A 57,671-nucleotide genomic window follows, 5' to 3' on the forward strand; every position below is an offset into this window, starting at 1 on the left:
TATATGGGAAGAGGTTATTTGCCTTTCTTACATGATCAACTTTTGGAGTTAGTTGATAATAATAAAACACCACAACGCTTACAATCACGAGAGACATTTAAAATCGCGTTGGATGGCAACATTAATTTTGTTAATCCTGATCCTTATAGGAAGAAAACCTTAGAAGCATACAGACAACGTAATTTATATTTTTTAGATTTACAACAGAGTATGAATAATACTCTTATTCCAATGCAATCAAATCCTAAAGAAATGGATATGCTAATGCAATTTAAGGAACAAACATATGAAATATTTAATCAATAAATACCCTATTTTTATTTTTGGCATTGCGGCACTATTTTTAACTGGATGCAATATATTAAAACCCAAAATAGATAGAACACTTTCACCCCCTGAAAATGGTAGAACAGTAAAAATTACAGTTGATGTACCCAATATCGCTGAACTTTCTCCAATGAAGGTTATGTATCGTTCAAACCTTTGCAGAAAAACGTATAATAATAATGAAGTGCCTACATATACAGTTTCTGGTTTTAATAGTGAAATGGTTTTGTTAGAAAAAGAAGGTCATAGTTCATTATATAGTGCAGAAATCCCTTATAGAGGAGGTGGGAAATGTGATTGGCAATTAAGTAACATTACTTTAAATCTAAATTTAAAGAATCATGAATATTTTTCAAAAAATATTACTGGTATAGTGGGAGCTGGAGTAATTGTTATATTTGATAATAACCAGCCTCAACAAACTGGCCATAAACCTATTGATAAAAAAGGAGATTTCGATATTGTCAAAAATTATTTTCCTTGGGTAAGTAATTCATTTAAGAATAGTAATAATGTTAACTTATGGTTATATGGCGAAGAGCTTGATCTTTATTATAAATCTCGTGATGCTCAAAAAATCACTTGGAAACCCATCATTCATACCGATATAGTCGTTTACTCGGAATATCCAGCAGAGCGTAAAACTGAAGGTGTTAGTAAAATATATTCTTACCCAGATGGTACAAAGAGTTCAAATAGAGATGGAAAACCAGACTATAAAAAATTACTTTCCTTAATTAAGTAATAATTTTCATTTTAAATTATATGGTAAAAAATGCGTAGCACAATTCAAGGACGAAAGTTCATCTTAAAAAATGATACGACCAATACAAAAGGAACCGTATTAAGCGGTTCTTTATTAGCAAAACAAACTCATGAAATTGCCTGTTTAGGCGATGAAGTCTATTGCCCTGATTGTCAGCAAAAAGGCAGGATTATTGAAGGGGATGCGATGATGAAAATAAACAATATCCCCGTCGCGTTAGAAGGACATAAAGTGCAATGCGGTTGTTTAAATGGCTGTGTATTAGTTGCGGTGGAGTGATCCATTTTTAATTAGGCGGAAGCTTCCGCCTAATATTAGTGTCTATATTTTTATCGATATCTAAAACACAAACATTATTGAGAGCAAAACTATTTTTTGTCATTCGCAAAAAGTTTTGGGATCTCACGTAAGCACCACGATTTGGCTTCACCCATGCTGTCTCTTCGCCATGCCATAATAATATTATTTTCATGATGATATTCTGGGCCAACAACACGTAAGCGCCCTTCTTTAATATCATCTTCAATTAAATCAATTGGCATTGTCGCCACACCTAAACCTGCAATTAACGCTCGGCGTTTATCTTCAATAGAACTGACCGTTAAACGACGTTGTTTATCTAATAATAATACGGTTAAAACAGGGCGTTCTCTTGCCGTATCTGCAATTGCAATGCCCCGATATTTTAAGCGAGTTTCTTCTGCTAATGGTTCAGGCTCGTTATGGATCGGGTGATCTGGGCTGGCAACGTAAACACTAGTGGTATTGTATAAAGGGCGAAAGTTGATTTCAGATGAAGTGCGAAAATGCATATCGGGTGAAATCACAATATCGCATTTACCACTTTCTAAACTTTCCCATGCCCCTGCTAATACCTCTGTCACTAATGACAGTTGTGTATTGGATTTTTCAGCTAATTTTTCAACCAAAGGAAAGAGACGAGATGCGGGTGTCAGTGCTTCACAAACAATAGTGATATGTGGCTCCCAACCTCTTGCTAAGGCTTCTGCATCTGACGTTAATTTGTCAGCAGCCTCAAGTAATATACGTCCTCTATCAAGCAGCATTCTGCCAACATTGGTAAATTTAGTTCTATGACCAGAACGGTCAAAAAGGACAACATCTAAATCTTCTTCTAATTTTTGCATGGTATAACTAAGTGCCGATGGAACTCGATTTAGTTCATCAGCCGCAGCTGCAAAACTCCCTCTACGATCAATGGCATCCATGACTCGTAAAGATTCCAACGTAATTGCTTTGTCTTTACTCATTATACTTATCTCTATCAAATAATTTGATTATAGGCACCAGATTAACTTGCTAACAATAGACAGTCCATACCTCTATGATAAATATATTGATAATCTACTCGAAAAATACCGCTATGATAAAATACAGAACAGCACAACAGTGTGGCAAAGCGGATTATGGTTGGCTACAAGCTCGCTACACATTTTCCTTTGGCCACTACTTTGACCCTCATTTTTTAGACTATGGCACGCTAAGAGTTCTTAACCAAGAAGTGCTTGCACCAAATTCTGAATTTAAAGCAAAGACCTATCCTCATGTTGATGTGGTTAATCTTATTCTTCAAGGGGAAGCGACATACCTAGATAATATGGGACGGACAGTCACAGCAAAAGAAAATGAGTGCTTACTTATTTCGCCTCATAATACAGAAACCTATATTGAGAAAAATAGCAGCCCAGATACGCCATTAACCCGTATCCAGTTGTGGCTAAATGCTTGTCCACAACAAGAAAGTGTAGCCTCACAAAAATTGGTATTAGATGAAAACTTAAAATATCAATTGTTAGCTTCACCTACGGGTGATGATGGCTCGTTAATGTTAAGGCAGACAATTTGGCTTTATCATATTCATTTGCAAGCAGGCGATGAAATTACACTGCCAATAAAAGGACAGAAAGGCTTTTTACAATCCATAAAAGGCGGCACCTATTTGCAAACATCAACACAAGAAAATGGGCAAATACAGTGTGGTGATGGCGCGTTTATTCAAGATAGCCATAGCATCACATTAAAAAGCTCGGCTGAGTTTCGTGGCTTGTTTATTGATATTATTTCGTGACAGTTGATTTAGATTGGTTTAAAAACAGAAAACCCTCGACACACAATGTGAATCGAGGGTTTTTTATGAGGTGAGTTGACCGTTAAGCCGGGTTCTGTCGTGGACAACCATTCATCTAGGCCAGAACTTGCGCGCTGGCTCCAGCAACCTACCCGGGTTCAATGCGGGCCGCACCATAAGAACCCCTATTTGGTCTTGCTCCGGGTGGAGTTTACCATGCCACAAACTGTTACCAGTTGCGCGGTGCGCTCTTACCGCACCCTTTCACCCTTACCTGATCCTGTAAACAGGCCATCGGCGGTTTACTCTCTGCTGCACTTGTCGTAGGCTCGCGCCTCCCAGACGTTATCTGGCACCCTGCCCTGTGGAGCCCGGACTTTCCTCCCCTCTATCCGTCTCCCCCGAAGGGACAACGATAAAGCAGCGGTTGTCTAGTCAACTCAGGGTGCGGATTATAGGGATTCTGATAGAAAATGTATAGCAAAAGAAGCTAAAAAATCACTTTACTCGTCTTGAGCTTCACCATTTTGCTCAATAACGTGTTTATAAAGTGCATTTTTCTTCACGCCATAAATCTCAGCCGTCACAGCAGCTGCTTTTTTCAGAGGTAACTCTTTTTGTAAAATCGCAAGTGTTCGCAACACTTCAGGGGAAAAATCATTATCAACGGGTTTTTCATACCCCTCAACAATGAGAACCATCTCACCTTTACGGCGATTTTCATCTTCAAGTACCCATTTGAGTAATTCACCCACTGGCATACCTTGAATAGTTTCCCATGTTTTTGTGAGCTCTCTCGCTAATACTACGTAGCGATCTTCACCCCAAACTGTCACCATATCAGCTAAACTATCTAACAGCCGATGTGTTGACTCATAAAAAATCAATGTACGAGGTTCTTCTGACAATTCACGTAGGCAATCTTGGCGACTTTTTGTTTTTGCTGGTAAAAAACCTTCATAACAAAAACGATCAGAAGGAAGCCCTGCAGCAGAAAGTGCCGTAATAGCAGCACAAGCGCCAGGCAGTGGCACGACATTTATGCCATGTTTACGACATTGATTGACTAAATGATAGCCAGGATCGTTAATTAATGGTGTACCTGCATCAGAGACTAATGCGATACTTAGCCCCTGTTGTAATTTGCTAATTAATTGATCTGCTTTTTGCTGTTCATTATGATCATGTAACGCATACAAACGTGCGTTAATGGCAAAATGCTGTAATAGAAGCCCTGTATGACGGGTATCTTCTGCAGCAATTAAATCGACATGAGACAGCACATCTAGTGCCCGCTGGGTGATATCACCCAGATTACCAATAGGTGTGGGTACTATGTACAGTGTGGATGTCGTTACCGCTGCTCGATTAGGTTGATTCATTGTTTATTCCGAATGACCGATTTAAAATTGAGCATAATTATAAAACATCACTGGGTACAGTATGCTTTCCTCAATTTTTGTGCGTTTTAAAACAGGTTTATCCTATACTGCGATACTCTCTGCGCTGATTATGTCAGGTTGTACCCTGACGGGGCAACAAGAACAACCTCTCACTCCCGCTGCAAAAGCAGAAATGGAGATGAAACAATTTCAAAAAGTGATTGATGATGCTCAAGGGCTGGCATCTTTAGATGTTATTAGAGCCTATATTGGGTTAGAAACATTAATTACCGATCCTGAGCTACATCAGAAAAATATTGATGATACATGGCTCACACTGACCAAACTCACACCAGAACAACGCCGTGGTGTGGTTATCAAAGCAGATGAAAATACCCTGCAAGGTTGGTTAGATTTACTCAACACATATGAATACAACAAAGATGATGCTAATAAGCTATCAACTGCCGTGAGAGAATGGCAAACTCGCTATCCTCGTAACCCAGCAGCGTTAACACTCCCTGTATCATTATTACGTCTTTCACAGCCTTCTGTTAGTGCAAGTAGCCAAATCGCATTATTGTTGCCTTTAACAGGGCAAGCTAAAGTATTTGGAGAGGCTATTCGCCAAGGCTTCCTTGATGCGCAAAGTGGCTTACCACAACCTCAAGCAATGCCTGAGCCAGAATCCCCTAAAAATGATGACAGCCTTGCTTCAATCTTAGAAGAATTAGGCATCAAAAATACTGAAACACCGACAACGGATACCGCACAAGAAACAACTGAAAAAACTGAAACGACTCAAGATAAAGAAAAAGAGAGTTCTGCATTTTCAAGTAACACCACACTGCGTTTAGATCCCGTTGCACAAAATGCACGCCAAGTAATTGTTTATGATACCAATAGCCAACCTATTGATGTCTTACTGAAAAAAGTACAACAAGATGGCGCTAACTTAATTGTCGGTCCTCTGCTAAAACCAGAAGTAATGAAAACTATTGAACTTCAAAGTGGCTTACCGGTATTAGCATTAAACGAGTTAGATACAATTCCTTCTGCAACGACCGTCTGTTTCTTCTCTCTTTCACCTGAAGATGAAACCCGTAATGCAGCACAACACTTACGTCAGCAACAAAAAGCAAACCCATTAATTATTGTTCCAGATAATAAATTTGGCCAAAGAATGGCACAAACTTTTGCTGATGAATGGCAACGTACAGGTGGCGGTACAGTTTTACAACAAACCTTTAGTTCTGTTGAAAGCTTAAAAGCATCGATTAATCGCGGTGTCGGTATTCGTATGACAGGAACACCTGTTTTACCAACAGAAAATGCACCTCTGCCATTAGACTCTCAATCTATTCCATCTGCTGGTGGTGCGATTGATTCGGTTTACATCATTGCAACTAGCGATGAATTAACCTTAATTAAGCCAATGATTGATATGGCAATCAGTACCCAAAAACGTCCACCAATTTATGTTAGCTCTCGTAGCAACCAAGGTGGAACAGGCCCTGATTTCCGCATGGAAATGGATGGCATTCAATTTAGTGATATTCCATTGATGACTGGCGCTAATTTGCCGTTAATGCAAAAAGCATCAAGTAAATTTGCGAACGATTACTCATTAATGCGTCTTTATGCTATGGGAATTGATGCATGGTCATTAGCAAACAATTACAATGATCTGACAAAAGGTACATTGCGTTTTAATGGTATTTCAGGCTCATTACGTGTTGAAGATAACTGTACTGTTTATAGACAACTTCCTTGGATGCAATTTAAACAAGGTAAAATTGAACCTGTTACACAGTAATAGATATACTCCGTTATCATAAAAATAAGCCGCCTTTATGGCGGTTTGTTTTATGAGTAATGAAGGAAGAAAATCATGGATGATTTTTCTAAAAGCCCTTACTTTTTAGGGCTGTACTATGAACAAAAAGCGCTAAAATACTTACGCAAACAAGGATTAATATTTATTGCGCGTAATGTCCGATATCCCTGCGGAGAAATTGATCTTATTATGCAGGAAAACAAGACATGGGTATTTGTTGAGGTTCGTTTTAGATATAACACCTTATTTGGTGATGCGATAAGCTCCATTACCTACTCTAAACGGCGTCGCTTATGGCGTACAGCAAAGTGTTGGTTAGCACAGCGCCAAGAAAGTATCGAGACATCAGACTGTCGCTTTGATGTTTGTGCATTTAATCAACGCCAGTTAATATGGTTAAAAAACATTCTCGATTATACGGAATTTATTCGTTAAATTAGATTATATAGGTCTTAACGTGCTTGATAGAATCAAAGTCTGCTTTACAGAGAGTATCCAAACTCAAATTGCAGCAGCAGAAGCATTACCTGATGCTATTTCCAGAGCCGCCATGATGATGGTTCAATCGTTATTAAATGGCCATAAAATATTAAGCTGTGGAAACGGTAGCTCAGCAGCAACAGCACAGCGATTTGCCGCAAGCATGATCCATCGTTTTGAAACAGAACGTCCAAGTTTGCCTGCATTATCGTTAAACACAGATAGCGTGGTGATGACTGCAATTATGGGGAATCAGCAACACGATGAGATCTACGCTAAACAAGTGCGCGCATTAGGACAAGCTGGAGATGTGCTACTTGCTATTTCGACACACGGTAACAGTCGAAGCATTATTAAAGCCGTTGAAGCCGCTGTAACACGAGATATGACCATTGTTGCATTAACAGGCTATGATGGCGGAGAGCTTGCAGGGTTATTAGGTCCTCAAGACGTTGAGATTCGTATTCCTTCTCAACGTACCGTCAGAATACAGGAAGTTCAGATGCTAACAGTCAATTGTCTCTGCGATTTAATTGATAATACATTATTCCCACATCAGGATGACTAAGGAGTTACTATGAAATTGCTTCCTATCACTGCAGTGCTGTGCTCTGCGCTTTTACTGCAAGGTTGCATCGGTGCCGCTGTTGTCGGCACGGCTGCTGTTGCAGGCAAAACTGCAACTGATCCTCGCTCATTAGGGCAACAAGTTGATGATGGTACATTGGAAGCGCGTGTTTCTGGTGCTCTAAATAAAAATGAACAGATCAAGAAAAGCAATTCACGTATTGTGGCGACTGCTTATCAAGGCAATATCTTATTAACAGGTCAAAGCCCTGATATGTCCGTTGCCGATACGGCAAAACAAGTCGCAAGTAAAGTTGAAGGCGTGAATAACGTCTATAACGAAGTCCGCCAAGGCGAGCCGGTGACATTAGGCACTGCATCATCAGATACATGGTTAACAACCAAAGTTCGCTCTCAAATTTTAGGCAGTGATTCAGTCAAATCCTCGTCGGTAAAAGTGATCACTGAAAATGGTGAGGTGTTCTTATTTGGTATTTTAACTCGCCAAGAAGGGGCTGCTGTTGCGAAAATAGCCAGTGAAACCAAAGGGGTAGTTAAAGTAACCACCGCATTTACTTACCTTAATTAATCCCGCATTTTGATATCGTTTTGTATTATCCTGCCAGTATCAGTCTTTGTGAATAATAACTGATACTGGCAGTGTCTCACTTAACTAAAATCGAATTGCAATAAAATAGGCTGTTAGCGTCTTAACATCCCTTTATCGATGATAAAATCAATAATAGTTTCCAAGCCTACTTTTTCTTTTAAGTTGGTGAAAACGTAAGGCTTCACAGGACGCATTCTTGCAGTATCAGCTTCCATTACTTCTAATGAGGCGCCAACATAAGGAGCTAGATCGATCTTATTGATCACGAGCAGATCAGAATGAGTAATACCCGGGCCACCTTTACGTGGAATTTTTTCCCCTTCCGCCACATCAATAACATAAATGGTTAAATCTGCAAGCTCTGGGCTAAAAGTGGCACTCAAGTTATCACCACCACTCTCCACAAAAACAATATCAAGATCCTTGTGACGTATTGCCAACTCTTCAACCGCGGCAAGATTCATCGAAGCATCTTCACGGATAGCGGTATGAGGACATCCCCCTGTTTCCACACCAATAATACGATCGGCGTCTAATGCTTCGGCACGCGTTAAGATCTTGGCATCTTCTTGGGTATAAATATCGTTTGTAACAACCGCGATTTCATATGTATCACGCATTGCTTTACAAAGAACTTCTAACAGTGCTGTCTTGCCTGATCCAACAGGGCCGCCAACACCGATACGCAGTGGTTGATTATATTCTTGCATATAGGTTTCTCATGAGCGAAAAAGTCGAGTGTATTGTGTTTCATGACGACTACTGGCAATAATTTGCGCAGGTGTAAAACTCCCAATATCTTCAGTGGGCCAATGTGCAGATTGCTCAACAATCGCAGGGATCTGTTCTGCTAATGTAAACAAAATTTTCTGTCCTGCACTTTGTCCTAATGGAATAAGTTTTACACCTGACATCACCGTATTTTCAAGCCACCCCCAAGCATAAGCACAACATAATTTTTCAGAGGAAATGTTCCATTTCACAGCGGCTAACGCAAATGCCATCAGTTGTGTCTGTTTTACACAGGCTTGTAAGGTTTCATCTAACTCAATATCTAATTGAGGAAGTAAACGAGCAAAAGCAATACCTCGTTGGCGCTCTTCTTGTCGTAATTCTTTAGTTTCACGACTTGCGACAATAAAATCACACCAATATTTCACTTCACTCATTTTAGTTTGAGCTAAGCTTTCTTGTAATCGTCGTAATATAGGGAGCTCTAACGTTGCTAAAGTACCTGTCATTTGAGTACTTAACCAAGCCGTTAACGTTTGAGGACAACAAACCCAACTTTTTTCAATTGCCCACTCTAGCCCTTGAGAATAAGTAAACGATCCCACCGGTAAAGAAGGACTGACTAATTGATATAAGCGTAGATCTGCAAGCATCAATAGGCTCCCTTATTCAAATAATTAGTGATGATGATGGTGATCGTCATGAGAATGATGATGATGACCACCTGATGATCCACCGTAAGCGCCCGGTTCTGGCTGATACTTCTCTAAGCCAACGACGACGTTTGCGCCTAAGCCTCTCGCCATATCATCTAAAACATGATCGTGAAAATAGCGACACCAGCCAGCTTCAATTTGTAATGGAACATGGCGATTGCCTAAGTGATAACAAACCCTAGCTAATAACAGCGGATCTTCGCTATACACTGTAGAAACTTGCTCTTTTGCGGCTTCAATTGTGACTAGCGTATTATCTTCTGACAGTAAAATATCGCCCTCTTTTAGCACCGTACCACGGGGCAAAAACAACCCAGCTTCTTGCCCATCACTTAATGTGACTTTTAAACGGCTTTTGGTTCTTTCATCCATCGTTAAGCACAAAGTAAGAGCCGATGTTTCTCGTGTTGCTATTTCAAGTGCTTTTGGTTGATCAATAAGTTGAGTAAATCTTTTCATTCTCTATGTTCTCAATAACACGCCGATTAAAAGAGGAAGTAGCGTTGTGCCATCGGTAATTGTGTTGCAGGCTCACACACTAATGGCACACCATCTGCTTTCACAATATAAGTTTGTGGATCTAGCTCAATATGTGGCACATAGCTATTGTGGATCATCGATGCTTTTGACACGCTACGACAACCTTGGACTCGACCAATTAAGCTCTTTAAGCCAAGCTTTTCAGGCACACCGGCTTCAATGCCGGCTTTCGACATAAAGATCATTGACGTTTGGTATTTTGCTTTACCTAAACAGGCATACATTGGGCGATAATGCACAGGCTGAGGCGTTGGAATAGCTGCGTTAATATCCCCCATTGGGGCATAAGCAACCATTCCACCTTTCATGATCAATGCGGGTTTCACGCCAAAGAAAGCCGGTTCCCATAAAACCAGATCAGCCAACTTCCCTTTTTCAATAGAACCCACTTCATGTGCAATACCATGCGCTAAAGCAGGATTAATAGTGTATTTCGCTACATAGCGTTTAATGCGACAGTTATCACTTTCAGCAGTATCACCTTCTAATGTACCGCGTTGTAATTTCATTTTGTGCGCACATTGCCAAGTACGAAGAATAACTTCACCTACGCGCCCCATTGCCTGTGAGTCTGACGACATAACAGAAATAGCACCCATATCATGTAAGATATCTTCCGCAGCAATAGTTTCGCGACGAATACGAGATTCAGCAAAGGCCACATCTTCAGGAATAGAAGGATCAAGGTGATGGCAAACCATTAACATGTCGAGATGTTCATCTACCGTGTTAATGGTATAAGGCATCGTTGGGTTGGTTGATGCTGGTAAAATATTCGGTTCCCCAACTGATTTAATCACATCCGGCGCATGCCCACCGCCAGCACCTTCTGTATGGAAAACGTGGATCACACGACCTGCTATCGCTTTTACCGTTTCTTCATAAAAACCACCTTCATTTAAGGTGTCAGAGTGAATAGCGACTTGCACATCCATTTCATCAGCAACATTAAGGCAATTGTGAATTGCCATTGGTGTTGCACCCCAATCTTCATGAATTTTTAGACCAATAGCCCCTGCTTCAATCTGCTCACGAACTGCTTCTGGTCTACTCACGCAACCTTTACCAAATAACCCCACATTAATAGGTAATTCATCAACGGCTTCTAGCATGCGATGCATGTTCCAAATACCCGGCGTGACTGTGGTTGCATTCGTTCCTGCAACGGGCCCAGTGCCACCACCAATAAAAGTAGTCACACCAGAGACTAAACCTTCTTGTGCTTGTTGAGGACAGATAAAGTGAATATGGGTATCAACACCACCAGCAGTAACAATTTTACCTTCACCCGCAACCACTTCAGTGGCAGGCCCTACGATAATATCCACATTAGGTTGCACATCAGGGTTGCCTGCTTTACCGATACCCACAATACGGCCATCTTTAATACCGATATCCGCTTTTACGATACCCCAATGGTCTAAAATTATGGCGTTAGTGATAAGCACATCAACACACTCGGCATTGACAACTTGGCTTTGCCCCATGCCATCACGAATAACTTTACCACCACCAAATTTAACCTCTTCACCATAAGTGGTGAAATCTTTTTCAATTTCAAGAAAAAGCTCTGTATCGGCTAATCGCAGACGATCGCCTGTTGTTGGGCCAAACATGTCTGCATAAGCTTGACGTGAGATAGTTTTCATTTTTTCTCACTCTCCAATTTACCCATCACTTTGCCGTGAAAACCATAAATTTCACGTTTTCCTGCAAAAGCCACTAATTCAACTGTACGGCTTTGGCCGGGTTCAAAACGAACCGCCATACCTGCTGGAATATTTAAACGAAAACCCAATGTGCCTTTTCGCTCAAATTTCAGCGCATCATTTACCTCATAGAAATGATAATGAGACCCCACCTGTACGGGTCTATCACCATGATTAGCCACTTGTATTGTCTTTGTTTCTCGGCCTGCATTAAGCTCAATATCGCCTAATGTTTGGTTAACTCTAATTTCACCGGGTATCATGTTGTTACCTACACAATAGGATCATGGATAGAAACAAGTTTTGTACCATCAGGAAATGTACACTCTACTTGAATGTCTTTTATCATTTCTGGTACCCCTTCCATCACCTGCTCTGCCGTTAAAACAGTGCGTCCTTCACTCATCAACTGGGCAACGGTTTTGCCATCACGAGCACCTTCCATAATGGCACAACTAATCAATGCAACTGCTTCAGGATAATTAAGCTTAAGCCCTCTCGCTAAACGTCTTTCAGCAACAAGGCCCGCTGTAAAAAGCAGTAATTTATCTTTTTCTCTTGGTGTTAATTCCATTTCTGCTCCTAAAATTAACGATTATGTCGCCCATATACGAGGCGGCTCAGGACAATACCCTAACCAGTGTTGTCTGACGGTTTGCCAAACTTGAGCAAAACACGCCATCATCGGCTCTGTTTGTGAGCCTAATAGCCGTAAAACTAAAATTCCGTCTACATCGGTTAAACCATATTCGATAATAGGGTTATAAGAGGCTGAAAAAGCCTCAACACATTGTTGAATAAGATTTTTTAATTCATCAGTTGCTGGATAAATATAAAGCGAACCCAACATGGGAAACTCACGCATTGCGGCAGCTTTATTTTGTAAGCCATTAACAAAAAGCGATTCTGTTAATGTCAGCTTTTCATCAATATAAAAATTAAAGCGCCCTTTAACATTGCCATTTTCAAACCATTCATTTAAAACCGGACGACCAAAACATTGAATTTCCCACCCAATAAATCTGGCAGTAGATGCAATATGAATATGTGTTTCTAGATGTACTTGAGCATCAGGAAAAAAGATATTCTCCTGTGGAAGCCACTCTAAAAAACCATTCGATGCGACCTTTAATGTTTGAATTTGACGAGCCACACCACCAGCACTACGGTAAAACTTGGTTGCACCAGGTGTGGTAAGCAATGCATGAGCTTCAGATTGAACATCAATATTGATCAGTAATTTATCACCACCGACTACCCCACCTGGAGGATGGAGTAAATAAGTGTGTGCAATACCTTGCTCAGGATAAAAAGGACGCTGAACCATTAGTGGGCCGACATGGCGTTTTTCTGTAAGACGTGTCATTCCCCGTTTTACGTCATAACGTAAAACGATTTCAGCAAGCCAACCCTTCCCTGAAAAGTCAGACATACTCACTCCTGCCAACTCGGCAAAATTATCAATAAATCAGGAAAATACGTGAAAACATACAGCACTATCCATAAGATTGTGTCATTCAAAATCAAATAGAAAATAAGCTAATGAATGTTGGATAGGGTGTGGGTAAAAAGACAAACTGTGATAACCTAAAAACAGGATAATCCCCTTCGTCTGTGACGCGCGATTCTACACCTTATTACGAAAAATGCGTTTTAAATAAATAGCATTTTATTTAGAAAAAATAACACTGATTAAAATAAATGTAGAAAATGAGCGTATATCTATATTGTCATCTTTTATCAACGGGATTATATTCTGTGCGACTGTCGTGCAGTTTCGCATGATAGCTCTCATTCTTAACTAGAATAATCTCTCTATTTATTCTAGATATAACTTATTCGTTTATACAATAAATGAGTTCACATTAAATATTTAAGCAACATTGATGCTTAGCTTGCCTGCGGTATATTGGAGATTATGGAATACAAACACATTCTGTCTTCTAACCAGATGTCTTTAAAAACGTTTTACATCGAAAATCCGATGATAGCGATGGTTAGTGGCGCAAAAGGTACAATTTGCATCAATGGACAAACTATTGATGTATCAACCCATTTGACTCTTATTATTCCCAAATATAGCCAAGTTTCCTGTGATATTGTTAATCAATTCACCCATAAATCGATTGAACTACATACCCTCGTTTTATGCGAAACAGAGCTTCAATCTGTCTTTTCTTTATTAAAGCCTTTAATTAAATCAAGCTCTCCACTGACAAGCCATCTTCCTGCTTATCATTTATCCACACCTGAAGTGGTAAAAAGCAACTTTGGCATACTCAAACAGTGTTTACCGCTACCTCATGGCTCTCCTTCTCAAGAAACCATGTTTATGCAACAGTGTCTGTTCTTTATTTTAATGGCGGTATATCAAGAAGGCGTCGATATTTTAAATATCTTCCGATTTAATTATGACGAGCCAAAAAATCAGGCAATTACGCATTTAATCACACAAGATCCACAACGAAAATGGCATTTAGAAGATGTAGCAAAAACGCTCTTTACCACCCCATCAACACTGCGTCGCCATTTAAATAAAGAAGGGGTTTCATTTTGCCAATTATTATTAGATGTCCGAATGGGGATCGCCTTAAATTATCTAACATTCTCTAATTATTCTGTCTTTCAAATCAGCCATCGTTGTGGCTTTGGGAGTAATGCCTATTTTTGCGATGCTTTTAAACGTAAATACGGTATCACGCCATCACAATTTCGAATTCAATCTCGTCAGGCTAATGATCCTTCTGCAATAACGAAATTGTCAGAAAAAATTGCAGAGCCAGATAGAAAAATATTTCAAACTTTATAATGTTATGACAAATCATTTTTCTTTAAAAAAGTGACTCCACCTAATAATCGCATTTGATTTAGGATCCACTGTTGACGTTTTAAGACGTAAGCTGAAGGTTTATTGACGTGATAGATGTGGGGATTAGGTAAAACTGCAGCTAATAGGGCTGCTTCTTGTTGAGTAAGTTGTTTAGCAGGCTTTCTAAAATAATGTTGGGAGGCCTGTTCTACACCAAAGATCCCATCACCAAACTCAACAATATTTAGATATACCGTTAAAATACGTTTTTTTGACCAGATCAGCTCAACAACGGGCGTCATGCCTGCTTCGAGCCCTTTTCTTATCCAACTACGACCATCCCATAAAAAAAGATTTTTGACTGTTTGTTGAGAAATTGTCGATGCACCTCGTAATGTTTTCCCACCGTTATGATTTTTTTTGAAAACTTTCTCAATAGCATCAAAATCAAAACCCCAATGTTTGGGGAAATTTTGATCTTCAGAAGCAATAACCGCCAAATACATCGCTGGTGCTATCTCTTTTTCACCAACCCAAGTGGAATGAGACACATAAGAGAAATCAAACTCACTCCAAGCAGAAATTTGTCTTTGGATCATAACAGCAGAAAAAGGCACTGGTAAAAAAGAAAACAGCACAACTATTAACAGCCACAAAGCAATTAGAATAATTAATAGTTTCTTTAACTTTCTCACCAGTGTCATCTGCTGTTTTCGCCTATACATTAAGCCATTTCAAGGACTTTCTTAACCAATTTTTCAATACCCACCTGTGCTTGTGCAATAGACTGCGCAAGCATATATGCAGGAGTGGTTACTACTCGATATTCTTCATCAACAACAATATCATCAACAGGGCAATCTATATGGACTCCCCCCATTTTTTCAATAGCACTGGCTGTTGCAATATCATTTCCTATTGTTAATTTAACTGGAGCATTTAACATTTTCGGTAACATAACGGGAGCAATACAGATTAACCCTAATGGTTTTTTCTGTTGATGCATGGCTTGAACAAACCTTAAGAGATCTTTGTTAATTTCACACTCACTCCCTTTCGTGGCAAAGTTGCATAAATTCTTCGCAGCACCAAAGCCACCAGGAATAATGACTGCATCAAAGTTTTCGGCCTTTGCATCTGATAAAGGGGATATTTTTCCACGAGAAATACGCGAAGACTCTTCCATCATATTTCTTTTTTCTGATTTTTCCTCAACTGTAATATGATTAATTACAGTTGGTTGTAAATCATTAGGTGAAAAATAATGAACTTCAGCATTATTTTGGCTTAAAGCAAGCATTGTTAGCACTGATTCATGGATTTCGCTTCCATCAAACACACCACAGCCACTTAAAATTACCGCAATTGATTTCATATCTTTCTCCATTTGTAGTAGATTACTAGTTACCCATTTATAGGTGTAAACACCAATCGCCATCACATATTTAAATGTTTCTTGTAACAAAAAAACTTATCTTTGCTATTTTGTTGCTTGTATGATGTATGGAATAGTTTCATCCTATTCGCCTATGCAATGAGAATCAAAAAAAGCGGATAGAAAAGTTTCCCTGGTGTTGGCGCAGTATTCGCGCACCCCAACCTTCGGTTGGGGTTATTTTTTTCTAGCCCCTGCTAACCAGTTTCTTAAACTTTCCACATCCTTTCTCCAATCCTTCCCTAGTTCATCTACCCACTCTTGCACATTGTCCCACCAAGCAGGTAATTCCGGTGATTGGATCTGTTTAGCGAGTTGCTGTAAATGTTTTAAACCAATAGAACCCGCGGCTCCTTTGATTTTATGTCCTTCCTCAGTGATGCCCTTCTGATCACGTGCTGTCAGATTAGATTCGAGGACTGACATATAACTTGGCATCATCTTTTCAAAAACATCTAAACCATCAGTGATTAATTGAGGTCCGACAAGTTCGATGTATTGATTCAGCATGTCTATATCTAACAACTCTTCATTTTTATTCAACAATTCCGATGGCTCATTACATGGCACAGAAACCGCACCATCTCCCCAGAATTTGTTGATAATTGCGGTAAGCGCATCTACAGAAAGTGGTTTACTCAATACGTCGTTCATTCCCGCATCTAAATACTCTTTTTTATCTTTCAAAACATTTGCAGTTAATGCAATCAATGGCGGAAGTTCATTACTGTCAAATTCTTGACGTAATTTTCTTGAAATATCAAACCCTGTCATATCAGGTAATTGAATGTCTAATAGCACTAAATCATATTCATCAGGCTTAAACATCGATAAAGCTTCTTGTCCGGTCATTGCTACATCAACGGTATTACCTAACTTCTCTAAAACTGAACAGGCGACAATAACGTTAAGCTCAATATCTTCAACAAGCAGAATATTTAATGCTGGCAATAAGAATTCATCATCATTCTCAATATCAAGATGTTCTTCAATCGTAGGAGCAACGATAGTGAGCGTGAAGACAGATCCCTTACCTAACTCACTCTCTACATGAATATCACCGCCCATATGCTGTGCTAGGCGTTTTGAAACGGCAAGTCCAATCCCTGTTCCTGTTGCAGAACGTCCACCTTGACTATCATTGACTTGATAGTACATTGCAAAAATCTTCTCAAGCTCACTTTTAGGGATACCGATACCACTGTCTTTGACTTCGAAGAACAACTTATCAGGGGCTTCTTGCCAAATGCGAACTTTGATTTCACCTTCTTGCGTAAATTTCACAGCATTACCAATGAGATTCCATAAGATCTGACGTAATCGAGTTCCGTCAGAGGTTATTTTATGTGGTAAGGTTTCCTCTGCTTCGAGTGTGAATTTCAATCCTTTTGGCTGTACTAACAACCCTGAAAGGTTTTCTAAATCAGAAATAAATTCAGTAAAATCGATTGGCTGGTTATCTAGCTGAATTTTTCGACGCTCAATCTTATCCATTTCAATCACGTCATTGAAAATATTACCTAACGTAATCGCACTCACATGGATCGTTTTTAAATAATTGAGTTGCTCTGGTGAAAGCTCGGTATCCAATAAAATACGACTTAACCCAACAATGCCATTAAGCGGTGTACGCAATTCATGGCTGATTGTTGAGATAAAGGTAGTTTTATCACGGCTAGCGTTCTCTAACGCGTCTTGATAGCGCTTACGCTCTGTAATGTCACGTCCAAAGCCCATTAATCCATGACGCTTACCAATACGGTCATAAAACGGCACTTTACGTAATTCAAAACAGGCTTTTCGCCCATCCGGGTATACCAGCCACTGCTCATACGTAAGTGAGACATTGTGACGAAAAACTTTCTCATCGGTTTCCATCACTTTTATCGCAATATCTTCGTCATATACATCAAGTGGTGTTAAACCGATAAGTTGCTTCTCACTTTTACCCGTCAGTAATTCTGTTGCGCGGTTACATCCTGAAAATTCATTATCTTCATTACGGTAATAAACCAAGTCAGGAGAGGCATCAAGGAATGAACGTAACAGTGAAGATTGTTGTTCCAGCTCTATTTGCGTCAACTCACGACGCTTCATTTCATTTTTGAGTTTTTCCAAAAGTTCGAGATGCGCTTTTTCAACTTTTTCACGCTCTTGAATTTCCAAGTTTAATTGCTCAATATTCTCTTTTAATTGAGAATTAAGCTCTAAATCACGCTGTCGCATTACACCAAGCTTATCTACCATACGAGATAAACGACGTCGTGATTCCTCCAGTTGTTCAACGACAACCGAAAGAAAATAGACAGCCCAAGGCGTAATAATCAGCCCAAAGAAAATAGAGCGAACAAGGTCAATACTGGTAACATCACCTGCAAGCAAGAATGTTACCGCCATTTGAACAACCATCGCTAAAACAACTAATGCAGAAGCTAACAACAACGAGAAGCGAATAAGCCCTAGCCTCATCATTAAGTCAACGTAGTATTGGGCAAGCCCTTTGAGCAATTTCATTGAAAACTCCAATATATTGAATCTATGGAATGATAACCCAAAAATGAATTGGCGCAGTGGCGAACATTCAGAAATCTAATTAAGAGAGGCTATTTTTCATTATTTTGTTTGATTTAACTGTTTATTTTCTCTCAACAAGCCTATCCGAGATATATGCATTCATAAAAATAATACAAAACCAAGTAACATAAACAATAGAGATATCAACGATAAATAGACCTTATTAGGAAAAATTCAATTTGTCTTTTTTTATACAAAATGTATAAAAACAATAAAATTCCAAAATCAATATATCCATTAGAATAACTCACTACCCGTTTTTATCATTAAAGGATGAGATAAAGCTAAACCGCTCAAATAAAGTGATATAGCTCACATTAAAAAATCACTTCCTTACTATTTTAAAATAGAATAATTTAGTTATTAATCAATATTTTAAAATGAAAATTTCCTTATCTGTTTTATCTCAGTCAAATATCCCTACACATTGACCTGATTTTTATTTATCGATAAGTTGAAAAGGCATTGCATAGCAATATAAAAAACACATCAAGCTAGGCAAACACAACATCACCCGACTGAGTACCCATAAATTTACCTACATACTTTGAGCCAAAACGTTCCTTTGCGCTCTTTTTTGAGGTGCCCAGTAAACTAAGTAGGAAGCAAAAAAATGCTCTATCAAAAGACACAGGAAAAAGACAATTGTGGGTTTGGATTGATCGCGCATATTGAAGGGCAAGCCAGCCATAAGATTGTCAGAAATGCCATACATGGTCTCGCCAGAATGCAACATCGTGGCGCGATTCTTTCTGATGGTAAAACTGGTGATGGTTGCGGATTACTCTTACAAAAACCAGAACGTTTTTTCCAATTAGTTGCACAAGAAAAAGGCTGGCATTTAGCAAAAAACTACGCAGTAGGGATGCTATTTTTAAGTCAAGATCCCAATATTGCCACACAATGCCGTCTCATTGTCGAAGAAGAGCTACAACGTGAAACGCTTTCTATTGTTGGCTGGCGTAAAGTTCCTATCAACACAGATATTCTAGGTAGCATTGCCCTTTCTTCGCTTCCTTTAATCGAACAAGTCTTTGTTAATGCCCCCGCAGGCTGGCGGATAAGTGATATTGAAAGACGACTCTTTATTGCCCGTAGACGAATTGAAAAGCGTATCACTGACAGTGATTTTTATATTTGTAGCCTTTCCAATTTGGTGACAGTTTATAAAGGCCTTTGTATGGCCATCGATTTACCGCGTTTTTTTACCGACCTCGCTGATCTACGCATGGAATCTTCAATTTGCTTATTCCACCAGCGTTTTTCCACTAATACCACACCAAGATGGCCACTCGCCCAACCTTTTCGTTATTTAGCACATAACGGCGAAATTAATACCATCACAGGTAATCGCCAATGGGCCAGAGCCCGCGCCTATAAATTTCATACCCCACTTATTCCTGACCTACAAAGTGCCGCTCCTTTTGTGAATGAAAGTGGCTCAGATTCAAGTTCACTCGACAATATGCTAGAGCTTTTTCTCAATGGTGGTATGGATATTGTTCGTTCTATGCGACTACTCGTTCCTCCTGCGTGGCAAAATAATCCTCAAATGGACGATGATTTGCGGGCATTTTTTGATTTTAACTCAATGCACATGGAGCCTTGGGATGGTCCGGCTGGTATTGTGTTATCAGATGGCCGTTATGCAGCTTGTACTCTTGATAGAAACGGTTTACGCCCCGCTCGCTATGTGATCACCACAGATAACATCATTACTTGTGCTTCTGAAATTGGTATTTGGGATTATCAGCCTGATGAAGTACGAGAAAAAGGACGTGTTGGCCCCGGTGAACTAATGGTAATTGATACTCATAATGGACGTATTTTACACTCAGCTGAAACCGATGAAGATTTAAAAAGGCGTCATCCTTATAAATTGTGGCTTGAACGTAACGTTAAGCGTTTAACACCATTTGAAGCACTACCAGAACAACAAGCAACTGGCCAACGCGCCTTTGATGACACATTATTAGCAACGTATCAAAAACAATTTGCATATAGCCAAGAAGAGCTAGAAAACATTTTGCATGTACTTGCAGAAAATGGACAAGAAGCCACAGGTTCAATGGGTGATGACACTCCATTTGCAGTGTTATCTCAACGTCCACGTCTTATTTATGACTATTTTAGACAGAAGTTCGCACAGGTCACGAATCCACCAATAGACTCATTAAGAGAAGCTCATGTCATGTCTTTAGCGACATGTATTGGACGTGAAATGAATGTGTTCTGCGAAGCTGAAGGCCAAGCTCATCGGCTCAGTTTTAAATCCCCTATTTTACTCTATAGCGATTTTCAACAACTTATTAATCAAGAAAGTCCCTATTACCGCGCTATTCATCTTGATATCACGTATCAACCAATAGGATCTAACCTAGAAACAGCTTTGCGCCAATTATGTGTAAAAGCACAACAGGAAGTCCGCAACGGTGCTGTTTTACTGATTTTATCAGATAGAAATATCGCTAAAGAGCGACTACCTATTCCTGCACCTATGGCGGTGGGTGCAGTACAAAAAGCATTAGTAGATAATAACTTACGCTGTGATGCCAATATTATTGTCGAAACTGCCAGTGCCCGTGATCCACACCATTTCGCTGTTTTACTCGGATTTGGTGCTACCGCGATCTACCCTTATCTTGCTTACGAATCTTTAGCTCAACGTGTTGATAAAAAAATCCTGCAAGGCTCTTATGCCCAAATGATGCTCAATTACCGTAATGGTATAAATAAAGGCCTGTATAAAATCATGTCTAAAATGGGCATTTCAACCGTCGCCTCTTACCGTTGCTCTCAACTTTTTGAAGCTGTCGGATTAAACGATAACGTTGTTAAGCTCTGTTTTGCAGGTGTTGATAATCGGATTAATGGCGCTGACTTTAGTGATTTTGAACATGACTTATTTAATCTATCAAAACGAGCGTGGTTAACTCGTTATCCTTTAGAAACGGGTGGATTATTAAAATATGCACATAAAGGTGAATACCATGCCTACAACCCCGATGTCGTTCAAGCATTACAGAAAGCTGTAAATAGTGGGGAATATTCTGACTATCAGCACTATGCAAACCTTGTGCAACAACGCCCAATAACAACATTACGCGATATGTTAGTGCTTAATAAAAAGGCAACAGCCATCTCAATTGAAGAAGTCGAGCCTGAAACCGAATTATTTAAACGCTTTGATACTGCAGCAATGTCAATTGGCGCATTAAGCCGAGAAGCTCATGAAGCCCTTGCAGAAGCTATGAATACCTTAGGTGGTTTTTCAAATTCAGGAGAAGGTGGCGAAGATCCAACACGTTACGGCACCAATAAAGTCTCACGGATCAAACAAATTGCTTCAGGCCGCTTTGGTGTGACCCCCTCTTATTTAATGAGTGCTGATGTTTTACAAATCAAAGTGGCACAAGGGGCAAAACCGGGTGAAGGCGGGCAACTTCCCGGAGATAAAGTGACACCTTATATTGCGCAACTGCGTTATGCCGTACCCGGTGTCACTCTAATATCCCCCCCTCCTCATCACGATATCTACTCCATTGAAGATTTAGCTCAGCTTATTTTTGATTTAAAACAGATAAACCCAACGGCACTGATTTCTGTAAAATTGGTTTCAGAACCAGGTGTTGGCACTATTGCCACCGGTGTTGCCAAAGCTTATGCCGATTTGATCACTATTGCAGGTTATGACGGGGGGACAGGAGCAAGTCCACTAACCTCCGTAAAATATGCTGGAAGCCCGTGGGAATTAGGTTTGGTTGAAACACAACAAGCGCTAGTGGCAAATAATCTACGTCACAAAATTCGTTTACAAATCGATGGTGGATTAAAAACAGGTTTAGATATCATTAAAGCGGCAATCTTAGGCGCGGAGAGTTTTGGGTTCGGTACAGGCCCCATGGTGGCACTAGGCTGTAAATATTTGCGTATTTGTCATTTAAATAATTGCGCAATGGGTGTTGCAACCCAAGATGAAACTCTCCGCCGTAATCATTATCACGGATTACCAGAACGCGTTATTAACTACTTCCGTTTTATTGCGCAAGAAACTCGTGAATTAATGGCCTTACTCGGTGTTAGAAAAATCACGGATTTAATTGGTCGAACCGACCTGCTTTCATGCCTTGAAGGCGTTAGCAGTAAGCAACAAAAACTCTCCTTAGGTGGATTGTTAGAAACCGCAACGTCACCATCAGGTTATGCGCTTTATTGTCAGGAAAACAATAATACTTATGATAAGGGCGAATTAAACCAACGCATTGTTACTCAAACCATTCAAGCAGTTGAGCAGCAAAAAAGCCAAACGTATTATTTTGATATTCGTAATACTGACCGTTCTGTTGGCGCAACATTATCTGGCATTATTGCTAAGAAATATGGCGAAAGTGGCCTATCTGCAACCCCGATTAAACTTCATTTTACAGGAACAGCTGGCCAAAGTTTTGGCGTCTGGAATGCTCAAGGTGTTGAATTAACCTTAGTAGGCGATGCCAATGATTATGTAGGAAAAGGCATGGCGGGAGGACGTATTATTATTTCCCCTCCTGTTGGCTCTGCCTTTAAAAATCATCACGCCACGATTATGGGTAATACCTGTCTTTATGGCGCTACAGGTGGAAAACTTTATGCGTCAGGTTTAGCTGGCGAGCGTTTTGCGGTGAGAAACTCTGGTGCAATTGCAGTGGTTGAAGGTGTCGGCGATAACGGTTGTGAATATATGACGGGGGGTATTGTCTGCATTCTGGGCAAAACCGGTATTAACTTTGGCGCAGGAATGACAGGTGGATTTGCCTATCTGTTAGATGAAGATTCAACATTATCACAACGAGTCAATACTTCATCTATTGAGTTGCTTCCTGTTGCATCCTTTGCCATTCTCGCTGAACATTTACGAGGCATGATTGCAGAACATGTAAGATTAACAAGCTCACAGCAAGGCGAAATGTTACTTTCACAGTGGGAATATTGGTCACAACACTTTAAATTAGTTAAGCCCAAATCCAGTGATGTCAATGCGTTACTTGGTCATCCTCGCCGTTCATCTGCTGAATTACGCGTTCAGGCACAATAGGAGAATATTATGAGTCAGAATGTGTATCAGTTTATCGACTTAAATCGTATTGAACCGACCAAAAAACCATTAGCTATTCGCAAAATTGAATTTGTTGAAATATATGAAGCTTTTTCACCGCAACAAGCCACTGCACAAGCTGATCGCTGTTTAGGTTGTGGTAATCCATATTGTGAATGGAAATGCCCTGTTCATAATTACATCCCGAACTGGCTAAAGCTTGCAAATGAAGGGCGCATTATTGAAGCCGCTGAGCTTTCTCATCAAACAAATAGTTTGCCGGAAATTTGTGGTCGTGTTTGCCCTCAAGATAGGCTTTGTGAAGGCGCCTGTACACTCAATGATGATTTTGGTGCCGTTACAATTGGCAATATTGAACGTTATATCAACGACACCGCTTTAGCACAAGGATGGCGTCCCGATCTTTCTCAGGTCACAATGACCGATAAAAAAGTCGCAATTATCGGTGCAGGCCCTGCAGGCCTTGCCTGTGCAGATGTTCTTATTCGACAAGGTGTAAAACCGGTTGTTTATGATAAGCACCCTGAAATTGGTGGCTTACTTACATTTGGTATCCCTTCTTTTAAACTCGAAAAGTCGCTAATGATCCGACGTCGTGAGCTATTTAGTGAAATGGGTATTGAATTTTGCCTTAATACTGAAGTTGGTAAAGATATCACTTTAGATACTCTTATTACGCAATATGACGCTGTTTTTCTTGGATTAGGTACTTATCACAGCCTAAGTGGTCATTTTTCTAATGAAAAGGCAGAGGGGGTTTATAGCGCACTGCCTTATTTAATTGGTAATACTCGTTATTTAATGGGGTATAACGAAGATCCTCAAACACCTTATATTGACCTTAAAGATAAAAATGTTGTGGTATTAGGTGGGGGTGATACGGCAATGGATTGTGTTCGCACAGCCATTCGACAAGGAGCGAATAAAGTTACCTGTGTCTATCGCCGTGATGAAAACAATATGCCGGGTTCTAAACGTGAAGTGAAAAATGCCAAAGAAGAAGGAGGTGAATTTTTATTTAATCTCCAACCTATGGATATTGAAGTCGATAATCAAAATAAAGTGGTTGGTATTCGCGTTATAAAAACTAAAAATGATAAAACATTAATTCCTATTGAAGGTAGTGAACATGAATTACCTGCCGATGCTGTTATTCTCGCATTTGGCTTTAAACCTGCACATTATCCGTGGTTAGATGAAAATAATATTGAATATACATCTTCAGGGCGAATTATTATTTCAAACAATCAAGAAATATCAAATCAAACAACAAATCCTAAAGTATTTGCAGGGGGAGATATTGTTCGAGGCTCTGATCTTGTAGTGACAGCAATAGCTGAGGGAAGAGAGGCGGCAGAAGGTATTTTGCAGTATTTATCCTGTTAAATATCGTTTGTTTTTGATATTTAAAATAACAATTTCTCTTACTAATTATCCCATTTAATTTAAGTGGGATAATTTTATTAATGCTTTATTGCTATAAATAAATAATACTTAAGGATCATAAAAACATCTCATCAAATAATCATTCTCATTACCATTTAATATAAATTATTAAATAATATTTTGATAAAAATAGATATTCTTTTTTGTATCAAAATAACACTCTTACTCTATAGTAAATATAATTTCTTTTCGTATTTTTTACTTTGCCTCTTTTTATTTAACTTTTCTGCCATCTTTTAATGATAATTGTTTTACAGCATTTGTTAATAACATCACAGTCTAAAAAAATAGATTTTATTTCGACTATTAAATTTGATAACAATCAAATATTGTCAATCTACCAACTTCATAATGGAGTCACCTAATAACTTTACAGAAAAATATAATTTATTGATGTTAGGTTCGTTTTCACAATTAATAGTATTGTCATAATTAACTAGGGGATCACTATGGTGATGCAACTGATAGCAGTAGCCGTTATTATTGTAACTGTCTATTTGCTAATAAAAAAATATGAAACCCGAATGGTGCTTATTGGTGCGGGCTTATTACTCTGTATTTTAAGCCTATCCCCATTAGATGCGTTTACCGCATTTAGTGAGCGCATGGTGTCTTCATCATTAATTCAAGCAATCTGTGCGAGTATGGGTTTTGCTTATGTTATGAAATACACCAAATGTGATATGCATCTGGTGCACGTATTATCAAAAGTAATGACTCGTCTTGGTTTCTTCCTTATTCCAGCAACAGTTATTGTCACTTATTTCATTAATATCGCAATCCCTTCAGCAGCAGGTTGTGCGGCGGCGGTAGGAGCGACATTAATCCCATTATTAATCGCGGCCCGTATTCACCCAGCTATCGCTGGTGGTGCCGTGTTATGTGGTACTATCGGTTCGATGTTAAGCCCAGGTATGTCGCATAATGCCTTCGTTGCTAACATGGCTAATATGGAAGTGGTTGACTTAATTGCTCGCCATAGCCCATACAGCTTAATGGCTGGCGGTATTGCTGCGGTTTCGCTTGCTGTTGTCGCTTTAGTGAAAAAAGAGTTCAAAATGGCTTCTGTTACTGGTGATGCATCTTCTTCATCAGCGCAGGCAACACCAGAAGCTATTCGCCCGAACTATTTATACGCAACAGCACCTTTCATTCCATTAATCCTGTTGATTCTGCCATTCTTTGAGACTTTCAGTACATTTAAACTGTCAGTACCAGCAGCAATGTTAATTGGTTCTATCTATGCCCTGTTCATCACATTAACTAACCCTGCTCAAATTACTAAAGAGTTCTTTAAAGGTATGGGTAATGCTTATGGTGATGTATTAGGTATCATCATTGCAGCAGCCGTATTCGCAGCAGGTCTGAAAGCATCTGGTTTAATCGACGCGTTCATCAACTTCTTAACTCACTCTCCTGAATTTGCTCGTTGGGGTGGTACTTTAGGGCCATTCTTAATGGGTATTATCACAGGTTCTGGTGACGCAGCAGCATTCGCATTCAACGAAACAGTAACACCTCATGCTGCACAATTTGGTTATGAAATCCCAGACATGGGTATGGCCGCAGCGTTATCTGGCGCATTAGGTCGTACAATGTCACCACTGGCAGGAGCAGCAATTGTTTGTGCTGGTCTTGCAAATGTTAACCCTATGGAAATCGCAAAACGTACTGCACCAGGTATGATTATCGGCGTCATCGCTGTTGCGTTATTCATGTTATAAGTGGAGAAATGAATATGTCAGCAATTACACTAGAAAAATTAATAAAATGGCGTCGTGAGTTTCACCAATACCCAGAAATTGGTTGGTCAGAATTTTTAACCACAGCGAAAATCGTCAAAGAATTACGTAGCTTAGGTTTAGAAGTTAAAGTTGGCCCAGACGTTATCAATCAAGAGTTTGCTTTTGGCCGCCGTCGTCAAGTTGTTGAAAAAGGCCTAGCAGTTGCAAGAGAGCATAAAGTTGATGAAGCCCTGCTTGATGAAATGAAAGAACTAACAGGTTGTGTGGCTATCTTTGATAGCGGTAAAGCCGGCCCAACCGTAGCTCTGCGTTTTGATATCGACTGTGTGGGTGTTAACGAAGCAACAGAAGCTAAACATCGTCCTCACGCTGAGAACTTTGCTTCTTGCCATGCTGGCGAAATGCACGCTTGTGGTCACGATGGACACATTTCTATCGGTTTAGGTGTTGCTCACTGGTTAGTTGAAAATAAAGATAAAGTTGTTGGTAAAGTTAAAATCTTATTCCAACCAGCTGAAGAAGGTGTTCGTGGTGCTCGTGCGATGGCTGAAAGTGGTATCGCAGATGATGCCGATTACTTCTTAGGTGCGCACTTAGGCTTTATCGCAAATAGTGGTGAAATTGTTATTAACCCAACACATTTCTTATGTACTACTAAATATGACTTCCGTTTTAAAGGTGCGCCATCTCACGCAGGTGCAGAACCAGAATTGGGTCGTAATGCGTTAGCTGGTGCTTGCCACGCAGCAACACAAATGCTGGGTATTTCTCGCCATGGTAAAGGGATGTCACGTATCAACATCGGTGTATTAAAAGCCGGTGAAGGCCGTAATGTCACCCCAGCTAATGCTGAAATGCAAATTGAAGTTCGCGGTGAAAATGAAGAGATCAACAGTTTTATGGCTGCCAATGCAGTACGTATGGCTGAAGGCGCAGCGCATAGCTTCCAGTTAGAAATGGAAAGCGAAATTATGGGTGAAGCCGTTGACCTCACAAATGACCAAGAACTCATTGATGTCATGACCAAAGTCGTTGGTAAACATGCAGAGTTAACCGCAGTTGCCACTCGCCCATTTGGGGGGAGTGAAGATGCGACTGTATTAGCAAAACGCGTACAACGTTGTGGTGGTAAATCACTGTATTTCGTTGTTGGTGCCGATAGAACTGCGGGTCACCACCAAGCAGGCTTTGATTTCGATGAAAAACAATTAATGACCGCGGTTAATCTTTACACTGGTTGTTTAGAAGAACTGCTGAAATAGTTTTGTGATACAATTTAATAAAGCGCTCTATATTACTATAGAGCGCTTTTTTTTTGGTGCGACAATCAAAGCACTATGTGCCATCTCGGCTCACCACAAAAAAAAGCCCAGTTTATTTAAACTGGGCTTTCCATTATACAAATAAGATGATCTCTTACTTCACAACACGTAATGACGGGCGGCCTGTTGGGCGAGGTGGCTCAGGATCATCATCCGGTGAAGATGCATCGGTTTCTGCCGTACCATCAGTAACAAGCGATAAGCCTTCATTAACAGGCGTTAAAGTATTTTCTTCACTTTCATCTTCAGCAAACTGTAATGATGCACCAGATTCATAGGCAGGTTCTGGCTCAAACATCATTCCCGCGCCGTTTTCTCTCGCATAAATAGCCATAACAGCAGCCATAGGCACTCGCACTTTACGAGGTATGCCACCAAAACTTGCACTAAATAAAACCTGATACAGCGTTAACTCAAGGTCATCAACAGCACGAGAGGCAATATTTAGTACAATTTGACCATCATGTGCGTATTCCATAGGAACTTGAACACCGACGATATTCACATCAACAACTAAATGTGGTGTTAACTCGTTTTCGACGATCCAGTCATAATACGCACGTAATAAATGCGGACGACGCGGAGACATATCCATGATCTCCATACTTCATTACCCTCTTGAAGGTAAGCGCATTTCACGCTCTGCTTCGGTTAATGAGGCGAGGAAAGAATCACGCTCAAAAACACGTTGCATATAAATTTGTACATCTTTAGCACCAGCACCGCTTAAATCCACGCCTAATACTGGTAAACGCCATAGAAGCGGAGCTAAGTAGCAATCTACTAAGCTGAATTCTTCACTCATAAAGTAAGGATATTCTTTAAACACAGGCGATACAGCCAGTAGCTCTTCAGCTAACTGTTTACGAGCTGCATTGGCTTGTTGTTCTGTTCCTTTCTCAATGGTGTTCATTAAAGAATACCAATCATGCTCGATGCGATGCATCATTAAACGGCTGCTACCACGAGCAACTGGATAAACCGGCATTAAAGGAGGATGAGGGAAGCGCTCATCAAGGTATTCCATGATGATACGTGAATCATACAGAGTCAGCTCACGATCGACCAAAGTCGGTACACTTTGGTAAGGGTTCAGATCGATAAGATCCTGTGGAAGATTACCAGCTTCAACCTGTTCAATTTCAACACTGACACCTTTCTCCGCTAGGACAATTCTGACCTGATGGCTGAAAATATCAGTCGGACCGGAAAACAAAGTCATTACCGAACGTTTGTTGGCAGCGACAGCCATGAAAACCTCCAAGTTAATCAATTAAAGAAATGAATTGGCACGATACCTTTTCCATTTCCCCATTCCTAAAAGACAAGCACACAAACGCAGTTAACTTAAATAAATATCTAAGTTATTAACTACATTGGGTAACTACCTGTATAAAAAGTGTTATCGCGGGATAATCTTATTCTACAGGGTTAAAAACTCACCTGTCTTTGCGGCACATATCATTATCAAGTAATACAAAAATAATCATTCAACAATCATTATTGTCATAATAATTTTGGTATTGCTTTAAAATGAATAACAGACACTATCGTTGATACACCATCGGCAACATTGTGAAATTAGAGTAAGAAAGACACCGAAGCCCGTTATTCTACCAGAATTCATGTTACTTAGGGGGACTTATGCAAATAATTCAATATAATGTGCCAGATTACTTTAAAAGTAAGATTATAATATCAAAAAACGAATATATATAGATTAAACATCCGAAAAATAGGTTTTTTAATCGTTCAGTTATCTTACATAAAGCCTATTTTCGTGGCCATTGACTCAATACATTAACAAGATTATGTTTTTATTATCAATAAACACAAATTAATCAAAATAAAAAACCCGCCTGTGAAGACGGGTTTTCAACATCAAATTGATATCTAAAAGATAACAAATTAACGTTTAGAGAACTGTGGACGACGACGTGCTTTACGCAGACCCACTTTCTTACGTTCAACAGAACGCGCATCACGGGTAACGAAACCAGCTTTACGCAGATCAGAACGTAGAGTCTCATCATATTCCATCAGTGCACGAGTGATACCGTGACGGATCGCGCCAGCTTGACCAGAGATACCACCACCTTTAACAGTGATGTATAAATCTAATTTACCCAGCATATCAACTAATTCCAGCGGTTGACGAACAACCATACGTGCTGTTTCGCGGCCGAAGTAAACTTCTAGGCTACGTTTGTTGATTACGATATTACCGCTACCTGGCTTAATGAAGACACGTGCGGAAGAACTTTTGCGGCGACCTGTGCCGTAGTATTGATTATCAGCCATTGCCTATTATCCCGATTAAATGTCCAGAACTTGCGGTTGTTGTGCCGCGTGGTTGTGCTCAGATCCTGCGTAAACTTTCAGTTTACGATACATCGCACGACCCAGTGGCCCTTTTGGCAGCATGCCTTTTACCGCGATTTCGATTACACGCTCAGGACTACGGGCGATCATCTCTTCGAAAGTCGCTTGTTTGATACCACCTACGTGACCCGTATGACGGTAGTAAACTTTGTCAGTACGTTTGTGACCAGTTACGGCTACTTTCTCAGCGTTTAAAACGATGATGTAGTCACCAGTATCAACGTGCGGAGTGTATTCCGCTTTGTGCTTACCGCGTAAACGGCTAGCAATTTCAGTTGCTAAACGGCCTAAAGTTTTGCCGTCTGCATCAACAACATACCAGTCGCGTTTTACGGTTTCTGGTTTAGCTGTAAAAGTTTTCATTATTGAAAATTACCCAATGTTTAGTTACACGTTGGTGAACGCTCGGTTCAAATACTATTGAGGTTCACACGACTCTTGTGTCCAGCAAACCTACCCCTTCGAGTAGCACTGCTGACTCTAAAATGCGAGTTTTTTGGGAAATAAAAAACTTGCTGCAACGTGGGGTCGCAAGATTATAGAGAAGTCAGAAAAAAAAATCGAGTCATAATTGAAAAACAATTGAATTCTTTTTCAATATTTCAGCGAAAAAAACGAATTTAGCACTTTTTTCTGATTTGACTGATAAATTCTTGCTACCTGAAGAGAAGAATTGTTCCTTTCCAGAGCGTTTGTAAGCTGCCTAATGCTTTCTATTTTCATATAAAAAAACATCAAGCAACTTAACCTGCGCCATCCTACCATAATGAAAGATGACTTTCTTCAAGAATTAAACATTAAGCGAGATGAGGTTGTACCAAATATTCTTCACTTTGCATCTCTTGCAGACGAGAAAGACAGCGTTGATATTCAAACTGTAAAAAATCACCTTGGTAAATCGCATTCATTTCAACATCGGCATTAATAATCAGTTTCACTCTACGTTCATAAAACTCATCAACTAATGCTAAAAACCGACGAGCAACATCTTCATTTAACGCGCTCATTTGCGTCATTTCATGTAATAAAACAGTGTGATAATGCTTGGAAAGTTCGATGTAATCAAGCTGGCTACGCGCTTCTACACATAAAGTTGTAAAATTAACTGCCAGCACACCATTAGCGACTTTTCTGACTTTCATCGGCCGATGGTTAATGGTTAAAGTAACATCGGTTTGTGGTTCAGTGGTTACTAAGTGAGAAAAAACCCTCTCCATTTCTTGACGGTTTTTATCACTTAATGGAGATAAAAAAAGATGTGCTTGTGTTAACGCTCTTAAACGATAATCAATACCTGCATCGACATTTAAAATGTCGCAATGATGTTTGATTTGTTCTATTGCGGGTAAAAAACGAGAGCGCTGTAATCCGTTGCGATAAAGCTCGTCAGGAGGAATATTCGATGTTGCGACCAGAGTGATCCCTCTAGCAAATAATGCTTCTAGTAACGTACCTAAAATCATGGCATCCGTAATATCAGAAACAAAAAACTCATCAAAACAAAGCACATCTGTTTGTGCTTTAAAGCCATCAGCAATAATTTCTAATGGATCCTCTTGTCCTTGTAAGCTTTTTAGCTCTTCTTGAACACGTAACATAAAACGATGAAAGTGGAGTCGCAACTTTCGCTCTGTTGGTAAACTTTGATAAAACATATCCATAAGCCATGTTTTACCTCGTCCCACTCCACCCCACATATACAAACCACGTTCTGGTGCAACAAGCTGTTTCTTTGTGCGAATTCGCCCGAATAATCGTTGTGTTAACGAATTTTTTTCTGGTGGAGTCTCTTTTAATAATGCATGGTATATCTGTTGAAGATGGAGAACAGTTTTTCGCTGAACATCATCAGGTTGATAATCACCTTGCGTCAATGCGGCTTCATAAAGTGATAATGGCGTACTAACAGTCATGAATGCCCTCTTATCCTTAATTTTCTGACATACTAGGTTGTGTCTGTCGAATGCCCCTATTATAAGCATTAAGAATTGTTTTAACATCAACGTAACACAGGAATTTCATATTAAGCTTAAGGATATTATTCCACCCATGCCTTTTAGCGGTTATGATGTTATAAGAATCCATCGTCCTCACTATTAGATGAAAAGGAGTTGCCATGGTTTGGGTTTATGCACTGATTGGATTAGTTGTAGGTCTTATTATCGGCGCACTTGCAATGCGTTACGGTAACAGCACCCTTCGCCAACAAGATGCTATAAAAGCAGAGTTAGATACAAAAAAAGAAGAACTGGACACTTATCGCAATGAGCTTGTCAGCCACTTTGCTAGAAGCGCTGAACTATTAGATAACATGGCGAGAGATTACCGCCAGCTTTACCAACATATGGCAAAAAGCTCTAATGAGCTCATGCCAGACATGCCTGCTCAAGATAATCCATTTAATTACCGATTAAGTGAATCTGAAGCAGCAAATGATCAATCTCCAATAAAAATGCCACCTCGTGATTACTCCGAAGGGGCGTCTGGATTGTTCAGACCGACCGAGAAAAAAGACAGTTAATATTAAGACGCCACATTTATTGTGGCGTTTTTCTTTCTATTTAATACCATAAAATAGCAATTATTTGCTATGGTTTTAAAGATAGCTTTTGTCTTGTAAATCCGTGTAAAAGGAAGCAAAGTGCATCATGTCTTAATGAACTTTCCTTTGTTAGTACAGGTCTTAATGACATCGTGCTCATTTTGAGCAATAAATTTTATTTTGATAACTGTATCAAGAGACTCTAATTCATGTTGACTAAAAAAAGAAAATTATTACTTAGTGCATTAGCAATGAGTGTCGGACTTTCGCTCTCTACTCTTCCTGCAACCAGTATGGCTGCATTACCTGCGGTTATGCCATCGGGAGAACAACTCCCAAGCCTTGCACCTATGTTAGAAAAAGTGCTACCAGCCGTTGTCAGTGTGCATGTTTCAGGAACACGAGTACAAAGCCAACAAGTGCCTGAAGAGTTTAAATTTTTCTTTGGTCCTAATTTTCCATCACAACAACAGAGTATTCGCCCTTTTGAAGGCTTAGGCTCAGGCGTCATTATTGATGCACAAAAAGGCTATGTATTAACCAATAATCATGTTGTTGATGGTGCAGATAAAATTCAGCTGCAAATTAATGATGGTCGTGAATTTAGCGCCAAATTAATTGGTAGTGATCCACAAACAGATATTGCCTTACTGCAAATTGAAAAACCAACAAATTTAACAGCAATAAAAATGGCGGACTCAGACCAACTACGCGTTGGTGACTTTGCTGTTGCCGTGGGTAATCCATTTGGTTTAGGTCAAACTGCAACATCCGGTATTATTTCTGCATTAGGCCGTAGTGGCTTAAACCTTGAAGGTTTAGAAAACTTTATTCAAACAGATGCTTCTATCAATCGTGGTAACTCTGGTGGCGCATTAGTTAACTTAAATGGTGAGTTAATCGGAATTAACACCGCTATTTTAGCACCGGGGGGCGGCAATATCGGTATCGGCTTTGCTATCCCAAGTAATATGGCACGAGATCTTAGCCAACAACTGATTTCTCATGGCGAAGTTAAACGAGGCATCTTAGGTATTCGTGGTACAGAAATGAATTCTGATCTGGCGAAATCCTTTAATATTGATGCACAACGTGGCGCTTTTGTCAGTGAAGTTTTACCTGATTCATCTGCAGCAAAAGCAGGTATTAAACCGGGTGACGTTTTAATTTCTGTTGATGGAAAACGTATCAATAGTTTTGCAGAGTTACGAGCTAAGGTCGGTACAACACCTCCAGGTAAAGAAATTCTGATTGGTTTGATCCGTCAAGGTAAGCCAATGGATGTTAAAGTGACATTAGAGAAACAATCGGCAGATGCAACACGCGCAGATAACTTCTCTCCTGCACTACAAGGTGCCACATTAAGCAACTACTTAAATAAACAAGTCAAAGCTGTTGCTGTGGATTCTGTAGAGAAAGATTCAGCAGCCGCTGCATCTGGTTTACAGAAAGGTGACCTGATTATCGGTATCAATAATACACCAATAGCATCATTAGGCGATTTACGTAAAGCCATTGATGCTAAACCACCTGTTCTTGCATTAAACATACAGCGTGGTAATGATGAAATTTACCTGCTGTTACGTAATACACCGCGCTAAGAAGTAAGCTTTCACCTATCTAATTTATTGATTTCCTTAGCCCTGTAATATTGATTATAGGGCTTTTTTTTATGTTAATTTTTGATAAGACTCATTAGCTTAAAAGAGGATATTATGCACTGAGCTATGCTTTCATAAGTTAAACTATGCTATTCTCATCACTTCTACGCAAATAATCTCACGGTCAGACATAAATACGGGATTTTTATGTTAACTAAGTTACTGCGATCGACACTGATTGGCCTTTTAACAGCAGCAATTCTTTTGATTGCAGTCCCTTCGATCCGTCCTATTTTTATTGAACACCTAATTAATGGTGATTTTCTTAATGCTCCTTTTAGCTACAACACAGCAGTACGACGTGCAGCACCTGCTGTCGTCAATGTTTATAGCAGTACCATGGGAAGCTTTTCTCAAGAAGGTCGCGAGCTGACCTCTTTAGGTGCGGGCGTTATTATGGATGGACGAGGTTATATTCTAACAAATCAACATGTTATTAATAATGCTGATCAGATTATTGTTGCATTACAAAATGGTGATCTTTATGAAGGCTTACTTGTTGGTTCTGATCCTTTGACTGATTTAGCCGTTTTAAAAATTGATGCTGATAAGCTTCCGACGATCCCCATTAATAGCAAACGGATCTCACATGTAGGGGATGTTGTACTTGCTATTGGTAACCCATTTAATATTGGGCAAACCATTACTCAAGGGATAATTAGTGCAACTGGTCGCGTGGGATTAAGTCCAACACGTTACCAAAACTTTCTACAAACAGATGCCTCAATTAATGAAGGCAACTCAGGTGGAGCACTTATTAATACAGAGGGCGAACTGGTGGGTATTAATACTATGACGTTTGACTCAGGAACCTACAATGGGTATCGCCCAAGTGCTGAAGGTCTAGGCTTTGCTATTCCAACTGAACTGGCTGTAAAGATCATGAATAAACTTATTCGTGATGGTCGTGTCATTCGTGGCTTTATCGGTATCACAGCCAAAGAACTACCAAGAATTCGCTCGTCAAATACTGATATTAAACAAATCCAAGGGCTACGTATTTTCCGGATCTCACCAAACAGTCCAGCAGATAAAGCAGGCATAAAAACAGGCGATATTATACTTAGCATCAACCATGCTCCTGCTACTTCTGCCATGGAAATGATGGACTATATTGCAGAGACTCGCCCCGGCACAGTATTACCCGTTACGTTATTACGTGAGGGTAATGAGCTCAATGTTGATGTGACTATTTCTGAATACCAACCAGAATCGTAACTCACATGAAATCTTCCTATTACCAACTAATAGGGAGATTTCATATAAAACGTCGCACTTTGTAAGCAATTTTCTTGAAAGCTTTCTGTATTACGATAATTCTCTAACGTGCTGTGATTACAACCGCTATATTCTCCTTCTTTAGTGCCATCATTTTGCCAACCACAAACTGGGCAGATCTCAAAAAATGCCTCATTTTTATCTTTAAAGACAAAATAATGACAAGCGACACAACTCACTTCAAGAGGAAGGTGACAACTGCGTTTCTCTATCAAAGTAATCTCCTATTACAATAACGAATAAAGCGAAATTTTATTCATTTTTATTCGGTTTACTCGCTAGTGAATTATGTTCAACAGCATGCCAAATTTTTTCCGCTTTTCGTCCAATTAGAATCAATGAAATAGCTAGAATAAAGAAGAAAATAGCACTATGTAAGCTATCCCAGAAATATTCAAAAAAACGAGTGTAAAGATTAATACCTAGGAATGTCAGGCCAAAGCCTCTTAACATGCCATCATCGGTTTTAAGACTGATATAGATACAAATAACGGAAACAACACCAAATAACAGTGCCCAAGGTAACAAATTCGCACTTGAAGTACGATACCAAGTATCAGGATCGTAATTGCCGAAAATAGACATTATCCATAACGCAATAAAAAGATAAGTAAGTCCCATTATTTTTGTCATAGCAAATAAACGACGGTGTAACAACACATTCTGTAAGAAATAACAGCCTGCTAATAACACTGCGCCAAAGAGAACAAATCGGATAGGATAGTTCATCCCTAACCAATAAGCGCCCCAACCTGACATATAACCTGTCTCAGCGCCAAACCAATTCCCTAACATCAATAAGAAAAATAACCACACCAATGATGAACGACTGATAAAACCAATCACACCATAAATCACACAACCAATTAAAAAGAGAGGTGCAATATGGCCACTTCCTGTATCCAGTAACTCACCGAGTTGCCAAAGAAAAATAGCGGTAAACATTACACCTAAAAAAAGAATAAATTCGGTACTATAGTGCCATTGTGTTTCTTTTCGCTGACGTTTAAATCCCCAAAGATAAAGTATGCAGGCAATAAGTGCTGGAGATATCACGCGCATAATTTCAGAAACACTAAAAATTTCAATTAGATAATAAACTAATGCGCTGTCACTAAAGATACTGCCAACAGCAATAATCAAGCACACAATCGCTATCCAAAACGCGTAACGACTCAACCTTTTCCAATCAAAAGGGATGCGTTGCAATGTACTTCCTAGTTGCTGATGTTCTTGCTCTGAAATCTCACCAGATTGCCGCCATTTATCAAGCGCTTGGCGAATAAGATATTCTTGTTTCCTTGTTACCTGCATATTTGTTCCTTTCATTCAGCTCATAGCGTTTTTTCTAAAACGGGCCTATTTTTCTTACTGTATCTTGCCACGAAAGAAATACCTTATGAATTATCCTATTCTATTGAGAGTTCTATTGAAATAATGCGCAAAAAAAACCATAGCACAACAATGCACTATGGTTTTAAATGGTTAAGAAAGATAACTAAAATAGATTAGTCATTAGCGCGTAAACGTTCTATTTTCGCCCCTAATCCTTGTAATTTAGCTTCAATATTTTCATACCCACGATCGATATGATAAATACGATCAACAATAGTGGTGCCTTCAGCGATACAGCCCGCAAGGACTAAACTTGCAGAAGCACGTAAATCCGTAGCCATCACTTGTGCGCCTGAAAGTTTTTCAACACCATGGCATAACACAGTATTACTTTCTATTTCAGCGTGAGCCCCCATGCGAATTAACTCAGGAATGTGCATAAAGCGATTTTCAAAAATGGTTTCTGTGATCATTCCTGCGCCTTCAGCAACTAAGTTTAAAAGGCTAAATTGTGCTTGCATATCAGTTGGGAAACCTGGATGTGGCGCTGTACGTAAGGTTACTGCTTTAGGGCGTTTACCATGCATATCAAGGCTTATCCAATCTTCACCCACTTCTATATCTGCACCCGCTTCACGTAATTTTGCCAACACAGCATCTAATGTATCTGGCTTTGCATTACGACAAACAACGCGACCACGAGAAACAGCAGCAGCAACTAAAAAAGTACCTGTTTCAATACGATCAGGTAGAATTTGATAAGTACCACCACCAAGGCGTTCTACACCTTCGATAGTAATACTGTCTGTACCTGCACCGCTGATTTTGGCGCCTAATGTATTAAGGAAGTTGGCAGTATCTTCAATTTCAGGCTCTCTTGCCGCATTCTCAATGATAGTTTTACCTTCGGCTAACACTGCTGCAGTCATAATAGTGATAGTGGCGCCCACACTCACTTTATCCATGACAATATGTGCGCCTTTTAAACGCCCATCAACACGAGCTTTTACATAACCTTCATCAAGAGTGATTTCAGCGCCTAATTGCTCTAAACCAGTAATATGAAGATCAACTGGACGAGCACCAATGGCACAACCACCGGGTAAAGAAACCTGACCTTGACCAAAACGCGCAACCAATGGCCCTAAAGCCCAAATAGACGCACGCATGGTTTTAACTAACTCGTAAGGTGCACAGAATTCATTGATATTACGAGCATCAACGAAAACAGAGCCGTTACGTTCAACATTGGTTCCTAAGCGATTAAGTAATTTAATCGTTGTATCAATATCTTTTAACTTAGGAACATTGGTTAATTCTACTGGCTCTTCGGCAAGGATCGCAGCGAACAGGATTGGCAATGCGGCGTTTTTCGCGCCTGAAATAGTGACCTCACCTGATAAACAGGTTGGTCCTTGTACTCTAAATTTATCCATCTGTAGAACTCTCTTTTTTATTTTGCTGTACGCTGTATACCTACTGAATCAAAGCCCGTTAAGCTTACGATCCCTCTTCCACTCTTCAGGTGTGTAGGCTTTAATAGACAAAGCGTGAATACGGTTATCTGCGATATATTCCATCAAAGGGGCATAAATGGTTTGTTGCTGTTTTACTCTGCTCATTCCCTCAAACATAGCGCCAACAACGACAACTTGAAAATGACTACCATCACCGTTAACGATGACTTCATCTAAAGACAGGCTGCCCATTAATACTTGTTTGATTTCATTTGTATCCATAATTGCTCAATCTCAACGTTAAAATAATAATCAGTCGTCTATCCTAATGGAATCCGCCCTACTCTTAAACCATCAAAAACCCCCTTAATGATAAAAGTATCATGAAGGGGGCGTTTTAATCGCTTTTACTTAAAACCCGTATTAGGCAATATTCATAATTTCATCAAGATCATAGAGAGTAATGAGAGTCTGAAAACGCTCACTCACACCTTGAATAATAAATTGGCGATGTTGTGCTTCCATCTCTGCTTTTAGGTGAACAAAAAGCGCCAATCCTGTTGAATCAATATGACTCAATGCCGAAATATCAATAATATTGATATCTGCTAATAATGCTTTACGTTGTTGCCAAGCAGGTAATAACGTTTCGCGATCTAACGTTCCTTGAAAAAAAAGGATATCGCCCTTTTTTTCCCAATTTAACGAGGATGACATCTTATTTTTTCTCATCCAGTGTGATTGGCGTTTTGGCACTAATTTCTAACTGTTTTGTTAAACCATCGACACCTTTAGAATTTAAAATATCTGACCACTCATTCTGTTTTGTGGTGATCATGCTGACACCTTCCGCAATCATGTCATAAGCCTGCCATTCACCTGTTTTACTATTTTTGCGCCATTGAAAATCAAGACGAACAGGTGGGCGACCATTTTTATCAATAATGGTAACGCGAATAGTGAGGTTTGTTTTATCTGCGAACGGTTTTGCAGGCTCAATACGGTATTCTTGTCCTTCATACATCGCTAATGCTTGACCATATACTTGAGCAAGATACGCTTCAAATGCAGTAAAATATGCATCGCGTTGAGCAGGTGTTGCAGTACGATAATGAGGCCCTAATACTAATGCACCTGCATATTTAATTTGTACATATGGCAATAATTCTTGTTGAACAATTTGGCGTAAAACTTCAGGGTTTTTACGAATTTCAGGCTGTTCATTTTTTAATTTAGTAAACGTCTTTTGTGCGGCATCTTCCATCAATGTGTATGGATTGGTTTTATCTACAGCCATCGCAAAAGGTGTAATGACTAACAGTGCGACCATCAATAAGCGTTTAAACATACTTTCGCTCTCCTAAAAAGGTTTTAATAATAGGATGCTTTACTTAATTAAATGTATAAATACATCCTATAAGAATTAATGATTAAGGTAATGCTGGATGTTCTTCCGTCGAGTCAGATTCAGATTTTGCTGAACCATCACCATCCCCTGTTTTATAAAGGAACTGACCGATAAGATCCTCTAGTACCATTGCTGAATTGGTATTGGTGATCCGTCCTCCGTCTTTGAGCAGAGTAGAATCTAATGCTTCATCATAAAAACCTAAATTCAATGCAAGGAACTGCTCACCTAATAAACCAGATGTACGAATAGACAATGAGCTACTTTCTGGAATGTGGTCATAAAGACTCAAAATATCGAGCGCGACTTCAGGGCGATAGTTCCCTTCATCTTCTTCTTTTAAGGTGATAGAAGAAACACGGCCAATCACCACACCACCAATCTTAACTGGGGAACGTTCTTTTAGCCCGCCAATATTACCGAAGCTGGCATAAACACGATAAGTCGGTTGATTACCCATTTCTTTAATATCAGCCACTTTTAGGCATAAGAAAATCACAGCGGCTAGCGCAATCAGAACAAATAGACCAACCCAAACTTCAATTTTTTTACTTTGCATGACTTAGTTCCCAAACATCAGTGCTGTTAGCACAAAATCTAAACCCAATACGGCTAACGATGAATGAACAACAGTACGTGTTGTTGCTCTGCTAATCCCTTCTGATGTTGGGATTGCGTCATACCCGTTAAAGAGCGCTATCCAAGTGACGGTAATGGCAAAAACGACACTCTTAATAAAGCAATTCACTAAATCTAATCGCCATTCAACGGCACCTTGCATAGATGCCCAGAAAAAGCCTTCATCGATCCCTTTCCAATCCACACCAACAATGGCACCACCCCAAATACCGATGGCAACAAAAATAAGTGAAAGCAATGGCATGCTAATTAAACCAGCCCAAAAACGGGGTGCAACGACTCGCCGTAAAGGATCGACTGCCATCATTTCTAAACTGGAAATTTGTTCTGTGGCTTTCATTAAACCGATTTCCGCTGTTAATGCGGAACCTGCTCGGCCTGCAAATAATAATGCGGTTACCACAGGACCCAATTCTCGTAACAATGAGAGAGCCACCATCATGCCAAGACTGGCTTCAGCACTAAATGTTGTCAGTACAAGATAACCTTGTAATCCCAGCACCATGCCAATAAATAGACCAGACACCATGATAATTAATAAGGATTGAACGCCGACGTTATACAGTTGCTTCATTAAAAGAGGCCACTGTTTACGGAATTCTGGTTTACCGACTAATGCACGAAAGAGCATAATGCCAGCTCTACCGAATGTTGCAAAAATCGCTAACGCTCTAGCGCCAATACGAGCTAATAAATTTACCACGTACTAATTTCCTCGTCCTAATAGGTCGTCCTGATAATCTCCCGCAGGAAAACGGAAAGGTACAGGGCCATCAGCAATTCCATCTAAAAACTGTCTGACTTGCCTATCTGGGTTGTCTTGTAATTCTTTTGCACTACCTTGAGCAATAACTTTTTGCTCCGCTACAATATAAGCGTAATCGGCAATGCTCAACACTTCAGGCACATCATGAGAAACCACAACACACGTCACTCCGAGTGCATGATTTAACTCATCAATCAGCTTAACAAGTACGCCCATAGTGATAGGATCTTGCCCAACAAAAGGTTCATCAAACATAATTAATTCAGGATCAAGCGCAATAGCTCTGGCTAATGCTGCTCTTCGAGCCATACCGCCTGATAATTCAGAAGGCATTAAACTTGCAGCTCCACGTAAACCCACAGCTTCAAGCTTCATCATCACCGTTGTACGTATAAGCGCTTCAGGTAAATTTGTATGCTCTCTTAGCGGAAAGGCTACATTTTCAAATACATTCATGTCGGTAAAAAGGGCACCAGACTGAAAAAGCATACTCATTTTCTTTCTTGCGTGATACAACGCAGAACGTGATAGCGCCGGAATATTATCGCCATCAAACCAAATTTCACCGCTATCAGGAAGAATTTGTCCTCCCATAAGGCGTAATAAAGTTGTTTTACCAATCCCTGAAGGGCCCATAATTGCAGTCACTTTCCCTCTAGGTACAACAAGGTTAATCTCAGAAAAGATCTTCCTACTACCTCGAGTGAAGTTCATATTGCGCACTTCAATTAGATTGTCAGATTGTGCGTTCATGAATAAAACATCCTCAAGCCTGTCTGCATAAACAAATTTTTACGCTATTTTGGCAGGTCATTCGTTATGTTACAAAGAAATCACCACTATTTAGCAAAATAGTGCACGGTTAATTTTACTTTTCGTGCTTGGCTAGTCAAAATATGGTGAATTAGCAAAACCTTTTGACAATATGTTTTTTTATCAGCCCTGTCTTATTGGTTTTTTCTTTCTTTACTTGCTCATTGTCGGAAAACTGATGGCATGTTGATTACTTTGTCTCTTTTAATTTTTGGATTGATGCTACTTGTTTATGCATCAGACCGATTAGTCTATGGTGCGAGCGTTTTTGCGCAATCGTTAAAAATTCCACCCGCCGTTATCGGTATTTTGATTGTAGGCACTGGCACATCATTACCTGAGCTTTTTGTTTCTACCGATGCCTCGGTTCATAATTTACCTGACATTGCTATTGGTACTGCGATTGGTTCTACACTCACTAATCTTCTTCTTATTGCGGGCATTGGGGCGATGATCTACCCCATGAACATACAGTCTGCGGTACTGAAAAAAGAGCTTCCATTGATGATTATCGTCATCATGCTTGTGGGGATTATTTTATCTAGTGGGAACCTAGGGCTTAGAGAAGGTACTTTGCTCTTTTTTATTGGCTTTGCATCTATCTTTCTCATGATAAAAACGATGCATAAAACACTCACACAAGAGCGCCATGTATTACCATTAGAAACCTTAACCCGTTTTGAATTACAGACAAATCCTCGTAATTCAGTTGCTCTTTTCTGGGTCGTTATTGCCTTACTGATTATCCCAGTTGCGACTCAAATGATATTAGATAATGTCTTTATTCTAATGCAACAGTATCATCTTAGTGGTTTTTTTGTTGGTTTAACCTTGCTATCTATTGGAACAAGCCTACCTGAATTAGCAACAACCATTGTTGCAGCGCTAAGACGTGAAAATGAATTAGCTTTAGGAAATATTATAGGTGCTAATATTTTTAACCTAACATTTGTGTTAGGAATGCCAGCATTACTTTCACCAAGTACATTTAATATCAACACATTTTATTTTAGTTTTGCTGTACTTGGGGTGGCTAGTTTATTGTTTTCTATCTTTTCCTTAGGGCGAAAACGACGCCTAAATCGAGGAAAAGGGATATTCTTATTAGTTTGCTTTATTGTTTATATTACGGTGTTGTGCGTTGCACATTCTCTCTTAACCTAAAATAAATGGTACAAAAAAATGACCGAGTTTGATTTTCAGCAAGCGGGCAAAAAAGTCCTTCATATTGAACGTGATGGGTTAGCTGAACTAGAACAATATATCAACGATGATTTTACGCTTGCCTGTGAAAAAATTTTTCACTGCCAAGGTCGAGTGATTGTGATGGGTATGGGTAAATCTGGCCATATTGGGCATAAAATTGCTGCAACATTTGCCAGTACAGGAACACCTTCTTTTTTTGTTCATCCCGGTGAAGCAAGTCATGGCGATTTAGGTATGGTCACAGAAAAAGATATTGTTCTAGCGATTTCAAATTCTGGTGAAGCCAGTGAGATCCTTGCCCTTATTCCGGTTCTGAAACGCAAACAAATAACACTGATTTGTATGACACGCACTCCTCAAAGTACAATGGGGAAAGCGTCTGATATTCATCTTTGTATCAAAGTTCCTAAAGAAGCCTGTCCTTTAGGGCTTGCTCCCACAACAAGTACAACAGCAACATTAGTGATGGGCGATGCACTGGCTATCGCACTTTTACGTGCTCGAGGCTTTACTGCTGAAGATTTTGCCCTTTCTCATCCAGGTGGTGCGTTAGGTCGTAAATTACTCCTTCATGTGAGTGACTTAATGAATAAAGATGCTGATATCCCTCGTGTTACTAAAGACGCGACGTTACGCGAAGCACTTGTTGAGATTACCCGTAAAAAATTAGGTATGACGGTAATCTGCGATGATAGTATGTTAATTAACGGTATCTTTACTGACGGTGACTTACGACGCATATTTGATTTAGGAATTGATCTTAACAATGCCAAAATCTCTGATGTGATGACAAGAGGAGGCATTCGTATTCGCCCTGATTGTTTAGCCGTTGAAGCGCTAAATTTAATGCAAGCAAAACATATCACCTCGCTGTTAGTAACAGAACAAGATAGTGATATTCTGTTAGGTGTTTTACATATGCATGATTTACTACAAGCCGGTGTTGTATAAGCTAGTCATAACGTTCGAAGGATAAAAATGAATACAATGATAGAAACTTGTTATGGTGAAGTAAGCGAGCAAGTCATCAAAAAAGCAGAAAAAATCCAATTGCTGATTTGTGACGTTGATGGTGTGATGTCGGACGGACTCATTTACATGGGCAATAATGGCGAAGAGTTAAAAGCTTTTAATGTCCGTGATGGATATGGTATTCGTTGTTTGCTTACATCAGGTATTGAGGTTGCTATCATTACAGGTCGTCAATCTAAACTGTTAGAAGATCGTGCTAAAACCCTTGGCATTACATATCTTTACCAAGGTCAGCATAATAAGCTTTTGGCGTATCAACAACTGTTAGATACACTAAACCTTAAACATGAACAAACGGCCTATATTGGTGACGACCTAATAGATTTACCTGTAATGGAAAAAGTCGGACTCTCCGTCGCGGTTGCCGATGCGCATCCATTACTCACACCTCGGGCGGACTATGTTACTCGCATTATGGGTGGACGTGGTGCAGTACGAGAATTATGTGATTTAATCCTTTTAGCTCAAGGCCGGCTTGATGAAGCTAAAGGTCTTTCGATTTAACGTATAACGACACAGAATGAATAAATTAAAATCCTGGTTTACCTTAATTCTTGCAATTATCGCCCTTGGGCTAATTGGCTGGAACTATACTAACAACACTGAATTCGGTGATGGTGAAGTTGTTGATGATGGTCAACCAACTTATCAATCTAAATCATCGATATCTTTTGTTTATGAGCCAACAGGTATACTTGGATATAAACTCGTTGCTGATGATGTCAAAAACTATGCTCAGCAAAAGTTTACATGGTTTACTAACCCTGTCTTAACCACTTATTCGCCGGCAGGGGATGCAACATGGACCGTACGCGCCAATAAAGCCAAGCTAACCAACAGTAAAATGCTCTATCTTTATGGCGATGTTCAGATTGATAGCTTAAATGATGATTCTCAATTACAGAGAATAAGCACAGATAATGCTATCGCAAATTTGGATACACAGGATGTTTCCTCTGATGATGAAGTGACTATTATCGGCGTCGGACTGAAATCAGTCGGCTTAAAAATGCGAGGCAATCTGCGCGAGAAACACGCAGAGCTGATTGAAAAGGTAAACACCTATTATGAGATCCCTAATGAATCAAAAAATCCGTAATACACTGATTATCGGTACATTATTAGCAATAAGTGTACCTGCGATGGCGCTTAAAGATGACACGCAACAGCCTATTGTTGTCAATTCAGAAAAACAGTCGCTTGATCTAGAGAAAAATGTCACAACATTCACACAAAATGTTGTGATTAAACAAGGGTCTATCGATATCCGTGCTGATAAAGTCGTTGTTACACGCCCAGGTGGTGACTCTAAAAAAATCGTCATTGAAGCATTCGGTAATCCCGTAACTTTTTATCAGTTACAAGATGATGGCAAACCAATCAAAGGTCGTGGCGATAAAATGACCTATGAAATGGATAAAGAATTAATGACCTTAACGGGCAAAGCCTATCTTGAACAATTAGACAGTAATATCACTGGTGATAAGATCACTTATCTCGTCCCAACTCAGCAAATGGAAGCATTTAGCGGTAAAGGTAAACAAGTTACCACTGTTTTACTGCCTTCCCAGTTGCAAGAGAAAGGTACTGGTGCTAACAACAAAGGTAAGTAACACTTTATGGCGCTGTTAAAAGCTGAAAATTTAGCAAAAGCATACAAAGGACGCACCGTTGTCGGTGATGTTAGCCTGAACGTTAACTCAGGTGAAATTGTAGGCTTACTTGGCCCTAATGGTGCCGGTAAAACAACAACATTCTATATGGTTGTCGGCATTGTCGCTCGTGATGCAGGTAGTATTACTATTGATGATGAAGACATCACTCTGTTACCGTTACATGAACGTGCGCGTAAAGGAATAGGCTATCTACCTCAAGAAGCCTCTATTTTTAGACGGTTAAGCGTTTATGACAACATTATGGGAATTTTAGAAATTCGCCATGATTTAACACCAGAACAACGAAAAGATCGAGCAGAAGAGCTATTAGAAGAGTTCAATGTGAGCCATTTGCGTAACAGCTTAGGGCAATCATTATCAGGGGGTGAACGCCGTCGAGTTGAAATTGCACGCGCGTTAGCCGCAAACCCTAAATTCATTTTATTAGATGAACCTTTTGCTGGTGTTGACCCAATCTCAGTATTGGACATTAAAAAGATCATCCAACATCTACGTGATTATGGATTAGGTGTACTGATTACTGACCATAATGTTCGTGAAACATTAGATGTGTGCGAACGAGCCTATATTGTCAGCCAAGGTCATCTTATTGCTCATGGTTCACCAGAAGAAATTCTTGAAAATGAGCAAGTTAAACGTGTTTACTTAGGTGAAGGCTTCCGCCTGTAATCTTAGATTCACTTTTACTCTGTCATGGATGACAACAGCCAAGGACTCATCGCATCATTATGAAACAAAGTCTGCAACTTCGTCTCAGTCAGCAATTGGCAATGACGCCACAGCTACAACAGGCTATTCGTTTGTTGCAACTTTCGACGCTTGAATTACAACAAGAAATTCAGCAAGCGCTTGAATCCAACCCTCTTCTCGAACAAGACGACGATCAACAAGATCCCGTTTCAGATGATGCCTCTCATACAGAAAATCAATCTGACTCTACAACAGAAACAACAACTGAAAACGAAGTTGAAGAGCTCGATACACTGGATGCTTTAGAACAAAAAGAGATGCCTGACGATCTCCCATTAGATACCCAATGGGAAGAGATCTACACCGCGGGCACACCTTCTGGTACCAGTAATGACTATATGGATGATGAACTCCCACTGTATCAAGGAGAAACAACAGCTTCATTACAAGATTATCTGACATGGCAAGCTGAACTCACTCCGTTTACAGAAACAGACAGAGCCATTGCCATAAGTATTATAGATGCAGTTGATGAAACAGGATATTTAACTGTTACAACAGATGACATCCTGCTTGGAATGGGCGATGATGAGATAGAGCTTGATGAAGTTGAAGCCGTATTAAAACGTATTCAACGCTTTGATCCTATTGGCGTTGCTGCGCGTGATTTAAAAGAGTGTCTTTTGATTCAGCTTTCTGCTTTTTCAACAGATACCCCTTATCTAAAAGAAACACAGTTGGTCATTAGCCAACATTTAGAATTATTAGGTAATCGCGACTTTCGCCAATTGATGCGTCAAACGAAATTACGTGAAGAGACATTAAAATCGGTTATTGAAATAATTCAATCACTTGACCCTAAACCTGGATTAAGTATTGATACAGGCGAGTCAGAGTATGTTATCCCAGATATACTGGTAAAAAAATCAGGTGAACGCTGGCAAGTTGAGTTAAATACAGATAGCATTCCTCGCCTACGCATAAATGAAACCTATGCTGCATTGGGTCAATCGACTCAAAATGAGAGCGACGGAAAATTTATTCGTGACAATTTACAAGAAGCCAAATGGCTGATAAAAAGTTTAGAAAGCCGTAATGAGACATTATTAAAAGTCGCTCATTGCATTGTTGACACACAGCAGGCATTTTTCGAATTGGGTGAAGAGCATATGAAACCCCTTGTGTTAGCGGATATCGCTGAACAGGTTGAAATGCACGAATCCACCATTTCTCGAGTGACAACGCAAAAATTTTTGCATTGCCCAAGAGGAATTTTCGAATTGAAGTATTTTTTCTCTAGCCATGTGAATACTGATAGCGGAGGCGAAGCCTCTTCAACAGCAATCAGGGCTTTAGTGAAGAAACTAATCGCAGCAGAAAATCCAGCGAAACCACTTAGTGATAGTAAACTGGCCGATATGCTCGCAGAACTTGGTATACAAGTTGCTCGGCGCACTGTTGCGAAATATAGAGAGTCATTATCCATCCCGCCTTCAAATCAACGCAAAGAGTTGGTTTGAGCATAATTGAGAAGGAAGACACTATGGAACTTCAAATCACTGGTCATAACATTGAATTAACTGATGCTCTGCGTGATACCGTCAAAGCAAAAAGCGCGAAATTACCTCAGTTCTTTGACAAAATTAATAACGTTCAGGTTATCCTGAAAGTCGAAAAAGTGAATAAAATCGCTGAAGCGACCATTCAAGTTAATGGCGGTGAATTACATGCCTCTGCTGAAGCAGAAGATATGTACGCAGCAATTGATGGATTAATGGATAAACTGGCTCGTCAATTAACCAAACACAAAGATAAACTGAGACAACATTAATTCATTTCCCATTACGAAATGGGGATACAATCGGCGAAGTTACTGCGTTGTTTATGACTCGGTTCAAGCCAACGCCTAATCAATATCAGTAACAAAAAACCAGGTGTCACTTTGTGGCATCTGGTTTGCTGGTCTAAGTGAATAAGACAATGAACAACGATACAAAGATGAATATTAGCGACGTACTTTCTCTGGCATGTACACATAATGATGTACATTGCACGAGTAAAAAGCGCGCGTTAGAAATTATCAGTGAAAATGCGGCAAAAGCACTTAATTTACCCGAAACACTGATATTTGAAGCTTTACTGACGCGTGAAAAAGTCGGTACAACAGGGATTGGGGGTGGTTTAGCTATCCCTCATGGACGTATTGAAAGTGATGAAACAGAAAAAGTAGTTGGTGTGTTTCTTCACCTAAGCGAACCTATTGCCTTCGACGCTATTGATAATCAACCTGTCGATTTGTTGTTCGCATTACTCGTTCCTGCAACACAGTGCAAGGAACATTTACACACACTGTCTTTGATTGCAAAACAGTTGGCAGACAAAAACTTATGCCGCCGACTACGCTCCGCACAAAGTGATGAAGAGCTTTATCAGATTATCACAGAATAACCCCTACGGGTTTGTTGGGACGCGAATAGCATACAGTGGAATGATATTCATCACTGGGAAATTATAGGGGAGCTACCTCATGGTGCTGATGATAGTCAGCGGACGCTCTGGTTCAGGTAAGTCAGTCGCTTTGCGTGCGCTTGAAGACATGGGATTTTATTGTGTTGATAACTTGCCTGTTGATCTTTTACCTGAGCTCGCAAAAACACTGGCTGAACGTGATGCTTCTGCTGCCGCAGTCAGTATTGATGTCCGAAATATGCCAGAGTCGCCGGAGATCTTCGAAAAAGCGCTGGAAAGTTTACCCGCTGAATATTCTCCACAACTCTTATTTTTAGACGCAGATAGAAATACTTTAATTCGTCGTTATAGTGATACACGACGCTTGCACCCACTTTCGACCAAAAACCTTTCATTAGAAGTGGCAATTGATACCGAAAGTGATCTGCTTGAGCCATTACGATCACGCGCAGATCTCATCATTGATACGTCAGAAATGTCAGTTCATGAGCTAGCAGAAATGTTACGTACTCGCTTACTAGGTAAGCGTGAGCGTGAATTGACTATGGTCTTTGAATCCTTTGGATTTAAGCATGGTATCCCTATTGATGCAGATTATGTTTTTGATGTGCGTTTCTTACCAAACCCACATTGGGATCCAAAGCTGCGTCCGATGACAGGCCTCGATCGCCCTGTTGCGGCATTTTTAGATAGGCACACCGAAGTTCATAATTTTATTTATCAAACCAGAAGCTATCTTGAACTCTGGTTACCGATGTTAGAAACCAATAACCGTAGCTACTTGACGGTTGCGATTGGTTGTACGGGTGGTAAACACCGTTCTGTTTATGTTGCTGAACAACTTGCCGACTATTTCCGTTCTAGAGGGAAAAACGTACAATCACGACACAGAACACTAGAAAAACGTAAATGACCCAATACCGACAAGTTGCGATAAAAAATCGACTCGGCATGCATGCAAGGCCGGCGATGAAGTTGTTTGATTTAGTGAAAACATTTCAATCAACAGTAATTTTACGCAATAGCGAAGGGGTTGAAGCGCAAGCTGATAGTGTGATTGCTATGCTGATGTTAGATTCAGAGCAAGGCAGTCAAATTGATATAGAAGTGACAGGTTGTGACGAAAATGAAGCTATTGATGCTATTATTGCATTATTTGAATCTGGGTTTGATGAAGAATAATCGTAATAGAAAACAATAGATTAGCATTTCTTAACTAAATAACCCGAAAGAGACTGTGATCATGGTCTCTTTCTTTTTTATACAGAACCGCCTATTATCACTTATATGAGTTTAACAACACCCCCACCTTCCCCGTGGGGGTGTTGTTTTGCATTGGAATAAATTGGAGTGTGGTATGACAAAGCCAACAATTATCATCAACGAACTTGATGCTGAACGTTTAGATTCATTGCTAGAGCAACCTGCCTTTGCAGATAGCCCTATTGCTGAAGCCTTGAATGAAGAATTAGATCGTGCTGACATTGTTACACCAGCTGATATCCCTGCTAACATTGTCACAATGAACAGCAAAGTCCGCTTTATGGACTTAAAAAACAATGAAGAGCGTACTCGTACTTTAGTGTATCCCGCTTCATTAAAAGACAGCACCACTGAACTTTCAGTTATGGCACCAATGGGTGCTGCGCTACTGGGTTTAGCAATTGGTGACGAGATCAGTTGGAAGCTGCCTAATGGCCTTGAAACTAAGGTTAAAGTATTAGAAATTTTATACCAACCTGAAGCTGCTGGTGAATTACACCGTTAAACAGAGCTGATGGTTCGCGTCTTATTTTTATCTTCTCAAATTGAAAAGCACACAGATAAACGCGGTATCTCAGCCCATTGCGGGCTGAGATTAAAGGTTGTGAGGAGTATCTAAAATTTACTCACCGGCAATACTCATTTCTGGTAATAACAACGATCCACACTGAACATTACTACGCATCTCAATATCATCACCTATAGTGGCAATATTTGCCCACATATCTTTTAAATTGCCGGCAATAGTCACCTCACTAACAGGGTACTGAATTTCACCATTCTCAACCCAAAAACCGCTTGCACCACGAGAATAATCACCCGTCACGGTACTGACACCTTGTCCCATCAATTCCGTAACAACTAGTCCTGTTCCCATCTCTTTTAACAGTGCATCAAATGATAGACCTTGTCCTGGTATATACCAGTTATGAATACCACCAGCATGGCCATTACTTTTTAATCCTAACTTTCTTGCCGAATAAGTAGTTAATAGCCACTCTTGTAAAACACCATCTTTAATAATATTGGCATCGGTTGTGCGCACACCTTCACTATCAAATGGTGTTGATGCCAAACCTCTCATTAAGTGAGGACGCTCTTGAATATTGAGCCATTGAGGGAAAATTTGTTTGCCCAAACTATCTAGTAGGCAAGAAGATTCACGGTAAATCATACTACCGCTAATTGCCGCAACTAAATGGCCAAAAATACCTGTCGCAACATCAGCCGCAAAAATAACAGGGGCTTTCATGGTTGGGAGTTTACGAGGGGCGAGACGTGATAAAGTACGACGGGCACATTCCTGCCCTACCCATTCAGGAGATGCTAGATCATCAAAACGACGGCTAATGGTATAAGCGTAATCGCGCTCCATATCTTCACCATCACGAGCAATCACACAACTCGACATCGAATAACGCGAAGATGAATAGCTTTTTAATAAGCCAAGACTATTTCCAAATACACGAGTTCCACTGTGGCTATTAAAACTGCCCCCTTCGGTATTAATAATTCGGCTATCACTGTCTAATGCTGCTTTTTCTGCTCTTGAAGCCAGCTCTATTGCCTTATCTGCAGTCACATCAGTTGGATGGTATAGATCAAGGAAAGGTGCATCAAACGCTAATAACTCTTTATCAGCTGGGCCTGCATAAGGATCAACTGAAGTATAGCGCGCAATATCCACCGCAGCTTGTACTGCACGTTTAATCGCATCAGGACTTAAATCGGTAGAAGAAGCACTGCCTTTGCGTTGTTGTTGATAAACAGTAATGCCTAATGCGCCATCACTGTTAAATTCAACATTTTCAACTTCACCATAACGTGTACTAACACTAATACCTGTGGATTTATTAATAGCAACTTCTGCACTGTCACACAGTTTTTCCGCCAGCTCCAATGCAAGCGAGACGGCGTCTTCAAGCTGTTTTACCTGATCTGAATTATTCATTGAGAACCATTTTTCCTAAGGAGAACTCCACTTTTTACTTATTTTTAGCAAAGTAAATCAATTGACAGGTGGTCAACAAGCGATTTTCCCAGTTACAATAGAAGATATATGAATGTTATCACCCGTCGGGCTTTTGGTCATTCACCAAATCACACTCCCGGCTTACTCTGCAACAGGAATTTTTATTATGGCAAAGCAGCCTGAAGAGTGGCATTACCTCAATCCTGAATTTGACGATACTTCGTCAGAAGAGGAAGAGGAGGAAGAAATTATCTGGGTCAGCAAAAGCGAAATTAAACGTGATGCTGAAGCGCTCAAAAAACTAGGCACTGAATTAGTGGAATTAAGTGCGCAAGAATTAGAGCGTGTGCCATTAGATGAGAAATTATTAGCCTCTATTCAATTAGCACAAAAAGTACAGCGTGAAGCGCGCCGTCGCCAAATTCAATATATCGGAAAATTACTGCGCAATGTGGATGAAGATCCGATCCGCCAAGCGCTTGATAAACTAAAAAACCGCCACAACCAACAGATCTTAGTGCTCCATAAATTAGAAGATCTGCGAATTCGCCTTGTCGAAGGTGGCAATGAGGTGATTGAAGAAGTCGTCGCTCTTTACCCAATGGCTGATCGCCAGCAATTACGTACACTTATTCGTAATGCTAAAAAAGAGAAAGAAGCAAATAAACCACCAAAATCATTTCGCTTATTATTTCAATATCTAAAAGATTTATCAGAATCAGCATAAAACCTGATCCTCCTGAAAACGCAGTGTAAAACGATATTACGACTGCGATTTTCAGGTGTCTGTTTCTATACTTTGCTATTTTTGATTTTTATGCTCACAACTAAAGCTCAATAATGCTTTACCTAGTTCGTTTTGTGCATCTTGCATTAACTCAACTAAAGGCTGAAAATCACTAGAATGATGAGGTAAATGCTTAAAAATGATTTTTACTGGTAATTCAATTTCTCCCATTAACACATCCCATAATGCATCTAAGTTATTACCAAAATGCTCATCTAACTGAAATTGCAATGCAAAATCCCGATAAAAGGCATCTCTATCTGCCAGCATCTTAAAATCAAAAATAACCTGTTTCATTAAGGAGCCACTTTTGTCATTGTACGATAATGATCCGTGGTGACATAAATTAGCCCATCATTCGAATAGAGCAATCTATCACTACCTCGATGACCACATTGATAATTTACATCGGCTTCATACCACTGACGTCCCGCTTCTTCGGGTAACTGTTTTTCACGGTTCATAAAGCGATCGCCACCAATAGCCCTTCCTGGTAATACTTCACACAAATTACCTGCTTTTGCATTCCAGCCCTTTTCTCTTGCTTGTTTTTTAGTGAGATAAAAATCAGGTAGTTGTTGATGATGTTGTAAATAATTAGCCACTGCACTAGCTTGCGTTTTTTCATCGATAGACAGTGGAATTTGTGCCGGTTTATTGGTGCTATTGCTAGATGATGGTGGAATAGAAATTGACGATGAAGATACTGATGTTTCACTTTCGGGAAGCAAGCCCTTATAAAGAACACCAAATAAAACAGCAATAACAATAATAACTGGTAATAAACGTTTACCCATAAATTAACACCTTCATGATAAAAAACTCCATCAATTGATGGAGTTTAATAAATACGCCTAAATAACGATAGTAATAATTAAGCCGTACCACCTACCGTGATTTTATCCAGCTTCAAGGTTGGTTGACCAACGCCAACAGGTAGGCTTTGTCCTTCTTTACCACAAACTCCGACCCCCTTGTCTAACGCAAGATCATTACCCACCATTGAGACTTGTTGCATGGCTTCAATACCTGAACCAATCAACGTTGCCCCTTTAATCGGTTTTGTTATCTTTCCGTTTTCAATTAAATAAGCTTCAGATGTTGAGAAAACAAATTTACCCGATGTAATATCAACCTGACCACCACCAAAATTAGGTGCATAAATACCACGATCAACACTTGCAATAATCTCTTCTGGTGACGATTTACCCGCCAGCATGTAAGTATTAGTCATACGAGGCATAGGAAGATGTGCATAAGACTCACGCCGACCATTTCCTGTCGGTGCAACCCCCATTAAACGAGCGTTCATCTTATCTTGCATATAACCTTTTAAGATACCGTTTTCGATTAACACATTGTATTGCCCCGGAACACCTTCATCATCAATAGCAACAGAGCCACGACGTCCTTCAATTGTGCCATCATCAACAATAGTACAAAGCTCAGAAGTGACTTTTTCACCAATGCGGCCTGAAAATACAGAGGTTTCACGACGGTTGAAGTCACCTTCTAAACCATGCCCAACAGCTTCATGTAATAACACGCCGGGCCATCCTGCACCTAGTACTACAGGCATTGTTCCAGCTGGTGCTGCAATTGCAGATAAATTCACTAATGCCATCCGCACCGCTTCACGCGCATAAGTCACAGCGTGGCTTTCACCGTCAACTTTCATTAAAAAGTAGTCATAACCAAAGCGACCACCACCACCACTTGCACCACGTTCACGTTTGCCATCTTCTTCCACCAGCACGCTGACAGAAAGACGAACTAAAGGACGCACATCGGCTGCTAATGTGCCATCGGTTGCAGCAACAAGCACATGTTCATAAACACCTGTTAATGATGCATTAACCTGTTTAACACGCTTATCTTCAGCACGCGCAACTTTATCTACTTCATGCAATAGTGCAATTTTTTCTTCACGAGAAAGGCTTTGTAACGGATCATTTAAGCTGTACAGCGGAGAATGTTGAATAGCACCTAAAGTATGGATACGACCATTACCCTTAGCCTGAACAATGCTTCGCGCGGCGTGCGCACTTTGATTCAGTGCGTTAAGCGTTAATTGGTCAGCATAAGCAAAACCGGTTTTTTCACCATAAATTGCTCTGACACCAACCCCTTGATCAATATTATAAGAGCCATCTTTAATAATCTGATCATCAAGTATCCAAGCTTCGTGGTAACTTGATTGAAAATAAAGATCACCATAATCAATTTGACGCTGTGCAAGCTGCTCTAGTGTTGATGCTAAATCATCTAAACTAAGTTTGTTTGCTTCCAACAGACTTTCGCTAACAACAGCTAAACTCATAATTATTCTTTGTCCTTAACTTTTTTGATTAAGTGGGTCAGTTTCGGGCGAAAGCGGTTATGTTTCACGACCCGGATCTGTTCACGCATACCGTGTAAACTCTCGACACCAACATTGAGTGTTAGCGCACTGACAGCATCAGGGTTCTTTTTCAAGACTTTACCCCAACCATCAATCGCCATGGTATGACCCCAAGTCCGGCGCGTATCATGTGTACCCACTTGTGCAGGCGCTAAGATAATACACTGATTCTCAATCGCGCGAGCACGTAATAAAGGCTCCCAGTGTGCTTTTCCCGTTAAACGAGTAAAGGCCGCTGGTACAGAAATAATCTCTGCACCTTTCTCTCTTAATGCTTGGAAAATACCTGGGAAACGGAGGTCATAACAGATAGTTAAACCTAATTTTCCGACAGGGGTATCGACTACGGTTAGGCGTTCACCACGCTGATAAATAGAAGACTCATTATATTCGCCCTGTTCATCGTCAATACTCACATCAAACATATGAATTTTATCATAACGAGCACGAATAACGCCTTCATCATCAAAGACCAAACTACTGCTGGTAATTTGATCTGAAGAGTCTCGACTAATCAAAGGCATAGAACCTACTAAAATCCACACTTTGTAACGCTGAGCCATTTTAGCGATTGCATTTTGCAATGGCCCATCACCCTGAATTTCAGCGTGTTTATGATAATCTTTAGAGTTCGAAAAAAGTAACGCATTTTCAGGTGTTAATACCAGCTTCACTGAATCGGGTAATTGCTTAATCTGTTGCTCGATTTGCGCCAGATTATTTTTTGTATTTTTTCCGCTACAAAGTTGCAAAAGTGCGACATTAACTTTTTTCATAACGCCTGATTCTCCTTAAGCTGACGCAGTACTTCGTCAATTTTGGGTTGTTCCATAGTTCCGGTCACATGATAACGGATAACTGAAATCTTACTCCAAAGTGGTCCCAGAACTTTTGATGCCGCAAAAACTGCGGCGCCTGCAATAGGGTTTATTGCGAAAGCCGTAGCAACACCGACTGTAGCTGAAATCTCAGGGGTAACTACAACTTGTAGATCCATTTTACGTTCAAGTAAATCCACTTTCCCACTTATCGCAATATCAGCAATAACACCATCAACACGAACACTTTCTGCATTCATAATACCTTGATTAATCGTAATTTCACTTTTAATCGAATCATATTCAAAATGCTCACTGAAAGTATCTCTAAAATCAAACTGCAATTTACGTAAAAGCGCGTCAAAACTTACTAGTCGTAGTAATTTACCCGCTTGTCCTACATCGACTTTCTCTATGCGTCCTTTGCCTAAAACAGATTTAATATCACCATTTAAGTTCGCAATAGTAAAATTCCACGGTGTATCATGCCATTGTAATGAAAAATCAGCAGAAAGAGGAGATTGTATAACAGGCACGATATACCCAAAGTAAGCGGCCAATTCATCAATTTCATCAGCTTTTAGCTTACCGATTAGTTTTGTCGTGTTCTTTCCGTCCAGGCCTTCTGACCATACTCCATTAACCTGAAGCTCGCCGCTGCTATTTTCTAATTTACCGCCAGTTAAAAACAAAGCGCCTTCATTTTGTTTTAACGAACCTTCAATTTTTCCTAAAAGTAGACCATTAACCCAACACTCCCGACATTCAAAATCAATAGAAGGAATATTTTTCACTGAAAACTTCAATGCATTAGGATCAGGAATATTGGCCATTTTTAATGGTTTTTCTTCTTGAGAAGTGGAAGCACCATTAAAATAGAGATAATTAATATTTA

60 protein-coding genes, 1 other RNA gene and 1 pseudogene (1 of these 62 running past the window's edge) are annotated in these 57,671 nt (G+C 39.9%); 29 read left to right on the top strand and 33 right to left on the bottom strand.

Features of this window, described 5'->3' with window-relative positions; genetic code table 11:
• From ABN217_RS13405 to ABN217_RS13415, 3 genes and pseudogenes are all read left to right on the top strand, one after another.
• Positions 1–306, top strand: a pseudogene (locus ABN217_RS13405) (hypothetical protein); the annotation flags it as partial.
• The gene (locus ABN217_RS13410; protein WP_349459511.1) at positions 287–1,072 is read left to right on the top strand and encodes a hypothetical protein; all 786 of its coding nucleotides are present in this window, start codon (positions 287–289) and stop codon (positions 1,070–1,072) included. The pseudogene ABN217_RS13405 and the gene ABN217_RS13410, both read left to right, overlap by 20 nt.
• Before the next feature lie 30 nt (positions 1,073–1,102).
• Positions 1,103–1,372, top strand: a complete 270-nt coding sequence (locus ABN217_RS13415) for a PAAR domain-containing protein (protein ID WP_349459513.1) — start codon at positions 1,103–1,105, stop codon at positions 1,370–1,372.
• A gap of 89 nt (positions 1,373–1,461) precedes the next feature.
• Here ABN217_RS13415 and ABN217_RS13420 read toward each other — a convergent pair whose 3' ends face one another.
• Positions 1,462–2,364, bottom strand: a complete 903-nt coding sequence (locus ABN217_RS13420; RefSeq protein ID WP_072069738.1) for a LysR family transcriptional regulator — start codon at positions 2,362–2,364, stop codon at positions 1,462–1,464.
• A 113-nt stretch (positions 2,365–2,477) separates the two neighbouring features.
• Here ABN217_RS13420 and ABN217_RS13425 point away from each other — a divergent pair, with 113 nt between their 5' ends.
• Positions 2,478–3,182: a pirin family protein gene (locus ABN217_RS13425; protein WP_109409290.1), complete on the top strand. Its 705-nt coding sequence runs from the start codon at positions 2,478–2,480 to the stop codon at positions 3,180–3,182.
• Positions 3,183–3,249: 67 nt separating this feature from the next.
• Here ABN217_RS13425 and rnpB read toward each other — a convergent pair.
• Together rnpB and rsmI are read right to left on the bottom strand one after the other, a co-directional pair.
• Positions 3,250–3,625, bottom strand: an RNA gene (gene rnpB, locus ABN217_RS13430) — RNase P RNA component class A.
• Between the two features lie 60 nt (positions 3,626–3,685).
• On the bottom strand, positions 3,686–4,564 hold the full coding sequence (rsmI, locus tag ABN217_RS13435) for a 16S rRNA (cytidine(1402)-2'-O)-methyltransferase (protein ID WP_072069740.1): 879 nt from the start codon (positions 4,562–4,564) through the stop codon (positions 3,686–3,688).
• A 61-nt stretch (positions 4,565–4,625) separates the two neighbouring features.
• Here rsmI and ABN217_RS13440 point away from each other — a divergent pair, with 61 nt between their 5' ends.
• From ABN217_RS13440 to dolP, 4 genes are all read left to right on the top strand, one after another.
• Positions 4,626–6,380 carry a penicillin-binding protein activator gene (locus ABN217_RS13440; protein ID WP_196554776.1) on the top strand — a complete coding sequence of 585 codons (1,755 nt, stop codon included), beginning with the start codon at positions 4,626–4,628 and terminating at the stop codon, positions 6,378–6,380.
• A 75-nt stretch (positions 6,381–6,455) separates the two neighbouring features.
• Positions 6,456–6,836 carry a YraN family protein gene (locus tag ABN217_RS13445; RefSeq protein ID WP_072069741.1) on the top strand — a complete coding sequence of 127 codons (381 nt, stop codon included), beginning with the start codon at positions 6,456–6,458 and terminating at the stop codon, positions 6,834–6,836.
• A gap of 22 nt (positions 6,837–6,858) precedes the next feature.
• Positions 6,859–7,449: a DnaA initiator-associating protein DiaA gene (gene diaA, locus ABN217_RS13450; RefSeq protein ID WP_004245257.1), complete on the top strand. Its 591-nt coding sequence runs from the start codon at positions 6,859–6,861 to the stop codon at positions 7,447–7,449.
• 9 nt (positions 7,450–7,458) lie between these two features.
• A complete protein-coding gene (gene dolP / locus ABN217_RS13455) occupies positions 7,459–8,037 on the top strand; it encodes a division/outer membrane stress-associated lipid-binding lipoprotein (RefSeq protein ID WP_072069742.1) in 579 nt (192 codons plus the stop codon).
• Positions 8,038–8,150: 113 nt separating this feature from the next.
• Here dolP and ureG read toward each other — a convergent pair whose 3' ends face one another.
• Genes ureG through ABN217_RS13490 form a run of 7 tightly spaced genes read right to left on the bottom strand, consistent with a single transcriptional unit; the run spans position 8,151 to position 13,187 of the window.
• Positions 8,151–8,768, bottom strand: coding sequence for an urease accessory protein UreG (gene ureG / locus ABN217_RS13460; protein ID WP_072069743.1), 618 nt, complete (start codon positions 8,766–8,768; stop codon positions 8,151–8,153).
• A gap of 9 nt (positions 8,769–8,777) precedes the next feature.
• Entirely contained in the window at positions 8,778–9,443 is a 666-nt protein-coding gene (locus ABN217_RS13465; protein ID WP_349459515.1) for an urease accessory protein UreF, read from the bottom strand.
• A 24-nt stretch (positions 9,444–9,467) separates the two neighbouring features.
• On the bottom strand, positions 9,468–9,965 hold the full coding sequence (gene ureE, locus ABN217_RS13470) for an urease accessory protein UreE (protein ID WP_196554777.1): 498 nt from the start codon (positions 9,963–9,965) through the stop codon (positions 9,468–9,470).
• A gap of 26 nt (positions 9,966–9,991) precedes the next feature.
• On the bottom strand, positions 9,992–11,695 hold the full coding sequence (gene ureC, locus ABN217_RS13475; protein WP_196554778.1) for an urease subunit alpha: 1,704 nt from the start codon (positions 11,693–11,695) through the stop codon (positions 9,992–9,994).
• Entirely contained in the window at positions 11,692–12,018 is a 327-nt protein-coding gene (locus ABN217_RS13480) for an urease subunit beta (protein WP_273802073.1), read from the bottom strand. The genes ureC and ABN217_RS13480 overlap by 4 nt, the downstream gene beginning before the upstream one ends.
• Positions 12,019–12,026: 8 nt before the next feature.
• Positions 12,027–12,329: an urease subunit gamma gene (locus ABN217_RS13485; RefSeq protein WP_004908484.1), complete on the bottom strand. Its 303-nt coding sequence runs from the start codon at positions 12,327–12,329 to the stop codon at positions 12,027–12,029.
• 21 nt (positions 12,330–12,350) lie between these two features.
• A complete protein-coding gene (locus ABN217_RS13490) occupies positions 12,351–13,187 on the bottom strand; it encodes an urease accessory protein UreD (protein ID WP_349459516.1) in 837 nt (278 codons plus the stop codon).
• Positions 13,188–13,673: 486 nt separating this feature from the next.
• On the opposite strand from ABN217_RS13490, the gene ABN217_RS13495 reads away from it, so the two are divergent.
• The gene (locus ABN217_RS13495) at positions 13,674–14,564 is read left to right on the top strand and encodes an AraC family transcriptional regulator (protein WP_196554781.1); all 891 of its coding nucleotides are present in this window, start codon (positions 13,674–13,676) and stop codon (positions 14,562–14,564) included.
• 2 nt (positions 14,565–14,566) lie between these two features.
• Here ABN217_RS13495 and mtgA read toward each other — a convergent pair whose 3' ends face one another.
• From mtgA to arcB, 3 genes are all read right to left on the bottom strand, one after another.
• The gene (gene mtgA, locus ABN217_RS13500; RefSeq protein ID WP_196554782.1) at positions 14,567–15,268 is read right to left on the bottom strand and encodes a monofunctional biosynthetic peptidoglycan transglycosylase; all 702 of its coding nucleotides are present in this window, start codon (positions 15,266–15,268) and stop codon (positions 14,567–14,569) included.
• Positions 15,269–15,288: 20 nt separating this feature from the next.
• Positions 15,289–15,939, bottom strand: coding sequence for an isoprenoid biosynthesis glyoxalase ElbB (gene elbB / locus ABN217_RS13505; RefSeq protein WP_349459541.1), 651 nt, complete (start codon positions 15,937–15,939; stop codon positions 15,289–15,291).
• Between the two features lie 237 nt (positions 15,940–16,176).
• Positions 16,177–18,513, bottom strand: coding sequence for an aerobic respiration two-component sensor histidine kinase ArcB (gene arcB / locus ABN217_RS13510; RefSeq protein ID WP_196554783.1), 2,337 nt, complete (start codon positions 18,511–18,513; stop codon positions 16,177–16,179).
• 673 nt (positions 18,514–19,186) lie between these two features.
• Here arcB and gltB point away from each other — a divergent pair.
• The 4 genes from gltB to ABN217_RS13530 all read left to right on the top strand — a co-directional run bounded on the left by gltB (position 19,187) and on the right by ABN217_RS13530 (position 28,121).
• On the top strand, positions 19,187–23,647 hold the full coding sequence (gene gltB / locus ABN217_RS13515; RefSeq protein ID WP_349459517.1) for a glutamate synthase large subunit: 4,461 nt from the start codon (positions 19,187–19,189) through the stop codon (positions 23,645–23,647).
• 9 nt (positions 23,648–23,656) lie between these two features.
• Positions 23,657–25,054 (top strand): glutamate synthase small subunit GltD family protein, encoded by a 1,398-nt coding sequence (locus ABN217_RS13520; protein WP_196554785.1) that lies wholly within the window; start codon positions 23,657–23,659, stop codon positions 25,052–25,054.
• 509 nt (positions 25,055–25,563) lie between these two features.
• Positions 25,564–26,838 carry a C4-dicarboxylate transporter DcuC gene (gene dcuC, locus ABN217_RS13525; protein WP_072069754.1) on the top strand — a complete coding sequence of 425 codons (1,275 nt, stop codon included), beginning with the start codon at positions 25,564–25,566 and terminating at the stop codon, positions 26,836–26,838.
• 14 nt (positions 26,839–26,852) lie between these two features.
• Positions 26,853–28,121, top strand: coding sequence for an amidohydrolase (locus ABN217_RS13530; protein WP_072069755.1), 1,269 nt, complete (start codon positions 26,853–26,855; stop codon positions 28,119–28,121).
• A 154-nt stretch (positions 28,122–28,275) separates the two neighbouring features.
• On the opposite strand, the gene sspB is transcribed toward ABN217_RS13530, so the two are convergent.
• The 5 genes from sspB to zapE all read right to left on the bottom strand — a co-directional run bounded on the left by sspB (position 28,276) and on the right by zapE (position 32,476).
• Entirely contained in the window at positions 28,276–28,785 is a 510-nt protein-coding gene (gene sspB / locus ABN217_RS13535; protein WP_196554786.1) for a ClpXP protease specificity-enhancing factor, read from the bottom strand.
• Between the two features lie 6 nt (positions 28,786–28,791).
• Positions 28,792–29,433, bottom strand: a complete 642-nt coding sequence (gene sspA / locus ABN217_RS13540) for a stringent starvation protein SspA (protein ID WP_023582862.1) — start codon at positions 29,431–29,433, stop codon at positions 28,792–28,794.
• 656 nt (positions 29,434–30,089) lie between these two features.
• The gene (gene rpsI / locus ABN217_RS13545; RefSeq protein ID WP_004245284.1) at positions 30,090–30,482 is read right to left on the bottom strand and encodes a 30S ribosomal protein S9; all 393 of its coding nucleotides are present in this window, start codon (positions 30,480–30,482) and stop codon (positions 30,090–30,092) included.
• 15 nt (positions 30,483–30,497) lie between these two features.
• Positions 30,498–30,926, bottom strand: coding sequence for a 50S ribosomal protein L13 (gene rplM / locus ABN217_RS13550; protein ID WP_006535327.1), 429 nt, complete (start codon positions 30,924–30,926; stop codon positions 30,498–30,500).
• A 434-nt stretch (positions 30,927–31,360) separates the two neighbouring features.
• Positions 31,361–32,476: a cell division protein ZapE gene (gene zapE, locus ABN217_RS13555; protein ID WP_196554787.1), complete on the bottom strand. Its 1,116-nt coding sequence runs from the start codon at positions 32,474–32,476 to the stop codon at positions 31,361–31,363.
• Between the two features lie 203 nt (positions 32,477–32,679).
• On the opposite strand from zapE, the gene zapG reads away from it, so the two are divergent.
• From zapG to degS, 3 genes are all read left to right on the top strand, one after another.
• Positions 32,680–33,084, top strand: coding sequence for a Z-ring associated protein ZapG (gene zapG / locus ABN217_RS13560; RefSeq protein WP_072069759.1), 405 nt, complete (start codon positions 32,680–32,682; stop codon positions 33,082–33,084).
• Between the two features lie 230 nt (positions 33,085–33,314).
• On the top strand, positions 33,315–34,706 hold the full coding sequence (gene degQ, locus ABN217_RS13565) for a serine endoprotease DegQ (RefSeq protein WP_196554788.1): 1,392 nt from the start codon (positions 33,315–33,317) through the stop codon (positions 34,704–34,706).
• 207 nt (positions 34,707–34,913) lie between these two features.
• Positions 34,914–35,984 (top strand): outer membrane-stress sensor serine endopeptidase DegS, encoded by a 1,071-nt coding sequence (degS, locus tag ABN217_RS13570; protein ID WP_072069761.1) that lies wholly within the window; start codon positions 34,914–34,916, stop codon positions 35,982–35,984.
• 26 nt (positions 35,985–36,010) lie between these two features.
• Here degS and ABN217_RS13575 read toward each other — a convergent pair whose 3' ends face one another.
• From ABN217_RS13575 to mlaF, 9 genes are all read right to left on the bottom strand, one after another.
• Positions 36,011–36,259, bottom strand: coding sequence for a CPCC family cysteine-rich protein (locus ABN217_RS13575; RefSeq protein ID WP_349459518.1), 249 nt, complete (start codon positions 36,257–36,259; stop codon positions 36,011–36,013).
• A gap of 37 nt (positions 36,260–36,296) precedes the next feature.
• Complete coding sequence (locus ABN217_RS13580) at positions 36,297–37,358, bottom strand: DUF2157 domain-containing protein (protein ID WP_349459519.1); 1,062 nt, start codon at positions 37,356–37,358, stop codon at positions 36,297–36,299.
• A 194-nt stretch (positions 37,359–37,552) separates the two neighbouring features.
• Positions 37,553–38,815 (bottom strand): UDP-N-acetylglucosamine 1-carboxyvinyltransferase, encoded by a 1,263-nt coding sequence (gene murA / locus ABN217_RS13585; protein WP_109409265.1) that lies wholly within the window; start codon positions 38,813–38,815, stop codon positions 37,553–37,555.
• A gap of 48 nt (positions 38,816–38,863) precedes the next feature.
• The gene (ibaG, locus tag ABN217_RS13590) at positions 38,864–39,118 is read right to left on the bottom strand and encodes a BolA family iron metabolism protein IbaG (RefSeq protein ID WP_072069765.1); all 255 of its coding nucleotides are present in this window, start codon (positions 39,116–39,118) and stop codon (positions 38,864–38,866) included.
• Between the two features lie 141 nt (positions 39,119–39,259).
• Entirely contained in the window at positions 39,260–39,553 is a 294-nt protein-coding gene (mlaB, locus tag ABN217_RS13595) for a lipid asymmetry maintenance protein MlaB (protein ID WP_072069766.1), read from the bottom strand.
• Between the two features lies 1 nt (position 39,554).
• A complete protein-coding gene (mlaC, locus tag ABN217_RS13600; RefSeq protein WP_036933065.1) occupies positions 39,555–40,184 on the bottom strand; it encodes a phospholipid-binding protein MlaC in 630 nt (209 codons plus the stop codon).
• A gap of 82 nt (positions 40,185–40,266) precedes the next feature.
• The gene (gene mlaD, locus ABN217_RS13605) at positions 40,267–40,803 is read right to left on the bottom strand and encodes an outer membrane lipid asymmetry maintenance protein MlaD (protein WP_072069767.1); all 537 of its coding nucleotides are present in this window, start codon (positions 40,801–40,803) and stop codon (positions 40,267–40,269) included.
• Positions 40,804–40,806: 3 nt separating this feature from the next.
• Positions 40,807–41,586 (bottom strand): lipid asymmetry maintenance ABC transporter permease subunit MlaE, encoded by a 780-nt coding sequence (gene mlaE, locus ABN217_RS13610; protein ID WP_072069768.1) that lies wholly within the window; start codon positions 41,584–41,586, stop codon positions 40,807–40,809.
• A gap of 3 nt (positions 41,587–41,589) precedes the next feature.
• Complete coding sequence (mlaF, locus tag ABN217_RS13615; protein ID WP_072069769.1) at positions 41,590–42,402, bottom strand: phospholipid ABC transporter ATP-binding protein MlaF; 813 nt, start codon at positions 42,400–42,402, stop codon at positions 41,590–41,592.
• Positions 42,403–42,645: 243 nt separating this feature from the next.
• On the opposite strand from mlaF, the gene ABN217_RS13620 reads away from it, so the two are divergent.
• The 12 genes from ABN217_RS13620 (at position 42,646) to rnk (ending at position 51,303) form a co-directional block, all read left to right on the top strand.
• Complete coding sequence (locus ABN217_RS13620; protein WP_072069770.1) at positions 42,646–43,626, top strand: calcium/sodium antiporter; 981 nt, start codon at positions 42,646–42,648, stop codon at positions 43,624–43,626.
• Positions 43,627–43,644: 18 nt separating this feature from the next.
• Positions 43,645–44,619: an arabinose-5-phosphate isomerase KdsD gene (gene kdsD / locus ABN217_RS13625; RefSeq protein WP_109409260.1), complete on the top strand. Its 975-nt coding sequence runs from the start codon at positions 43,645–43,647 to the stop codon at positions 44,617–44,619.
• A 27-nt stretch (positions 44,620–44,646) separates the two neighbouring features.
• Positions 44,647–45,204 carry a 3-deoxy-manno-octulosonate-8-phosphatase KdsC gene (gene kdsC, locus ABN217_RS13630; RefSeq protein WP_072069772.1) on the top strand — a complete coding sequence of 186 codons (558 nt, stop codon included), beginning with the start codon at positions 44,647–44,649 and terminating at the stop codon, positions 45,202–45,204.
• Between the two features lie 16 nt (positions 45,205–45,220).
• Complete coding sequence (gene lptC, locus ABN217_RS13635; protein WP_072069773.1) at positions 45,221–45,799, top strand: LPS export ABC transporter periplasmic protein LptC; 579 nt, start codon at positions 45,221–45,223, stop codon at positions 45,797–45,799.
• Positions 45,780–46,313 carry a lipopolysaccharide ABC transporter substrate-binding protein LptA gene (lptA, locus tag ABN217_RS13640; RefSeq protein WP_109409258.1) on the top strand — a complete coding sequence of 178 codons (534 nt, stop codon included), beginning with the start codon at positions 45,780–45,782 and terminating at the stop codon, positions 46,311–46,313. The genes lptC and lptA overlap by 20 nt, the downstream gene beginning before the upstream one ends.
• 6 nt (positions 46,314–46,319) lie before the next feature.
• Complete coding sequence (lptB, locus tag ABN217_RS13645) at positions 46,320–47,045, top strand: LPS export ABC transporter ATP-binding protein (RefSeq protein ID WP_072069775.1); 726 nt, start codon at positions 46,320–46,322, stop codon at positions 47,043–47,045.
• A 59-nt stretch (positions 47,046–47,104) separates the two neighbouring features.
• Complete coding sequence (rpoN, locus tag ABN217_RS13650) at positions 47,105–48,586, top strand: RNA polymerase factor sigma-54 (RefSeq protein ID WP_196554791.1); 1,482 nt, start codon at positions 47,105–47,107, stop codon at positions 48,584–48,586.
• 23 nt (positions 48,587–48,609) lie between these two features.
• Positions 48,610–48,897, top strand: a complete 288-nt coding sequence (gene hpf / locus ABN217_RS13655; protein ID WP_036913954.1) for a ribosome hibernation promoting factor — start codon at positions 48,610–48,612, stop codon at positions 48,895–48,897.
• A gap of 149 nt (positions 48,898–49,046) precedes the next feature.
• Positions 49,047–49,514, top strand: coding sequence for a PTS IIA-like nitrogen regulatory protein PtsN (gene ptsN, locus ABN217_RS13660; protein ID WP_023582879.1), 468 nt, complete (start codon positions 49,047–49,049; stop codon positions 49,512–49,514).
• 79 nt (positions 49,515–49,593) lie between these two features.
• Positions 49,594–50,448, top strand: a complete 855-nt coding sequence (gene rapZ, locus ABN217_RS13665) for an RNase adapter RapZ (protein WP_064718868.1) — start codon at positions 49,594–49,596, stop codon at positions 50,446–50,448.
• A complete protein-coding gene (gene npr / locus ABN217_RS13670) occupies positions 50,445–50,717 on the top strand; it encodes a PTS phosphocarrier protein NPr (protein ID WP_072069777.1) in 273 nt (90 codons plus the stop codon). The genes rapZ and npr overlap by 4 nt, the downstream gene beginning before the upstream one ends.
• A gap of 175 nt (positions 50,718–50,892) precedes the next feature.
• Positions 50,893–51,303 (top strand): nucleoside diphosphate kinase regulator, encoded by a 411-nt coding sequence (rnk, locus tag ABN217_RS13675; RefSeq protein WP_072069778.1) that lies wholly within the window; start codon positions 50,893–50,895, stop codon positions 51,301–51,303.
• 117 nt (positions 51,304–51,420) lie between these two features.
• On the opposite strand, the gene pmbA is transcribed toward rnk, so the two are convergent.
• Entirely contained in the window at positions 51,421–52,749 is a 1,329-nt protein-coding gene (gene pmbA, locus ABN217_RS13680; protein ID WP_349459521.1) for a metalloprotease PmbA, read from the bottom strand.
• A 187-nt stretch (positions 52,750–52,936) separates the two neighbouring features.
• Between pmbA and yjgA the strand changes: the two genes are divergently transcribed.
• Positions 52,937–53,497: a ribosome biogenesis factor YjgA gene (gene yjgA, locus ABN217_RS13685; RefSeq protein ID WP_072069864.1), complete on the top strand. Its 561-nt coding sequence runs from the start codon at positions 52,937–52,939 to the stop codon at positions 53,495–53,497.
• Positions 53,498–53,572: 75 nt separating this feature from the next.
• Here yjgA and ABN217_RS13690 read toward each other — a convergent pair whose 3' ends face one another.
• From ABN217_RS13690 to yhdP, 5 genes are all read right to left on the bottom strand, one after another.
• Positions 53,573–53,854 (bottom strand): barstar family protein, encoded by a 282-nt coding sequence (locus ABN217_RS13690; RefSeq protein ID WP_072069780.1) that lies wholly within the window; start codon positions 53,852–53,854, stop codon positions 53,573–53,575.
• On the bottom strand, positions 53,854–54,354 hold the full coding sequence (locus tag ABN217_RS13695) for a ribonuclease (protein WP_349459523.1): 501 nt from the start codon (positions 54,352–54,354) through the stop codon (positions 53,854–53,856). The genes ABN217_RS13690 and ABN217_RS13695 overlap by 1 nt, the downstream gene beginning before the upstream one ends.
• 77 nt (positions 54,355–54,431) lie before the next feature.
• Complete coding sequence (tldD, locus tag ABN217_RS13700) at positions 54,432–55,877, bottom strand: metalloprotease TldD (protein ID WP_349459524.1); 1,446 nt, start codon at positions 55,875–55,877, stop codon at positions 54,432–54,434.
• A 2-nt stretch (positions 55,878–55,879) separates the two neighbouring features.
• Positions 55,880–56,734 (bottom strand): deaminated glutathione amidase, encoded by an 855-nt coding sequence (gene nit1, locus ABN217_RS13705; protein ID WP_072069783.1) that lies wholly within the window; start codon positions 56,732–56,734, stop codon positions 55,880–55,882.
• Positions 56,731–57,671, bottom strand: partial view of an AsmA2 domain-containing protein YhdP gene (gene yhdP, locus ABN217_RS13710; protein ID WP_349459525.1) — the end only. 2,860 nt of this gene lie beyond the right edge of the window; only the last 941 of its 3,801 coding nucleotides appear in the window; its start codon lies off the right edge, out of view; the stop codon is at positions 56,731–56,733. Before yhdP ends, nit1 begins: the two co-directional genes overlap by 4 nt.

The organism is Proteus sp. fly-1067 (assembly GCF_040139345.1).
GTDB classification, from domain to species: Bacteria; Pseudomonadota; Gammaproteobacteria; order Enterobacterales; family Enterobacteriaceae; genus Proteus; species Proteus vulgaris_B.

What these genes read in the sequence shown, in the direction of transcription:
- ABN217_RS13415 (WP_349459513.1), top strand. Translation starts at nt 1,103, where the DNA reads ATGCGTAGCACAATTCAAGGACGAAAGTTCATCTTAAAAAATGATACG.
- rpsI (WP_004245284.1), bottom strand. Translation starts at nt 30,482, where the DNA reads ATGGCTGATAATCAATACTACGGCACAGGTCGCCGCAAAAGTTCTTCC.
- kdsC (WP_072069772.1), top strand. Translation starts at nt 44,647, where the DNA reads ATGAATACAATGATAGAAACTTGTTATGGTGAAGTAAGCGAGCAAGTC.
- zapE (WP_196554787.1), bottom strand. Translation starts at nt 32,476, where the DNA reads ATGACTGTTAGTACGCCATTATCACTTTATGAAGCCGCATTGACGCAA.
- rpoN (WP_196554791.1), top strand. Translation starts at nt 47,105, where the DNA reads ATGAAACAAAGTCTGCAACTTCGTCTCAGTCAGCAATTGGCAATGACG.
- dolP (WP_072069742.1), top strand. Translation starts at nt 7,459, where the DNA reads ATGAAATTGCTTCCTATCACTGCAGTGCTGTGCTCTGCGCTTTTACTG.
- murA (WP_109409265.1), bottom strand. Translation starts at nt 38,815, where the DNA reads ATGGATAAATTTAGAGTACAAGGACCAACCTGTTTATCAGGTGAGGTC.
- ureC (WP_196554778.1), bottom strand. Translation starts at nt 11,695, where the DNA reads ATGAAAACTATCTCACGTCAAGCTTATGCAGACATGTTTGGCCCAACA.
- ABN217_RS13480 (WP_273802073.1), bottom strand. Translation starts at nt 12,018, where the DNA reads ATGATACCCGGTGAAATTAGAGTTAACCAAACATTAGGCGATATTGAG.
- gltB (WP_349459517.1), top strand. Translation starts at nt 19,187, where the DNA reads ATGCTCTATCAAAAGACACAGGAAAAAGACAATTGTGGGTTTGGATTG.
- ABN217_RS13530 (WP_072069755.1), top strand. Translation starts at nt 26,853, where the DNA reads ATGTCAGCAATTACACTAGAAAAATTAATAAAATGGCGTCGTGAGTTT.
- zapG (WP_072069759.1), top strand. Translation starts at nt 32,680, where the DNA reads ATGGTTTGGGTTTATGCACTGATTGGATTAGTTGTAGGTCTTATTATC.
- tldD (WP_349459524.1), bottom strand. Translation starts at nt 55,877, where the DNA reads ATGAGTTTAGCTGTTGTTAGCGAAAGTCTGTTGGAAGCAAACAAACTT.
- kdsD (WP_109409260.1), top strand. Translation starts at nt 43,645, where the DNA reads ATGACCGAGTTTGATTTTCAGCAAGCGGGCAAAAAAGTCCTTCATATT.
- rnk (WP_072069778.1), top strand. Translation starts at nt 50,893, where the DNA reads ATGACAAAGCCAACAATTATCATCAACGAACTTGATGCTGAACGTTTA.
- ABN217_RS13695 (WP_349459523.1), bottom strand. Translation starts at nt 54,354, where the DNA reads ATGGGTAAACGTTTATTACCAGTTATTATTGTTATTGCTGTTTTATTT.
- degS (WP_072069761.1), top strand. Translation starts at nt 34,914, where the DNA reads ATGTTAACTAAGTTACTGCGATCGACACTGATTGGCCTTTTAACAGCA.
- mtgA (WP_196554782.1), bottom strand. Translation starts at nt 15,268, where the DNA reads ATGACACTGGTGAGAAAGTTAAAGAAACTATTAATTATTCTAATTGCT.
- ABN217_RS13520 (WP_196554785.1), top strand. Translation starts at nt 23,657, where the DNA reads ATGAGTCAGAATGTGTATCAGTTTATCGACTTAAATCGTATTGAACCG.
- ureE (WP_196554777.1), bottom strand. Translation starts at nt 9,965, where the DNA reads ATGAAAAGATTTACTCAACTTATTGATCAACCAAAAGCACTTGAAATA.
- ABN217_RS13425 (WP_109409290.1), top strand. Translation starts at nt 2,478, where the DNA reads ATGATAAAATACAGAACAGCACAACAGTGTGGCAAAGCGGATTATGGT.
- mlaB (WP_072069766.1), bottom strand. Translation starts at nt 39,553, where the DNA reads ATGTCATCCTCGTTAAATTGGGAAAAAAAGGGCGATATCCTTTTTTTT.
- ABN217_RS13495 (WP_196554781.1), top strand. Translation starts at nt 13,674, where the DNA reads ATGGAATACAAACACATTCTGTCTTCTAACCAGATGTCTTTAAAAACG.
- ABN217_RS13490 (WP_349459516.1), bottom strand. Translation starts at nt 13,187, where the DNA reads ATGTCTGACTTTTCAGGGAAGGGTTGGCTTGCTGAAATCGTTTTACGT.
- elbB (WP_349459541.1), bottom strand. Translation starts at nt 15,939, where the DNA reads ATGAAATCAATTGCGGTAATTTTAAGTGGCTGTGGTGTGTTTGATGGA.
- ABN217_RS13465 (WP_349459515.1), bottom strand. Translation starts at nt 9,443, where the DNA reads ATGCTTGCAGATCTACGCTTATATCAATTAGTCAGTCCTTCTTTACCG.
- nit1 (WP_072069783.1), bottom strand. Translation starts at nt 56,734, where the DNA reads ATGAAAAAAGTTAATGTCGCACTTTTGCAACTTTGTAGCGGAAAAAAT.
- ABN217_RS13485 (WP_004908484.1), bottom strand. Translation starts at nt 12,329, where the DNA reads ATGGAATTAACACCAAGAGAAAAAGATAAATTACTGCTTTTTACAGCG.
- rplM (WP_006535327.1), bottom strand. Translation starts at nt 30,926, where the DNA reads ATGAAAACTTTTACAGCTAAACCAGAAACCGTAAAACGCGACTGGTAT.
- hpf (WP_036913954.1), top strand. Translation starts at nt 48,610, where the DNA reads ATGGAACTTCAAATCACTGGTCATAACATTGAATTAACTGATGCTCTG.
- mlaC (WP_036933065.1), bottom strand. Translation starts at nt 40,184, where the DNA reads ATGTTTAAACGCTTATTGATGGTCGCACTGTTAGTCATTACACCTTTT.
- ureG (WP_072069743.1), bottom strand. Translation starts at nt 8,768, where the DNA reads ATGCAAGAATATAATCAACCACTGCGTATCGGTGTTGGCGGCCCTGTT.
- rsmI (WP_072069740.1), bottom strand. Translation starts at nt 4,564, where the DNA reads ATGAATCAACCTAATCGAGCAGCGGTAACGACATCCACACTGTACATA.
- npr (WP_072069777.1), top strand. Translation starts at nt 50,445, where the DNA reads ATGACCCAATACCGACAAGTTGCGATAAAAAATCGACTCGGCATGCAT.
- dcuC (WP_072069754.1), top strand. Translation starts at nt 25,564, where the DNA reads ATGGTGATGCAACTGATAGCAGTAGCCGTTATTATTGTAACTGTCTAT.
- mlaF (WP_072069769.1), bottom strand. Translation starts at nt 42,402, where the DNA reads ATGAACGCACAATCTGACAATCTAATTGAAGTGCGCAATATGAACTTC.
- rapZ (WP_064718868.1), top strand. Translation starts at nt 49,594, where the DNA reads ATGGTGCTGATGATAGTCAGCGGACGCTCTGGTTCAGGTAAGTCAGTC.
- lptC (WP_072069773.1), top strand. Translation starts at nt 45,221, where the DNA reads ATGAATAAATTAAAATCCTGGTTTACCTTAATTCTTGCAATTATCGCC.
- ABN217_RS13420 (WP_072069738.1), bottom strand. Translation starts at nt 2,364, where the DNA reads ATGAGTAAAGACAAAGCAATTACGTTGGAATCTTTACGAGTCATGGAT.
- lptA (WP_109409258.1), top strand. Translation starts at nt 45,780, where the DNA reads ATGAATCAAAAAATCCGTAATACACTGATTATCGGTACATTATTAGCA.
- lptB (WP_072069775.1), top strand. Translation starts at nt 46,320, where the DNA reads ATGGCGCTGTTAAAAGCTGAAAATTTAGCAAAAGCATACAAAGGACGC.
- ABN217_RS13690 (WP_072069780.1), bottom strand. Translation starts at nt 53,854, where the DNA reads ATGAAACAGGTTATTTTTGATTTTAAGATGCTGGCAGATAGAGATGCC.
- sspA (WP_023582862.1), bottom strand. Translation starts at nt 29,433, where the DNA reads ATGGCTGTCGCTGCCAACAAACGTTCGGTAATGACTTTGTTTTCCGGT.
- arcB (WP_196554783.1), bottom strand. Translation starts at nt 18,513, where the DNA reads ATGAAATTGCTCAAAGGGCTTGCCCAATACTACGTTGACTTAATGATG.
- ABN217_RS13620 (WP_072069770.1), top strand. Translation starts at nt 42,646, where the DNA reads ATGTTGATTACTTTGTCTCTTTTAATTTTTGGATTGATGCTACTTGTT.
- pmbA (WP_349459521.1), bottom strand. Translation starts at nt 52,749, where the DNA reads ATGAATAATTCAGATCAGGTAAAACAGCTTGAAGACGCCGTCTCGCTT.
- yjgA (WP_072069864.1), top strand. Translation starts at nt 52,937, where the DNA reads ATGGCAAAGCAGCCTGAAGAGTGGCATTACCTCAATCCTGAATTTGAC.
- ABN217_RS13445 (WP_072069741.1), top strand. Translation starts at nt 6,456, where the DNA reads ATGGATGATTTTTCTAAAAGCCCTTACTTTTTAGGGCTGTACTATGAA.
- ABN217_RS13440 (WP_196554776.1), top strand. Translation starts at nt 4,626, where the DNA reads ATGCTTTCCTCAATTTTTGTGCGTTTTAAAACAGGTTTATCCTATACT.
- sspB (WP_196554786.1), bottom strand. Translation starts at nt 28,785, where the DNA reads ATGGAGATCATGGATATGTCTCCGCGTCGTCCGCATTTATTACGTGCG.
- degQ (WP_196554788.1), top strand. Translation starts at nt 33,315, where the DNA reads ATGTTGACTAAAAAAAGAAAATTATTACTTAGTGCATTAGCAATGAGT.
- ibaG (WP_072069765.1), bottom strand. Translation starts at nt 39,118, where the DNA reads ATGGATACAAATGAAATCAAACAAGTATTAATGGGCAGCCTGTCTTTA.
- mlaD (WP_072069767.1), bottom strand. Translation starts at nt 40,803, where the DNA reads ATGCAAAGTAAAAAAATTGAAGTTTGGGTTGGTCTATTTGTTCTGATT.
- ABN217_RS13580 (WP_349459519.1), bottom strand. Translation starts at nt 37,358, where the DNA reads ATGCAGGTAACAAGGAAACAAGAATATCTTATTCGCCAAGCGCTTGAT.
- ptsN (WP_023582879.1), top strand. Translation starts at nt 49,047, where the DNA reads ATGAACAACGATACAAAGATGAATATTAGCGACGTACTTTCTCTGGCA.
- ABN217_RS13410 (WP_349459511.1), top strand. Translation starts at nt 287, where the DNA reads ATGAAATATTTAATCAATAAATACCCTATTTTTATTTTTGGCATTGCG.